Source organism: Psychrobacter sp. 4Dc (genome assembly GCF_002836715.1).
Classification (GTDB): Bacteria; Pseudomonadota; Gammaproteobacteria; order Pseudomonadales; family Moraxellaceae; genus Psychrobacter.
In genome coordinates this window covers 1-57,671 of the sequence record NZ_PJAT01000006.1, presented here as the reverse complement: position 1 = coordinate 57,671, position 57,671 = coordinate 1, and the positions used below count along the sequence as shown (strand labels likewise).

The 57,671-nt window shown below is 44.1% G+C and carries 49 protein-coding genes, 1 pseudogene and 2 riboswitches (1 of these 52 running past the window's edge); of the genes and pseudogenes, 24 read left to right on the top strand and 26 right to left on the bottom strand.

Translation table 11 applies throughout. The annotated features are described in order from the left end of the window. The 4 genes in view from CXF61_RS00810 to ccoN are tightly spaced (at most 9 nt apart) and all read right to left on the bottom strand, a layout consistent with a single transcriptional unit that may run on beyond the window. Window positions 1-642: the 5' portion of a c-type cytochrome gene (locus CXF61_RS00810; RefSeq protein ID WP_165596797.1), read on the bottom strand. The gene continues 507 nt to the left of window position 1, outside the view; the window shows 642 of its 1,149 coding nt (coding positions 1-642); the start codon lies at window positions 640-642; its stop codon lies beyond the left edge, outside the window. Next, a complete protein-coding gene (locus CXF61_RS00805) occupies window positions 642-821 on the bottom strand; it encodes a CcoQ/FixQ family Cbb3-type cytochrome c oxidase assembly chaperone (RefSeq protein ID WP_058024764.1) in 180 nt (59 codons plus the stop codon). Before CXF61_RS00805 ends, CXF61_RS00810 begins: the two co-directional genes overlap by 1 nt. After that, on the bottom strand, window positions 821-1,459 hold the full coding sequence (gene ccoO / locus CXF61_RS00800) for a cytochrome-c oxidase, cbb3-type subunit II (RefSeq protein ID WP_057760802.1): 639 nt from the start codon (window positions 1,457-1,459) through the stop codon (window positions 821-823). Before ccoO ends, CXF61_RS00805 begins: the two co-directional genes overlap by 1 nt. A gap of 9 nt (window positions 1,460-1,468) precedes the next feature. Next, window positions 1,469-2,950 carry a cytochrome-c oxidase, cbb3-type subunit I gene (ccoN, locus tag CXF61_RS00795; protein ID WP_057760799.1) on the bottom strand — a complete coding sequence of 494 codons (1,482 nt, stop codon included), beginning with the start codon at window positions 2,948-2,950 and terminating at the stop codon, window positions 1,469-1,471. Between the two features lie 866 nt (window positions 2,951-3,816). Here ccoN and CXF61_RS00790 point away from each other — a divergent pair. Then, on the top strand, window positions 3,817-4,206 hold the full coding sequence (locus CXF61_RS00790; RefSeq protein WP_057760797.1) for an SCP2 sterol-binding domain-containing protein: 390 nt from the start codon (window positions 3,817-3,819) through the stop codon (window positions 4,204-4,206). A gap of 144 nt (window positions 4,207-4,350) precedes the next feature. Here the strand turns inward: CXF61_RS00790 and CXF61_RS00785 are convergent, their stop codons facing one another. After that, window positions 4,351-5,325 carry a hypothetical protein gene (locus tag CXF61_RS00785; RefSeq protein WP_165596796.1) on the bottom strand — a complete coding sequence of 325 codons (975 nt, stop codon included), beginning with the start codon at window positions 5,323-5,325 and terminating at the stop codon, window positions 4,351-4,353. A gap of 443 nt (window positions 5,326-5,768) precedes the next feature. On the opposite strand from CXF61_RS00785, the gene CXF61_RS00780 reads away from it, so the two are divergent. From CXF61_RS00780 to CXF61_RS00770, 3 genes are all read left to right on the top strand, one after another. Then, entirely contained in the window at window positions 5,769-7,004 is a 1,236-nt protein-coding gene (locus CXF61_RS00780) for a lipoprotein-releasing ABC transporter permease subunit (protein WP_102092330.1), read from the top strand. A 57-nt stretch (window positions 7,005-7,061) separates the two neighbouring features. Continuing rightward, window positions 7,062-7,742, top strand: a complete 681-nt coding sequence (lolD, locus tag CXF61_RS00775; protein WP_057760792.1) for a lipoprotein-releasing ABC transporter ATP-binding protein LolD — start codon at window positions 7,062-7,064, stop codon at window positions 7,740-7,742. A gap of 169 nt (window positions 7,743-7,911) precedes the next feature. Beyond that, window positions 7,912-8,217, top strand: a complete 306-nt coding sequence (locus CXF61_RS00770; RefSeq protein ID WP_165596795.1) for a hypothetical protein — start codon at window positions 7,912-7,914, stop codon at window positions 8,215-8,217. A 63-nt stretch (window positions 8,218-8,280) separates the two neighbouring features. Here the strand turns inward: CXF61_RS00770 and CXF61_RS00765 are convergent, their stop codons facing one another. Then, a complete protein-coding gene (locus CXF61_RS00765) occupies window positions 8,281-8,856 on the bottom strand; it encodes a DUF2062 domain-containing protein (protein WP_227526559.1) in 576 nt (191 codons plus the stop codon). 245 nt (window positions 8,857-9,101) lie between these two features. On the opposite strand from CXF61_RS00765, the gene CXF61_RS00760 reads away from it, so the two are divergent. Then, window positions 9,102-12,020 (top strand): ComEC/Rec2 family competence protein, encoded by a 2,919-nt coding sequence (locus CXF61_RS00760; protein ID WP_227526558.1) that lies wholly within the window; start codon window positions 9,102-9,104, stop codon window positions 12,018-12,020. Between the two features lie 279 nt (window positions 12,021-12,299). Continuing rightward, on the top strand, window positions 12,300-13,355 hold the full coding sequence (gene sppA / locus CXF61_RS00755) for a signal peptide peptidase SppA (protein ID WP_165596793.1): 1,056 nt from the start codon (window positions 12,300-12,302) through the stop codon (window positions 13,353-13,355). A gap of 119 nt (window positions 13,356-13,474) precedes the next feature. Here sppA and CXF61_RS14230 read toward each other — a convergent pair whose 3' ends face one another. Beyond that, window positions 13,475-13,603 carry a hypothetical protein gene (locus CXF61_RS14230; RefSeq protein ID WP_264755650.1) on the bottom strand — a complete coding sequence of 43 codons (129 nt, stop codon included), beginning with the start codon at window positions 13,601-13,603 and terminating at the stop codon, window positions 13,475-13,477. A 23-nt stretch (window positions 13,604-13,626) separates the two neighbouring features. On the opposite strand from CXF61_RS14230, the gene CXF61_RS00750 reads away from it, so the two are divergent. Both CXF61_RS00750 and CXF61_RS00745 read left to right on the top strand, forming a co-directional pair. After that, complete coding sequence (locus CXF61_RS00750; protein ID WP_165596792.1) at window positions 13,627-14,517, top strand: alpha/beta fold hydrolase; 891 nt, start codon at window positions 13,627-13,629, stop codon at window positions 14,515-14,517. A 68-nt stretch (window positions 14,518-14,585) separates the two neighbouring features. Next, window positions 14,586-15,374, top strand: a complete 789-nt coding sequence (locus tag CXF61_RS00745) for a CPBP family intramembrane glutamic endopeptidase (RefSeq protein ID WP_227526557.1) — start codon at window positions 14,586-14,588, stop codon at window positions 15,372-15,374. A 66-nt stretch (window positions 15,375-15,440) separates the two neighbouring features. Here CXF61_RS00745 and dusA read toward each other — a convergent pair whose 3' ends face one another. From dusA to CXF61_RS00730, 3 genes are all read right to left on the bottom strand, one after another. After that, the gene (gene dusA, locus CXF61_RS00740; RefSeq protein WP_165596791.1) at window positions 15,441-16,424 is read right to left on the bottom strand and encodes a tRNA dihydrouridine(20/20a) synthase DusA; all 984 of its coding nucleotides are present in this window, start codon (window positions 16,422-16,424) and stop codon (window positions 15,441-15,443) included. A 109-nt stretch (window positions 16,425-16,533) separates the two neighbouring features. Further along, entirely contained in the window at window positions 16,534-17,838 is a 1,305-nt protein-coding gene (locus CXF61_RS00735; RefSeq protein WP_165596790.1) for an MFS transporter, read from the bottom strand. A gap of 222 nt (window positions 17,839-18,060) precedes the next feature. Further along, a complete protein-coding gene (locus CXF61_RS00730) occupies window positions 18,061-19,704 on the bottom strand; it encodes a phospholipase D family protein (RefSeq protein WP_165596789.1) in 1,644 nt (547 codons plus the stop codon). Between the two features lie 429 nt (window positions 19,705-20,133). Here CXF61_RS00730 and CXF61_RS00725 point away from each other — a divergent pair, with 429 nt between their 5' ends. The 4 genes from CXF61_RS00725 to CXF61_RS00710 all read left to right on the top strand — a co-directional run bounded on the left by CXF61_RS00725 (window position 20,134) and on the right by CXF61_RS00710 (window position 24,021). Beyond that, window positions 20,134-21,426, top strand: coding sequence for an O-succinylhomoserine sulfhydrylase (locus CXF61_RS00725; protein WP_165596788.1), 1,293 nt, complete (start codon window positions 20,134-20,136; stop codon window positions 21,424-21,426). Window positions 21,427-21,506: 80 nt separating this feature from the next. Further along, window positions 21,507-21,836, top strand: a complete 330-nt coding sequence (locus tag CXF61_RS00720) for a YbaB/EbfC family nucleoid-associated protein (RefSeq protein WP_025651278.1) — start codon at window positions 21,507-21,509, stop codon at window positions 21,834-21,836. Between the two features lie 118 nt (window positions 21,837-21,954). Next, a complete protein-coding gene (gene recR / locus CXF61_RS00715; protein WP_165596787.1) occupies window positions 21,955-22,548 on the top strand; it encodes a recombination mediator RecR in 594 nt (197 codons plus the stop codon). A 135-nt stretch (window positions 22,549-22,683) separates the two neighbouring features. Further along, window positions 22,684-24,021, top strand: coding sequence for a ribonuclease D (locus CXF61_RS00710; RefSeq protein WP_227526556.1), 1,338 nt, complete (start codon window positions 22,684-22,686; stop codon window positions 24,019-24,021). 98 nt (window positions 24,022-24,119) lie between these two features. Here the strand turns inward: CXF61_RS00710 and CXF61_RS00705 are convergent, their stop codons facing one another. The 6 genes from CXF61_RS00705 to gcvT all read right to left on the bottom strand — a co-directional run bounded on the left by CXF61_RS00705 (window position 24,120) and on the right by gcvT (window position 31,515). After that, entirely contained in the window at window positions 24,120-24,809 is a 690-nt protein-coding gene (locus tag CXF61_RS00705) for an esterase/lipase family protein (RefSeq protein WP_165596786.1), read from the bottom strand. Window positions 24,810-24,892: 83 nt separating this feature from the next. After that, a complete protein-coding gene (locus CXF61_RS00700; protein WP_045455674.1) occupies window positions 24,893-25,549 on the bottom strand; it encodes an IS1595 family transposase in 657 nt (218 codons plus the stop codon). Between the two features lie 190 nt (window positions 25,550-25,739). Then, a complete protein-coding gene (gcvP, locus tag CXF61_RS00695) occupies window positions 25,740-28,637 on the bottom strand; it encodes an aminomethyl-transferring glycine dehydrogenase (RefSeq protein WP_165596785.1) in 2,898 nt (965 codons plus the stop codon). A 64-nt stretch (window positions 28,638-28,701) separates the two neighbouring features. Then, window positions 28,702-29,460, bottom strand: coding sequence for a nitroreductase family protein (locus tag CXF61_RS00690; RefSeq protein ID WP_102092319.1), 759 nt, complete (start codon window positions 29,458-29,460; stop codon window positions 28,702-28,704). A gap of 363 nt (window positions 29,461-29,823) precedes the next feature. Next, window positions 29,824-30,204, bottom strand: a complete 381-nt coding sequence (gene gcvH / locus CXF61_RS00685; protein WP_057760766.1) for a glycine cleavage system protein GcvH — start codon at window positions 30,202-30,204, stop codon at window positions 29,824-29,826. A 117-nt stretch (window positions 30,205-30,321) separates the two neighbouring features. After that, window positions 30,322-31,515 (bottom strand): glycine cleavage system aminomethyltransferase GcvT, encoded by a 1,194-nt coding sequence (gcvT, locus tag CXF61_RS00680; RefSeq protein ID WP_165596784.1) that lies wholly within the window; start codon window positions 31,513-31,515, stop codon window positions 30,322-30,324. Window positions 31,516-31,683: 168 nt separating this feature from the next. Then, window positions 31,684-31,832: riboswitch (glycine riboswitch) on the bottom strand. Window positions 31,833-31,901: 69 nt separating this feature from the next. Continuing rightward, window positions 31,902-32,041: riboswitch (glycine riboswitch) on the bottom strand. A gap of 249 nt (window positions 32,042-32,290) precedes the next feature. Here gcvT and CXF61_RS00675 point away from each other — a divergent pair. Together CXF61_RS00675 and CXF61_RS00670 are read left to right on the top strand one after the other, a co-directional pair. Continuing rightward, on the top strand, window positions 32,291-32,611 hold the full coding sequence (locus tag CXF61_RS00675; RefSeq protein WP_057760762.1) for a YcgL domain-containing protein: 321 nt from the start codon (window positions 32,291-32,293) through the stop codon (window positions 32,609-32,611). Between the two features lie 261 nt (window positions 32,612-32,872). Continuing rightward, a complete protein-coding gene (locus CXF61_RS00670; RefSeq protein ID WP_165596783.1) occupies window positions 32,873-33,469 on the top strand; it encodes a hypothetical protein in 597 nt (198 codons plus the stop codon). Window positions 33,470-33,714: 245 nt separating this feature from the next. On the opposite strand, the gene CXF61_RS00665 is transcribed toward CXF61_RS00670, so the two are convergent. Next, window positions 33,715-34,466 (bottom strand): IS5 family transposase gene (locus CXF61_RS00665; RefSeq protein ID WP_166739263.1). Its coding sequence is split into 2 segments (ribosomal slippage): window positions 33,715-34,259 and window positions 34,259-34,466, totalling 753 coding nucleotides; the frame shifts between segments, so codons are not numbered across the junction. A gap of 146 nt (window positions 34,467-34,612) precedes the next feature. Between CXF61_RS00665 and CXF61_RS00660 the strand changes: the two genes are divergently transcribed. The 3 genes from CXF61_RS00660 (at window position 34,613) to CXF61_RS00650 (ending at window position 38,346) form a co-directional block, all read left to right on the top strand. Beyond that, a complete protein-coding gene (locus tag CXF61_RS00660; protein WP_165596782.1) occupies window positions 34,613-35,476 on the top strand; it encodes an AAA family ATPase in 864 nt (287 codons plus the stop codon). 146 nt (window positions 35,477-35,622) lie between these two features. After that, entirely contained in the window at window positions 35,623-36,846 is a 1,224-nt protein-coding gene (locus tag CXF61_RS00655; protein WP_101205694.1) for a vWA domain-containing protein, read from the top strand. 303 nt (window positions 36,847-37,149) lie between these two features. Beyond that, the gene (locus CXF61_RS00650) at window positions 37,150-38,346 is read left to right on the top strand and encodes a globin domain-containing protein (protein WP_101205693.1); all 1,197 of its coding nucleotides are present in this window, start codon (window positions 37,150-37,152) and stop codon (window positions 38,344-38,346) included. A 140-nt stretch (window positions 38,347-38,486) separates the two neighbouring features. Here CXF61_RS00650 and CXF61_RS00645 read toward each other — a convergent pair whose 3' ends face one another. From CXF61_RS00645 to CXF61_RS00635, 3 genes are all read right to left on the bottom strand, one after another. Continuing rightward, on the bottom strand, window positions 38,487-39,299 hold the full coding sequence (locus tag CXF61_RS00645; RefSeq protein ID WP_101205692.1) for a phosphodiester glycosidase family protein: 813 nt from the start codon (window positions 39,297-39,299) through the stop codon (window positions 38,487-38,489). Window positions 39,300-39,404: 105 nt separating this feature from the next. Continuing rightward, window positions 39,405-41,219: an FMN-binding glutamate synthase family protein gene (locus CXF61_RS00640; RefSeq protein ID WP_165596781.1), complete on the bottom strand. Its 1,815-nt coding sequence runs from the start codon at window positions 41,217-41,219 to the stop codon at window positions 39,405-39,407. A 163-nt stretch (window positions 41,220-41,382) separates the two neighbouring features. Next, complete coding sequence (locus CXF61_RS00635) at window positions 41,383-42,210, bottom strand: IclR family transcriptional regulator (protein WP_165596780.1); 828 nt, start codon at window positions 42,208-42,210, stop codon at window positions 41,383-41,385. A gap of 176 nt (window positions 42,211-42,386) precedes the next feature. On the opposite strand from CXF61_RS00635, the gene CXF61_RS00630 reads away from it, so the two are divergent. The 3 genes from CXF61_RS00630 (at window position 42,387) to CXF61_RS00620 (ending at window position 46,196) form a co-directional block, all read left to right on the top strand. Continuing rightward, window positions 42,387-43,571, top strand: a complete 1,185-nt coding sequence (locus CXF61_RS00630; RefSeq protein WP_165596779.1) for an acyl-CoA dehydrogenase — start codon at window positions 42,387-42,389, stop codon at window positions 43,569-43,571. 198 nt (window positions 43,572-43,769) lie between these two features. After that, complete coding sequence (locus CXF61_RS00625) at window positions 43,770-44,978, top strand: CaiB/BaiF CoA transferase family protein (RefSeq protein ID WP_101205732.1); 1,209 nt, start codon at window positions 43,770-43,772, stop codon at window positions 44,976-44,978. A 147-nt stretch (window positions 44,979-45,125) separates the two neighbouring features. Beyond that, on the top strand, window positions 45,126-46,196 hold the full coding sequence (locus CXF61_RS00620) for a histone deacetylase family protein (protein ID WP_101205688.1): 1,071 nt from the start codon (window positions 45,126-45,128) through the stop codon (window positions 46,194-46,196). Between the two features lie 81 nt (window positions 46,197-46,277). Here CXF61_RS00620 and CXF61_RS00615 read toward each other — a convergent pair whose 3' ends face one another. After that, entirely contained in the window at window positions 46,278-47,039 is a 762-nt protein-coding gene (locus tag CXF61_RS00615) for an IclR family transcriptional regulator (RefSeq protein ID WP_165596778.1), read from the bottom strand. Window positions 47,040-47,269: 230 nt separating this feature from the next. On the opposite strand from CXF61_RS00615, the gene CXF61_RS00610 reads away from it, so the two are divergent. From CXF61_RS00610 to CXF61_RS00595, 4 genes are all read left to right on the top strand, one after another. After that, entirely contained in the window at window positions 47,270-48,733 is a 1,464-nt protein-coding gene (locus CXF61_RS00610; RefSeq protein WP_165596777.1) for an NAD-dependent succinate-semialdehyde dehydrogenase, read from the top strand. A gap of 201 nt (window positions 48,734-48,934) precedes the next feature. Continuing rightward, on the top strand, window positions 48,935-50,194 hold the full coding sequence (gene gabT, locus CXF61_RS00605) for a 4-aminobutyrate--2-oxoglutarate transaminase (protein WP_102078276.1): 1,260 nt from the start codon (window positions 48,935-48,937) through the stop codon (window positions 50,192-50,194). 114 nt (window positions 50,195-50,308) lie between these two features. Beyond that, a complete protein-coding gene (locus tag CXF61_RS00600; protein WP_165596776.1) occupies window positions 50,309-50,458 on the top strand; it encodes a hypothetical protein in 150 nt (49 codons plus the stop codon). Between the two features lie 60 nt (window positions 50,459-50,518). Then, complete coding sequence (locus CXF61_RS00595) at window positions 50,519-51,961, top strand: APC family permease (RefSeq protein ID WP_102083155.1); 1,443 nt, start codon at window positions 50,519-50,521, stop codon at window positions 51,959-51,961. A gap of 95 nt (window positions 51,962-52,056) precedes the next feature. Here CXF61_RS00595 and CXF61_RS00590 read toward each other — a convergent pair whose 3' ends face one another. The 5 genes and pseudogenes from CXF61_RS00590 to CXF61_RS00570 form a co-directional block, all read right to left on the bottom strand. Next, window positions 52,057-53,430, bottom strand: a complete 1,374-nt coding sequence (locus CXF61_RS00590; protein ID WP_165596775.1) for an NAD-dependent succinate-semialdehyde dehydrogenase — start codon at window positions 53,428-53,430, stop codon at window positions 52,057-52,059. Window positions 53,431-53,550: 120 nt separating this feature from the next. Further along, window positions 53,551-53,766: pseudogene (locus tag CXF61_RS00585) on the bottom strand (agmatine deiminase family protein); the annotation flags it as partial. 44 nt (window positions 53,767-53,810) lie between these two features. Further along, the gene (locus tag CXF61_RS00580) at window positions 53,811-55,142 is read right to left on the bottom strand and encodes a glycosyltransferase family 4 protein (protein ID WP_165596774.1); all 1,332 of its coding nucleotides are present in this window, start codon (window positions 55,140-55,142) and stop codon (window positions 53,811-53,813) included. A 150-nt stretch (window positions 55,143-55,292) separates the two neighbouring features. Continuing rightward, on the bottom strand, window positions 55,293-56,165 hold the full coding sequence (locus tag CXF61_RS00575) for a TIGR03915 family putative DNA repair protein (RefSeq protein WP_165596773.1): 873 nt from the start codon (window positions 56,163-56,165) through the stop codon (window positions 55,293-55,295). 75 nt (window positions 56,166-56,240) lie between these two features. Then, complete coding sequence (locus CXF61_RS00570; protein WP_165596772.1) at window positions 56,241-57,509, bottom strand: putative DNA modification/repair radical SAM protein; 1,269 nt, start codon at window positions 57,507-57,509, stop codon at window positions 56,241-56,243. Between the last annotated feature and the right edge of the window lie 162 nt (window positions 57,510-57,671).

Genomic DNA, 57,671 nt, shown 5'->3' with positions numbered 1-57,671 from the left:
ATCATTGTCTGTTAGGTTAGGGTAGCCTGTCGCACCTTTAGCGTTAGAGCCATGACATACAGAACAGTTCTGTAGGAACAAGCGGCTACCAACTTTTAAAGCATTCGGATTTTCAGACAGTTTTTCGACGTAAGGAGCAAGTTCTGCAACTTTTTCGTCAATTTTAGTCTGTAGATCTGCTGGTGGGTTTTCGCTACGACGCATGGTCGCTTGTAGCTCATTTAGCGTACCCAATGTTGCAGTCGCACCTGCAGCATCTGCTTTTACCAGAATGCTTTTTTCAAAGTTATCGGTAAATACTTTGTTGTTACTTTCAAGCTCACTGAACAACTCGTTTTTAGAGGTCCACGGTACAGTCTCACCGTCAACTTCTACGGTGGCGATACCTTCCCAGTGTTTCGGGAACATAGCTGGAAAGAATACCCAGTACGCCACACCCCAAACGATCGAGCCAAAAAATATCACCAACCACCATTTAGGAAGCGGCTTGTCGTATTCTCGGATACCATCGTATTCATGACCAGTGGTACCGTCTTCTTCAACTTCTGGCTTGTATTTTAATACAAACAGCAGAACGCCAAGAATGAACGCCCAACAACCAAAACTGATTAGCGTAATCCAAGAACTCCAAAAAAATGTCATCATTTATCCTTATTGCGCTGCTCTTCAGACAGAGATCTAATATCCTCGTCATCAAGCGCAAGTTGTGCATCTTCTTCGAAGCGTTTTTTGTTTTTTGGCGAATACGCCCACCATGCAACGCCTACGAAGGCAATAAAGGCAGAAACGGTCGCAATTGTTTGTAATTCACCAATACCCATTAGCGCTGTCCTTCCATTGCGGTACCTAACTGCTGTAGATAGGCGACCAAAGCGTCAAGCTCAGTAGCGCCAAGCACTGCATCTGGAGCGCCTTCAATGTCTTCTTCAGTATAAGGAACACCGAAGCGATCGCGGAATAGACGCATTTTAGCTTGAATGTTTTCGCCATCTACTTCGTTAGTCGCCAACCAAGGGAAACCTGGCATAACTGATTCAGGCACTAGCGAACGTGGATTGATCAAATGTTGCTTTTGCCAATCTTCAGAATAACGGCCACCAACACGTGCTAAATCTGGTCCAGTACGTTTCGATCCCCATAAGAATGGATGATCCCACGTCGACTCGGCGGCACGTGAATATGGTCCATAACGTTCAACTTCTGCACGTAATGGGCGAACCATTTGAGTATGACAAACGTGACATCCTTCACGGATATAAATATCACGACCTTCAAATTCAAGCGCTGTCCAAGGCTCCATGGCAGGAAGGGGAGCGTTCACCCCACCTTCTTCAGGACCCTTGTTGTCATAGATCAATGGCACGATTTCAACTAGCGTTGCAAAACTAATAGCAATCACGATACCAATGACTAACAAGCCTGTATTTTTTTCAATAATTTCATGCGGTGTACCAGCCATGATCGCTCCTTATACGTTAGCTGTCGAAGGTTTTTCGACACTAGGTTCATGATCCGTTGGATCAGCGACATCTACAGGCTTACCTTCTGGCATTTTGAGTGTTTTATAGCAGTTATAAGCCATTACAAACATACCCGATACATATAAGAAGCCACCAAATGCACGGCCAATATATGGGAAATGCGAGAATTCAACAGTATCAACGAAGCTATATACCAAAGTACCGTCTGGGTTAGTAGCCAGCCACATCATGCCTTGGCCAATACCTGAGATCCACATAGACACGATATAGAAAATCGTTCCTGCAGTCGCAAGCCAGAAATGCGTGGTGATTAAGCTGATAGAGTACATCTTCGGTTTGTTATAAATACGTGGTAACAGTACGTATAGCGAACCAATGGTAATCATACCAACCCAGCCAAGTGCGCCTGAGTGTACGTGACCAACTGTCCAATCAGTATTATGCGATAGCGCATTCACTGTTTTAATAGACATCATTGGGCCTTCGAACGTTGACATCGCGTAGAACGACAATGCAACAATCATAAAGCGAATGATTGGATCGGTACGCAGCTTATCCCAACTACCTGATAGCGTTAGTACACCGTTAATCATACCACCCCAAGATGGTGCGAATAGGATGATTGAGAAGACCATAGCAAGAGACTGCGTCCAATCAGGAAGCGCTGAATAATGCAAATGGTGACCACCAGCCCACATATATGAAGCAATCAATGCCCAAAAGTGAACGATAGACAAACGATAAGAATAGATAGGACGACCAATCTGTACAGGAACGAAATAATACATCATTCCAAGGAAGGCTGCCGTTAAGTAAAAACCTACCGCATTATGCCCGTACCACCACTGCACCATCGCATCAGTTGCACCGCCAAATAGCGAATAAGATTTGAACGCGCTAACTGGAATCGCCATGCTGTTTACGATGTGTAGTAGTGCAATCGTAATGATGAAAGCGGCAAAGAACCAGTTAGCCACATAGATATGTGAGGTTTTACGTTTGATGAGCGTACCAAAAAATACAATGGCATAAGAGATCCATACCAAGGCAATTAGGATATCGATCGGCCACTCAAGCTCAGCGTATTCTTTAGTTGAGGTCAAACCTAGAGGAAGGGTAATAACAGCGGATACGATAACCGCTTGCCAACCCCAAAAGGTAAACCAAGCCAAATATGGCGCAAATAAACGCGTCTTACAGGTACGCTGAACGATGTAGTAAGACGTTGCGAACAGGGCAGAGCCACCGAACGCAAAAATCACCGCATTGGTATGCAGTGGTCTTAAACGACTAAAGGTCAGCCATGGAATGTCAAAGTTGAGTGCTGGCCATGCTAACTGTGAAGCAATGAACACACCAAGACTCATGCCGACGATGCCCCAAACGACAGCCATGATCGTAAAAAATCTTACGATAGTAATTTCATACTCACGGTCAACTGGGGCGACTGCTGTGTTTTGTAAACTCATTGGATGATTCCTTTACAGCCCGAATTATCAACAGAATTAACCAACAATCTATGTTGTCTGCACTATAAATACTCTCAAATTTATATTTATACTAGCGCCAACACATGTTGTTTTTTGGCTTATTTAGCGCAATGACGTCATTAACTATCGATTTAGGCCCTTACTGTCTATTAGTTAATACTAATAAATAGAAATAGGCATTTCGTACATCTTACTTAAGGTCAATCGATAGTAGGATTGTTAATAGATCATCAAGGTAAATAAGAAGACGCGCCGTTTTGAGCATCAAACATCTCATAAGGCTAAATATGTATCTTAATTATTACGAAAAAATCTGTACTAATGAAGATAGATACCCATATCTATAGGGCTATTAAAACGCATTGACCATAGATGTATGCTAGCGGCGGCTGACAAAAAACACGATTATGTAATGTTTGGTTAAAACTCCCGACTCTGTTTAAGGGTATTGTAACGCAATCCTAATTAAATATCATCAGAACTATGCGCCAAAATACAAACTCTTTGGTATAAATGTTAGCGAGCAACTTATTATTGCTGTGCTACTCCTCTATTTTATACACAATTTTGTCACTATTCTAGATGCTCATTTTGATTGAATAGGGGAGACGCTCGCTAAACATAAGCGTAGACCTGCAAAGAAGTTTTGTAACAATAACATTGCTGAGCCGATAAATAGGTTTTACTTCTTATCAAGTCGCCCTTTATAATGAGGCTGAACGTCATTAATGGCTATGCATCGCATAGGTCTATTGATAGCAATCATTTTAATAATTCTAATAGTTAGGCCAAGAGTGCCTCAAGGGATATTGGTCTGACAGAATATCAATTAAGGATAATATAATATGGCAGTTTTTTTGACAGATGAATGGTTTGAGCAAGTAGAAAAAATGGGCAACGAAGCAGGTGAGTTAAACTTACCGCCAGTACTTGCCAATATGGTCGTCAATCTAAAAGTGGCTGAAGCTGATAAAACTATCGAAGCCAATTTTGCAAATGGTTTGCTGCATCGCGGCTTAAACGATAATGCAACAACGACACTGCTACTAGATCGCGATATTCTACAGTCTATCATCACTGATTTTGATACCAATCAAATCATGGGTGCGTTTATGAGTGGCAAAATCCGTGTCGAAGGCGATATGTCACAGCTAATGGCCGTACAGACTGCACGTCCAAGCGCAGAGCAAAAAGAGCTATATACTCGCATCAAATCAATGACGACGATGGCTTAATCATATACCTATACGATTTTTACGTTACGTTTTGCATTGAAAGAATTCATAAGACACAGAAAAGCCCCTAATTCATATTAGGGGCTTTTTTATTGCGTAAGTACATAAGTAAGCATGAAAGCTAGAGAAGATTTCTCAAACAGGTTAGCTAGCTTTTGATTGCTGCGTCGCATTTGATTGGTTTTCTTTGTATATTGCTGCTTGTAGCCATACGTTTGCTTGGACGTAGTCATGTACTTTGATGCTATTAGTCTCAGCAGTGTTGAGCGCACCGATACGCACTACAAAAGGATCTGCGTCTTGCTCACGTAGCGTTACCACATCAAACAATATGATAGATTTACCATTAAATACGGTTTCTTGCTTGCCAAGTACTTGACCCTGACACCAAGCTTCATCTTCTTGTCCTAGCGTATCGCCAAACAAGTAAGCGCACATATGGCCTAAATTAATCTCAACAGGTGCCATTTGCTCTTTGGTTTCAGGTTTCCATTCACTGATTTGTTCTTGCAGATCATCAGGGATTTTTCCGTCATTTGCTGCCACGATGTCATTAAAGGCACGGTGATAACGGATAGACTCTTGGTCTTCGACCATGATGACTTCGTTTTGCTCGCTTAGCTTAATTTCATGCGCCCAAGCACTAAAGTTGACATAGTAAGAGGTGTCGCGTTGATAGAGATGACGGTTGGTCGTATAAAGTTGATCAAACGCATAAATAATGCTGCCATCAGCAGTACGTAAACGTAACACGGCATCGTGCGAGTTATCATTGGCGATGACACGCTCAATTTTGCAGTTCAATCCGTAAGGACTATCGACACAGGGATAAGCATTGATAAAGCATTCTGGCTTGCCATCTTTCATCGCCAGCACTTGATTAATATGGCATGGCTGATCTTCTGATAAAAGCAGGCAGCTGTCTTTTGCACTGACGTTATTGTTCAGGCCTTTAGGCATCGCGGCGACTTCGATCATTTTTTGTAGCCATTCAGGCACATCATGACTCATATCATCGGTCAGAATACGCCAGTGATCGGCGTGACCTGCAGACTGCTCATCGGTCAATGTGATCTTGGTGGGAGATTGAATGTTTTTGTATTGATAATTTATGGTCATGAAAATACTCAAAATTAAGTCAGCGTGAGGTTGGTATCTAATACTGTGTTTGCTTATGTACCATCCAACATTTTAAATGATTGGTTTATGATGGTCAGCAGCCTAGCCAGTAAAAGATCAGAAACCTCAATGAGGGATTAATGACAATTGTCTTTAGCATATAATATATAGGTATTGGTACAGCTAATAGCAAGCCCCCTATAAAAAATAATAACAAAACCCAGTTTTTTGGTAAAAAATACTCTCAGTTGTTGCTAATGACTGGCACATATCAGCTAGTTTGTGTCAAACTAGCTCCCTTTTGACAGCTGTTATTGGCTCGTCTGACACCCTGTTTTTGTGTTTGATTTATATGTGAGTAGTAGCAACTGTATGATGCATTTACTACTGCTCGTTATGCAACCTATATAAAGTCGCACGTAGATAAGATAAAGAGTTTGAATATGTTTCGTCCTTTAGCGTTATTTATCGGCTTACGATATACCCGAGCAGAACGTAGTAATGGCTTTATCTCCTTTATATCACTCATCTCGATGATTGGTCTGACGCTTGGGGTTGCCGTATTGATTACGGTGCTATCAGTGATGAACGGCTTTGACCGTGAACTGAAAACCCGCATTTTGGGAATGGTGCCGCAGGCTACTGTGGTCTCATCAGAAATTATTGGTGACTGGGAACAGCTCGCTGATCAGATCAAAGAAGACCCAGAAGTGGCAGCTGTGGCACCATTTATTCAACTGCAAGGGATGCTGACATCAAATGGTCAGGTCGCAGGTATCATGGTGACAGGCGTCGAGCCTGAATACGAGAAAAACGTCTCCATTATCAATGAGCACATGATTGAAGGTAGTATTGACACCCTGAAAAGCGGTGACTTCAGTATCGTGTTGGGCGAGGAGATGGTGCAGTCTTTGGGTCTGCAAATAGGGGATAAAGTGACGCTGGTATTACCAGAAGCGTCGCCATCACCAGCAGGTGTGATACCGCGATTTAAGCGGTTTACTCTGACAGGCATCTTTACGATCAGCCCAGAAGTAGATAGTCTCATGGCGTTTATCCCGATGGGAGATGCGGCAAAATTACTGCGTCTGCCAGAAGGCGCACAGGGCGTACGCATGAAGCTTAACGATATCTTTACTGCGCCTATAGCTGCGGAAAAAGCGGCTGCGATAGCACCTGAAAAGCTATATCCAAATGACTGGACACAGACGCATGGCAATCTGTTTGGGGCAATTCAAATGGAAAAAGCCATGGTCGGCCTATTGCTATTTTTGATTATCCTAGTTGCCGCTTTTAACATTGTCTCAAGTCTAGTCATGCTAGTAACCGATAAAAAAGCAGATATCGCAATCTTAAAAACCTTTGGTGCGTCTCCTCGTTTGATTACGCAAGTCTTTATGGTCCAAGGTGTGGTCATCGGGGTTATCGGTACTATCGCTGGTACGATACTGGGTGTGATATTTGCACTTACGGTCAGCGATATTTTAGGCTTTATTAACCAAGCCTTTGGTCTGAATCTATTTGATGCGTATTTTGTCAATTATTTGCCATCGCAGTTGCGCTTGTTAGATGTGGTATTAATCACAGGTGCATCGTTTGTACTGAGCTTTTTGGCTACGATTTATCCAGCGCGCCGAGCGGCTAAGATTCAGCCTGCTCAAACGCTACGCTATGAGTAATCGCAAACGCCTAAATATCGTAATAAATACCGAAATAAATAAAATAAAGGAAGCGCTATGTCTGCCATTTTAGAGGCGACCAATATCAATAAGATATATGATGAAGGCGCGGTCAGTACACAAGTATTGACTGGTCTTGATCTGACGGTTCATGCGGGTGAGCGCATCGCTATCGTTGGAACCAGTGGTTCAGGTAAAAGTACGTTGCTGCATTTGCTTGGTGGTCTAGATACGCCAACCAGTGGTGAGGTTTGGTTGCATGGTCAGCTATTAAATAGCATGAATGAAACTGAGCGCGGTGCAATGCGAAATAAGCATTTGGGCTTTATTTATCAGTTTCATCACCTGTTGGCAGAGTTTACAGCAATCGAAAACGTAGCCATGCCGTTGCTCATGCGTCCAGAAGTATCAACGACTGATGCTCGTAAGCAGGCAGTTGAGATTCTAGAAAATGTCGGTCTTGAGCATCGTCTGATGCATAGGCCAGGTGAACTATCAGGTGGCGAGCGTCAACGTGTAGCGATTGCACGCGCGCTAGTGACCAAGCCATCGCTTATTTTGGCGGACGAGCCAACAGGTAACTTGGACTATGATAATGCGCAGAGCGTTTTTGGTCTGTTGTCAGAGCTACAAAGCACCATGCAAACGGCGCTACTTATGGTGACGCATGATCGCAATTTAGCGGCGCTTGCTGACCGTCAGTTGTTGCTACGCAATGGGCATTGGGAACAGTATTAATAATTTTTTATATTAGGTCGAAACACTGACCGAAACGCCATCTATTGGCGTTTGTTATGGCTATCATATTGAAAAGTTATTGTTGTATTATTAAGAAAATATATCATAGAAACTAGCGATTAAGCGGTTGTGAGCCAGCCGCCTTATCTATTTTATAAGGATGCGTAAAATGCGTGAAGATGATAATCCAATTGCGGCTTTTGGCAGTGCAGAAGAGGGTGATGAGCCATTAAAGCCTTACATCGATCCAACTTTGTTTGAAACGCTCGATAGACAGGCACAAACTGAGCTACTGACCCCTGTGTTTGATGCCATCACTTTGGCTGGGGTTGATTACGACCTAAAAGTTCAAGACAGCGCGACAGGTAAGCGTTATACGCTCTGTAAAAATGATGAAGTCATTGAGATCGTACCGATGGATAAGGGTTTCACTGATAAAGTTTTGAATGCTATAGAGAACAGTAAAGAAGAATAAGCTTTGCTAGCTTAGTTTAGCTAGGGCGTAAGCGTTATAGCAGTGTAATAAAAATAGATTGCCTTATCGTTTATCAGATTCGTCAGAAGGTTTTTGCTGACGTTTCTGCCAACTAGCCACGGTTTTATAACGCCAAATGGCCTTAAATGCCAATCCGCAAATAAGACTGGTGACCACAGCTAAAATCGTTAGCCCGATACAAAATGCAGCAAGCGATACTGTACCGCGATAAGTAATGAACGGATTGGCGCCGTTTGATAATGCCCATAAGCTAAAATCAGCAATCATTCTACCGATGAATCGCAAGCTAATCACAGGTGCATCAATGATCTTTGCACCGATATAGTATCCAGCATAGAAGATTGGCAAGCTAGTGACTGGGTTGGTAATCCATGTCAAACCAAGCGCCATAGGAACATTGGCACGAAAAATAAGCGAGCCAATAAGTGCCAGCAACATCTGTCCTGGCAGCGGGAAAAATGCACTTAGTACACCGATATAGACGGCCTTATTTAGGCTGTGTCGATTAAAATGCCATAACCTTGGATCAGCCAAATGCGGTGCAAACAGCTTTAAAGTGCGACTTTCTAAGATTTTCTCTGGTGTAGGAAGTAGGTCTTTTAGACGTTTTTGGGGCACAGGATCGCCTTTAATCATTAACTACAGTCTACTCAATAGTATTGAGAAGCTGGTATAAAGTAATATATAGTGAGTAGGATAAAGATTAGAACACACAGAATGGTGGTGTCAGATAGTTACCACCTAATACGTTGCCTCAGTATAGGGTAATATAAATATAAATGCTATTGCATCGCGTGCCATTTGCTATAGTAAGTAACCATATTTGGCCGAATAATATTTAAGTCATCAAGCAAGGAGTGCTGGTGTACTGGTTGATTGGTAGCCTCATAATTATAGTTATGATGGGCGTATTGGCAGTCGCAGATAATGTGATAATGCCAACTGATTTGTCTTTGCTAGAGACAGTTGGTACCTCTAATCTGTCGTTGGCACTGACTATATTTGCCACAATTCTGTTGGCGTCTGCTCAATTTAACATACCCTCGATAGACAGCCACAACGCTGATAGCAATACCTCTAACAACACATCTCGTCATATTAAACTTCCTTTCCGAATTATTAGATACTTAGTCTTAGCTCTACTAGCGACTGCGTTAGTGATAGGCAGCGCACTGCAAGCTTTGGTTACTCATCAACAAGCAGAAACCACTGAAATAACTGCACCGATACGAGTACAAGCACTCGTGCGTATCGAAGGGTTGAGCGACAGTGTTTATGATGCTACTACAGACAGCGGGTATCGCCAAGTAGCAGTGATAACGAACATCACTCCATTGGTCGCTGAGCTGACGCCCCAAGAGTTAGCAACCAAAACATCCGACTACTTAGATGCAAATAAAAATAGCCTAAGCATCAATCACGATGTTAATCCTAATGAAGTTAATCTCAAAGTTAGCGAACACCGAGTCCTACTTAACGCCTATCCAAGAAAGTCTGCAAATGATAGCCAGTTTGCATTCTTAAACGATTTGCAGCCCGGTGATGAGATATTCATGAGCCTAGCACTGGCGCCGTTGGCTACTTCTGAGCAAGCAGTCAATAACCCTACTGGTTTTGACAGTTATCGCTGGTTGCGAGGTCGGCATATTGATGGCGTTGCAAATATTTTGGCCGTTAGCCCTACATTGGTAAATAGTAGCGAAATTAGCAATGAAATCAGCGATAAAAAATATTCGAAGCAGTCGCTAGACTCTGATTCATATCTTCAGCGCTTTCGTACTCGTATCGATCAGGGGCGTTGGCGATTACGACAGCATTTCTATCAAGACTGGTCAGCGCAAACGATAGCAGAGCAACAAGCAAAAGCCGTCACATTAAGTTTGCTTACGGGTGATCGTAGCTTGATTAATCGTGATACTAAGGGTTTATATCAACTGGCGGGTATCTCACATCTGCTCGCTATTTCAGGCACGCACGTACTGTTTTTAGCTATTGTGTTAGCAGGTATAGTTGTACTGCTGTTTGATCGTAATTATTCGGCGATTTACCGTCGTATTCCGCGCTGGCAAGTGCGCTGGTGGGTAATGATTGGCGCCGCTTTTATTTATGCGCTATTTACTGGTTTTGACGTGCCTGCTGCTCGTACGGCTTGGATGTTATTAGCGATTGGATTCGTCAGATTAACATTGCTCCCTATTGGTACGATGCGCGTGCTATTAGCGCTAGCTATATTGATGGCTTGGCGTGACCCTTACGTATTATGGCAGGCAGGGTATTGGCTGTCTTTTATCGCAGTGGCGTTATTACTTAAGTATGACGATACGTCGTATGAGCACCAAACTACTGCTACAACGAATTTATACGATGATAAGCCACGTACTCATCTCAATAACGCGCTATCTAACCGTGTTTGGCAAACGATCAAGCGTGTATTTAAACTACAGTTTTGGCTGTTTCTTACTTTATTACCCGTGACGTTACTTTTATTTGGTAAGGCGTCATTATGGGGACTTTTTATTAATTTATTTGCCATTGGGCTATTTGGTTGGGTGATTGTACCGCTCAATTTATTAGCCGGACTATGTTACCTTCTGGTGCCAAGTATCGCTGATATTCTTTGGATGGTTATTAGTACGATTGTCGGTCATCTACACGATTTGATAAGTTGGCTCACGTCATTGCCAGCGTTGTCGGATGCGTGGCTCTATACACCAGTTAATATAGCAATACTATCGATGGCTTTGCTAAGTGCATTGCCTTGGCTGTTGCCACGAGGTTTACTCAGTCGTTGGTTGATGTTACCACCATTAACGTTGCTGATGATGACGGTGTATGCCAATCAGCAGTCGCTGGTAACTGTACCGACCCTATATATTCTACCAACGGGTGATTCGTATATAACGGTGGCATTGCTGCAATATCCTACCGTCAATGAAAACAGTACCAATTGGTTGTTCTTAGCTGATCATAGACCAGCATCTACACGAACGATGCCAAGCAGCCTAACAGCAGACAAATTATCTGAAACTTTAAAGCAGCAATTGGGCAGTTTATCTGTCGATAAGTTAGAGAGCATTGTCATACAGAGTAGCAGTGTTAGCCTGACTGATACGTTAATTCCTGACAATAAGAATATTGCTAATACCAAAATTTCTGAATTACTACCGATGACCGTTGCTCAATTAAATGGCCGCTTAGCCATTAGCCAATATTGGCAAGCAGGGCGCTCTGATCGTTGGTCTGCATTTCAGCAAGCCTATAAAACAGTTAGTCAATCTGTAGATACGCCTACTATCAGCACTCAGCGTTGTGAGCAAGGCAAAATATGGCAGTCGGCCAATGATGAGTTGTCAGTACAAGCCATCACTGGTTGGACCAAAATAGGTGATACCAGCGTTTGGGATTGTACGATTGCTCTTGATACTAGTCTGCCTATACGAGTTCTGAGATACAATGCGGCAGACCCACTCAATTCGTTACCTGTCAATTCACCTGTTAGCCCTCAAGTACAAGTAGCATCTAACCAGTTAACTAGCAAACAGTCAGCGTCTTTCCAGTCACGTCTGATTTTAAATGCTGACACTCATCAACGCGTTTGGCAAATGTGGTCATTACTATGTTCAGTTGAATCGAATAATGATGACATGCTATTCAAAAATACAAGGTGGCTTGGTCATAGTGCCTCGCAAATTACAGGCGATATCATAAGTCGTCAGAGAGTTGATGAAGTTATAACCTATGATAATAAGCCGTTAGACGCGGCATTATCGCTAAACAACTAAATCGCTAAGCAATATTGATAGTATTCCCAATGCCGAAACTACTAACCTTCAAAAATAAGGCTTATATTATCAGCGTTACAATATAGTGATATTTCACAGTTATACTATTGAACCATTAGCGAAATACCACCATACTTAGCAGCCTATTAATACAGGTCACTGACTATTAACATAGGTCACAGATACTGTGAAAAGTAACAGGTATACATCACCGCTTTAGCTGTATTTCTCGACAACCTCATTTTATTGTTTTAGATTGTTTCTAACTTAGGAAGTTATATGCCCAACTGGCCACCAGACCCTAACAAACGTCCTGATAACTCGGCAAATCAGCCAACGCAACCGCAGCAACCAAGCCCGCCAAGTGGACAAGAATGGAAGGTGCTGGAAAACACGTTATTAGCGAGTGTGGTTGAGCAGCGCCGCGCTCGTCGCTGGAGTATTTTCTTTAAATTATTAACCTTTGGTTATATTTTATTGATATTTTTGACCCTAGGTCGCGGGTGCAGTAGCGCGCCAACAGGTATGGATGCCGTAGATACTAGCTCGCCGCATTTAGCTGTGGTAGAGCTACAAGGCGTGATCAGTAATGACGATGTGGCTAATGCGTATGATGTCAATGAAGCATTGAGAGACGCTTTTGCAAATAGCAACTCAAAAGCAGTGGCATTGGACATTAACTCACCTGGCGGTTCACCGGTACAGTCTGACGAGATTTGGCAGACCATGATGGACTTACGCCAAGAATACCCAGACAAAAAGCTTTATGCGGTGATTGGTGATATCGGTGCTTCAGGTGCTTATTATATTGCGTCTGCTGCAGATGAGATTTATGTCAATCCATCAAGTTTGGTCGGCTCTATCGGTGTCATTATGCCAAGCTATAACGTCAAAGGTTTGATGGACAAAGTTGGCGTAGAAGATCGTACGATTACGGCTGGTGAGTATAAAGATATCTTAAGCTTATCTCGTCCGTTGACTGATTATGAAGAAAACCATGTCGAAAAAGTACTAGCAAACACGCACAAGCATTTCATCAACGCTGTCAAAGAAGGTCGCGGTGACCGTCTGAAGAATCCTGAGCAAAACAAACTGTTCTCAGGGCTATTCTGGACAGGTGAGCAGTCTATTGAGCTAGGTTTGGCAGACAAAACAGGTAGTATCACAAGTTTAAGTAAGCAACTAGATCTAGATACGATCATTAGCTATAGCCCAACTGATCCGTTCCAAATGTTTATGGATCGCTTTGCGGTACAATTGGGTGCAGGCATTGGCTCTAGCATGAGTCTTGATGGGTTTTTGCCCCAAGAAGAAGGTAATGCAAAAATGCGTTAAGCGTTTAATATTTTAGATATACTGTGTATGATTGTTGGGGCTGAGCATATAATTATGCTCAGCCTTAATTGTATGCAATATCAAATAAAAACCTTGGTCTGAGTGATAGCCTGATTAAACTAGCTATAACCATCAAACACAGTCGTCAAACTTGCCATATAAACATGGTTGGTTTTGAAGAAGTTATTTTTAATGCTGTTGGTTTTAATAATGGTACAAGGTTCAATCATTAAAATAATATATAACATAAACGATCCTACGAGAGTCTGTCATGAGTGATGAAATAAATTCGCAGTCCTTTGCTAAACTGCCTGTCTCTAAAATAACCAATAAACCTGTGCTGCATTTTGCTCATGCTAATGGAATGCCAAGCGCGGTATATGAGCCATTTTTTAAAGGTTTATCAGAATTTTTTACGATTGAGTATATTGCGATGTTGGGTGATACGCCCGATTATCCAGTGGACGATCATTGGCGTAGTCTGACGCAGCAAATCATTGATAGCGTAAACAGAGCCTGCGAAAAGCATGGCGTAGCACAGGTAGTAGGAGTTGGGCATTCGCTTGGGGCTATGTGTACGTTGCAGGCTACGTATCGTCAGCCTGAACTGTTTGCACAAGCGGTGCTTATGGACCCGCCTTGGATTTATGGCAAAGTCAGCTTGTTGTGGCATTTGGCAAAGACAGCAGACAGATTACCGCTCATGAATAACCGTCTGATGGACAAACTATCACCAGCTGGCGTGTCTAAGCATCGCCGTGATGTGTGGGATAGCCGGGATGAAGCATATGAGAAAATGCGACATAAAGGGTTTTTTAAGAATTTTAATGAGCGTAGCTTTCAAGGATATATCGATCATGGCTTGCATGAGCGCGCGGATGGCAAAGTGACATTGGCTATCCCTAAAGCTAGCGAAGTTGCTGTGTTCCGTACCAATCCATCTTGGTATTGGCTGGCACCGAATCGTGGTCCTAAAGTGCCTGTGACTTTAATCATTGGTCAAGACAGTATTTTTTTGAAACGTCGCTTTCCGCAGCAGATAAAATCGCGCTTGGGTATTCCTTATGAGACTCACGAAGGAGGGCATATGTTCCCACTTGAGCATCCAGAGTCTGTCTCAAAGCTAGTGTTAGGATTGATCAAGCAGCAATTGTCAAAATAAACGTAACATACCATCAGTCATGCTTGTAATGGATATGAGCTGCCAGAGTATTTTTAAGTGATACCTTTATGCCAAAGAACCTAACTGCGCCATCTAGTAAGACTGTCTCACCTAAGTCTCTGCCGCTATTTTCGCGCGTGGGTACATTCGTGCTAACAGTAGGAATGGTGCTTGCGTTTTTTATCAGTCAATTGGTAGGCGTCTATAGCGCTGGCAAGCTGGTATTACCTGCGACCAAAAATGCTTCGATGGGCGATATATTCTTTTTTGGCAGTAACGATGGAACAGTCGTGAGTTTATCGATACTCATAGGCTGTGTGCTGCTGATGACAACCAGTGTTCTCATTATTCGTATAAGAGGCGGTGAATGGCGACAGTATTTAGCATTAAAGCCGTTTTCACTGGCGGTGGGAATAGGGATGCTAGGATTGCTGTTGATATTTATGATAGTCAGTCAGGCGCTGACCTATATGCTGGACATGACGCCGCTGGTATTTGTAGATCCATTGTACCAGTCTGTTAGTTCAGTGTGGCTGCTGGTCTTTGCAATGGTCGTGGTTGCACCTATTTACGAAGAAGTGGTTTTTCGTGGCATATTATGGTCAGCCATCGCAGAGCAGTTCACCGCACCGTCATACTCTGTGCATCACGGTGCGATAGTAGCAAGTATCGTGACCAGTTTGATATTTGCCATCATTCATGTGCAGTATGGCATTTATGAAATCAGTACTATTGTGGTTTTGGCATTCATATTTTGTTATGCACGTATCAAGTCAGGGTCACTATTACTGCCCATCGCACTACATATCATCAATAATGGCGCAGCGATGTGGCAGTATCTTGCGCAAGCGGCGTAGATAAAATGCTAGCCACGACAATGGCCAGCATGTGAATTCTATCAAGCCAGTTATATCAGCATTTAGCTATGCGTCAGGATTTAACGATAACACTTCATCGGCTGCTCGTTTAACCTCGTCAAGCGTTAGCTGAGGTTTGCCGCTCAATGCTTGCCGCCATTTGCGTGCACCCATCAACCCTTGAAACAATCCTAGATAATGTCGTGTCATCGTAGGTAGTGCTTCGCCTTTGGCGATTTGTTCTTGTAGATAAGGGTAGAGCTGCTCTAAAATCTCTGAGCGCTTAGGTATCGCGTCGGGTGCTGCCTCGTTCCATAAGCTATTGGCTTCTGCTAATAGATACGGGTTGTGATAAAACGCTCGACCAATCATCACACCATCGACATGCTGTAAATGTGTTTTGATGGCTTCAACCGTATCAATGCCACCATTGATTTCGATATCCAGTTCAGGAAAGTCCTGTTTTAAACGGTACACATCCTCATAACGTAGTGGCGGTATCTCTCGGTTTTGCTTGGGACTCAGCCCTTGCAGCCATGCGGTACGTGCATGCACTGTGAATCGCATACAGCCAGCGTCTGCCACTGTCTGCACAAAATCCACCATAAACTCATAGCTATCAAAATCATCAATACCAATACGATGCTTTACGGTCACTGGTATGTCGACGGCGGCTTGCATATGTTTGACCAAATCAGCAACGGTCTTAGGCTCTGCCATTAGACAGGCACCTATCTTGTTGTGTTGCACACGATCAGAAGGGCAACCAACATTGATATTGACTTCATCATAGCCGTATTGCTGAGCAAATTCGGCGCATTGTGTCATCTCACTGATATCTGCTCCGCCAAGCTGCAATACCAGTGGATGCTCAAGTGTGTCAAAGCGTAGGTGCCGTGCGCGGTTACCGTGTATCAATGCACCGGTGCTAATCATTTCGGTATACAGGTACGTGTGCGGGTTAAATAGTCGCGCAAAGTAACGATAGTCTGTCGTTGTCCAATCAATCATTGGCGCAACAGAGAGGCGTTTGTTGGTCATATCAACCATGGTTATCAAGCCTTAATATCTGTGTCTTAAACAAATGGATAAGGTGCAATGAGATATCTCATTGCACCTTAGTTTTAAACATCGTTCGAATTAGTGACTGATTTATTATTTATAAAATAACATGGTCAATCTTTTTGAATTCGGGCAAATTATAGAAATAAAGCCCCATAATGATACCGATAGAGCCCACAAAGGCAATGTATAGTGCTGGTGAAAAGCTTACTAAAGTTGTGGCATAACCAAGACCAAAAGGTATCAGTACACCAACGATACCGTAGGTCACATTATAACAAAAAGAGATACCTGTGAGACGCACGTTGGTTGGAAACAATTGCACCAAGATAGCAGGAACCATACCGACAATACCAGCACAGAATCCCAAAAGCGCGTACATAATTAAAATGTAATCGCCACCTGCTTGTAGATGATAAAAGAAGGCTAGTATTTGAGCAATGAGGAGTATCGAACCAATTACTAGAACCTTACCAAAATTCTCATGATTAGAAATTATCCCATAGAATATACAGCCAAAAATCATAAATACGATGCCCAAGCTATGGGAGAATCCAAACAAATCGCTGTCTAACGTAAAGTTTATCTCTATCAAGTCTGGCAATAGTAGAACAACCACAGAGGTAATGCTAGAAATCACTAACGTCAGCACCATGCCGACAAACACAGAGTGTTTGCAGTGTTTAAAGAGTATGGTAAGCGGCTTGCCTGAGTTTTTGCCGGCATTTAATTTTGTAAGTGCCAGAAAAAAGGGTGTTTCTCCGATGAATCGCCAAAATAAGAGTGGTAAAAAACTAAGAGCCGCCGCTACTAAAAATGGTAAACGCCAACCATAATCAGTTAGCTCAGTCGTCGTCATAAAGCTAGATAACCACATAAAAAAGGCATTTGAAAACAGCACACCTACAAAGAAGCTAGCAGTCGCATAGCTACAGGCAACTGACAGATATTGTCTGGGCACATGCTCTGCTACAAATACCCAAGATAGCGGTACATAAAGACCAAACGCCATACCCTGTATGATTCTTAACAATATAAATAAGGCAGGCGCAGCAGCCCCCCATTGTGCATAAGTGGGTAAAAATGCCATTGCTAGGAGACTACATGCGGTAACTATTATACTTAGCAATAAAACTGGCTTTCTACCTTTTATATCACCATAACGACCGATGAGAACACCTCCGATTGGACGTGCTAAATAACCGATAACAAAAAGCCCCATTCCTTGCAGTTTAGCAACTCTAGGGTCAGCATTAGCAGGAAAAATCGCCGCTGAAACAATATCTGAGATATACAAGTAAATCAAAAAATCAAAAAAGATTACAGCGCTGATAAAGCTTACGAATATGACTGTATTTTTGTCTTTTTTAGACATCAGGGCGTATTGAGAACGAGTCGGCATAATAGATCACGCATCCACGGAGTAAAGTGGTCATTAAGACGATCATCGTTTAGATAATCGGCCATGATAAAAACCGGCAAATCAAAGTATATAAACAATGATTCGCCGGAACAGTAATTTTGTGTATTGTAATAAGAACTTTGATTACAGGATTTGGCTTTTAACAAAAGCAAAACTGCACATCCTGCAATTTTAGGGACTATTTAGAAAAGAGTTTACATATTACAGTAGCCAGTCAATGGGTAACCAAGACATAATAGTAAGCCAGATATGATCACTCAGATCGACCCGTGGCTCTGAGTCATAAACGACTTCTTTGCCATCTTCCATGGTGTGCCACTCCAAGCTACCGTTGTCTAGCAGCTTAACTTCATAAGCTTGATTTAGTAAATCGTCACTCAGCGCCCCGTGCAGCTGCCTTGCTAGTTCATCATCATTAATGATTACACCCATTTCGGTATTTATATTGGCAGAGCGTGGGTCAACGTTGTATGAACCGATAAAGACTTGATAGTCATCTACTGCAAACGTTTTTGCATGTAGGCTGGTTGATGACTGACTGCGTGCACGCCAGAGTTTATTGTCACGTTTTTCTTCAGCTGCCGTTGATTTTAGCTCGTATATTTTTACGCCTGACCGCAGTAGGCTAGGGCGCCATTGACTATAACCAGAATGAACAGCGGTCACGTCGGTTGCATCAAATGAGTTGGTTAATATTTTGATATCAACGCCAGATTCGGCGAGCTTCACCAAAGTATCGACCCCATCTTTGGTCGGGACAAAATAAGACGAGATGATTGTCAGTTTTTTGGTTGGGCTACCGAGTAACGTACGCAGTTGATGCACCAAGTTGGTCTCAGATGAGACGCTTTTGGACAGCTTGCCAACATCGTCACTCAAAAATTGCATGTCTGTCCAACGAAACGGCACGCGTTTGTTGATCAGATCAGTGTCTATCGTCGAGTCTTTGATGGCGGCTTTATAAACCGTCAAGCTACTGCCTTCGTTATTTTCCTCATCTATACCCAGCTTGTCTAATGCCTTCAAAAAATCAGGCGTGACGTCATCGTCGAACTTGGCTAAAGTTTCGATGTCAAACGACAGCGGCGATGACCAGTAACTGGCAAAGCTATTATCAATGTCTGCGACGACTTTACCAATCAGTAAAACATCCAAATCCGCAAACTGGCTGCTTTGATCGTTACTCAGGTACTCATTACCGATATTACGTCCGCCGATAATGGTAATCTGTTTATCAAACGTCATGCTTTTATTGTGCATACGGCGATTGATACGCGGCAAACCTGTGACGTAGTTCAATGTTGAAAACTTACGGTGCATTAATGGGTTGATGATACGCACCGCGATATTAGGGTGGCTCGCAAAACGTAATAGGTGCTGATCAAACTTTGCACTGTTATTAAAATCATCCAACAACAAACGCACGATCACACCGCGCTCAGCCGCTTCCCACAAGTCTTTTAATAGCAGTTGGCCAGCCTGATCATTATGCCAAATATAATACTGCGCATCGATATTGCGCGTGGCCATACCTGTTAACATACTACGGGCGGCAAACGCATTTGCCCCAGTGACGATCGGATGATAGCCTGACAAATCAGGATGAATTTCATTCTGCGCACTAACAGCGGCCACTAGATCAGTATTGTTGGTTGTAGTCGCTGTATTTTGCTCAATCTTTGGGCTGTCTTCTTGTTGGTATAAAACATTGACTCGCGCTGATAATGCTTGACTCTCAGGCAGGTGAGGCTGTTTGGGTAGGCTCTGGCAAGCGCTCAGACCTAAAGTCAGCCCAAGTGTCAGACTCAACGATAAGCTGCTTGGTTCTATACTGAACATCGACATAACGAATTTACCTTGATGAGCCTAAATATACTGATAAATAAAATGCATGGATAAGTAATTTGCGGAAATTGTTCATCTATTTTTAAGGATGATAGCATCGATTGGACGGTCTATAAAAATATCACCAACGCCAAAATTTAAATCGTCGCTAAGCTTAGCAGCTGTTAGCATATCTGCCTATTATAAATACGTTATTTTTGTTAGGTTTGACGATTGATTTTATCGTGATTTACTGTCGGTCAAATCTGCATAATGGCTGTCATATTGAACATCCAGTTATTTTAATAGGCAAAACTAATAATGAGATGTTATCTGAAACCAGATGTGTGGAATAAGTCAGCATGTTATGATAACGCTGATGAATTTGCTTGATAATCAAAAAAATAAGCAGTCCTTTTATACCAACCAAAACACAGCAACGGAACGTCTATGAGTCAGTCGCAAACGAAAGATGAGAATAATTTGAACCAAAAAAACTCAAACGATGGGTTAGATCCAAACTGGCGTAACGATGCCTTAGATTTAGGACTAGATTACGGTATGCAGACGATTGCCGTGCGGGCAGGTCAACACCGTACCGATGAGGGCGAGCATTCAGAGCCGATTTTTACGACCAGCTCTTATGTTTATCAATCAGCTGCTGATGCCGCTGCTCATTTTGACGGTACAAAAACAGGAAACGTTTACTCTCGTCATACCAACCCAAGCGTCCGTACTTTTGAGCGTCGTCTCGCCGCGCTAGAGAACGGCGAGCGTGCGGTTGCAACTGCATCAGGCATGGGCGCTATTTTGACCATGTGCTTGGCATACCTAAAAGCGGGCGACCATCTGCTCGCTGCCAATCAGTTATTCGGCTCGTCCATCGGTCTATTTAACAACTATATGGCCAAGTTTGGCGTTGAAGTCAGCTATGTGGACTGTTTTGACAATGAGGCATGGGCCAACGCCGTTCAACCAAATACCAAAGTGATTTATTGCGAAAGCCCAAGTAATCCATTGGCGCAGATTTGCGATATCGGTTATTTGAGCGAGCTGTGCAAAGCCAACGACATATTACTGGTCGTTGACAACTGCTTTGCCACGCCAGCATTGCAGCGCCCATTAGATTTGGGTGCCGATGTGGTGATTCACTCTGCGACCAAATATTTGGATGGTCAGGGTCGCGTATTAGGCGGCGCATTGGTCGGTAGTGACAAATTGATGCAAGAAGCGTTTACGGTAGTACGCTCAGGCGGTATCAGCATGAGTCCGTTCAATGCTTGGGTGTTTACTAAAGGGCTTGAAACGCTCAAACTCCGTATGCAAGCGCATTGCCAAAACGCCAATCAAGTCGCAGAATTTTTGGTCAATCACCCTAATGTCAGTACGGTGCATTTCTCTGGCCTGAGCGACCATTCTGCACATGAGCTCGCCACTCGCCAACATCATATGAAAGATGGCTACGGTGCTATCATGGGTTTTGAAGTCAAGGCATCTGATAGTCGCGATACAAAAGAAGCGGCTTGGCATGTGATTGACTCGACTCAAATGGTCTCTATCACCAATAACTTGGGCGATGCCAAAACCACGATTACCCATCCTGGGACCACCACGCACTTCCGCCTCACCCCTGAGGCTCGTGCCGAAGCAGGTGTCAAAGACGGTCTGATTCGTCTATCAGTCGGTTTGGAAGATGTCGAAGATATTATCAAAGATTTGGCGCGTGGTTTAGACAGTTTGTAAAGATAGCGGTATAATGCCGTCAGTATTTTATTTTAGACTTTAAATGATCCCATGTATTATTATAAGACAAAGAGGCAACTATGAACATTCAAGCATTGATGCAACAAGCACAAACGATGCAAAAGAAAGTAGAAGCAAACGTTGAAAACGCTAAAAAAGAGCTCGCGAATAAAGAAGTACAAGCAGAAGCGGGTAGTGGTCTGGTTAAAGTCACCATGACTGGTCGCCATGTGGTCAAGCGTTTGACCATCGATCCAAGTCTGTTAGAAGATGAGCCAGATATGATCGAAGATCTTATCGCTGCGGCGATCAACGATGCGGTGCGTCAAGCGGATGAGCTATACGAAGAAACCATGGCTGGCGCGACCTCAGGTATGGGTCTACCACCAGGTATGCAAGGCATGTTCTAAGCATTAAATACTTTAGACTGAACACAAAAATGGGGTTGTTATCGACACGATACGACCCCATTTTTATATCTACGGTTTTTTAAATTAAGTTAAATAAAGTCAACTAAAGGAAGCTACTTTGCTTACAGCCAAATTTGATCAGCTGGTCAAACAGCTGCGTATATTGCCGGGTGTGGGTCAAAAAAGTGCCCAACGAATGGCGCTACATCTGCTTAGTAAAAAACGCCCACAAGGTATGGCACTCGCCCAAGCACTAGACGAAGCCATGCGCGATATCGTTGAATGTCAGCGTTGCCATAGCTTTAGCGACGATGCGGTTTGTCCACTATGCCAAGACCCTAGGCGTGATGACAGTTTACTCTGTGTGGTTGAGACCGCAGCAGATGTGATGGCGATTGAGCAAACCGCTGGCTATCGCGGTCGTTATTTTGTGCTGGGCGGGCATTTATCGCCGATCGATGGCATTAGTGCTGACGACTTAAATATCGACCAGCTGGTCTGGCGAGTCAAGCAAGAGCCTGTGGAGGAGTTGATATTGGCCACAGGGACGACCGTTGAGGGGCAGACCACCGCCCACTTTATCCGTGAGGCAGTCAGTCGTCATGTCAATAAAGTGACGCGCCTGGCACAAGGTGTACCGATGGGCGGCGAGCTTGAGTATCTGGATAGTATGACGCTTGGTCAAGCTATGCAAAATCGTTCTTTTTTATAATGTTTTGATTGCGTCAAAGTCTTACCCAATTCATTTCTTGGAATTGCTATAATTACTTTATTATTGTTTATCTTTTAATTTTATTAAGGCGCGGTTTAGCGTTTTATTTTCTCCTATTAATGCAGGTATCTGCCCGTGTCCAATAACGTTTCAAACGCCTCAGCTCAATCAAATGCTGCTGATATCAATGATGGCTCATTACAAGAAGCCGCTAATACTGAGCCAATGTCAGCAGCCACTTCATCTGAGTCAGTGTCTAATACTCCAGATGCTGAGGTGCTAGATATTGATGCACTGCTAGATATTGCTGATGACGTTGCTATTACATGGGTACGTAAGCAAGGCGATTTAGATGAGGTTATTGATGCCTTAGCGACTTGCGGACGCGTAGCCTTAGATACTGAGTTTATCAAGCGTGACACTTATTATCCGCGCTTGGCACTGGTGCAATTAAATACTGGTAATCATGTTTATCTACTGGATGCACCGCAGCTACAACTGGCTGAGCTGTGGGAAGCGCTACGCAAAGTAGATGTGGCTATCTGGCATGCCTGCGGCGAAGATTTAGGCATTTTTTATCTGCTATCTGGTTGTCCACCATTGACCAATATTTTTGATACGCAAATTGCGTTGTCTTATTTAACCGGTCAATTACAAATGGGCTATCAGCAGGCGTTGGCAGATCAGTTAGATATGCATATCGATAAAGAGCACAGTCAGTCTGATTGGCTCCAGCGCCCGTTGACAGACGAGCAGGAGCAATATGCCATTGATGATGTGCGTTATTTGCCAGCGCTGTATCTCAGTATCGAACATGCGCTTAAGGCACAAGGCCTATACGATTACGTCTGGGCTGACTGTCAGCTTTATGCCAGTGATTTGTATGACTTGCAGCACGTCGAAGATGAAGCGATGTATCTAACAATGGCTGATTATCGCTATAACTCACAGCAAATGGCGATACTCAAAGGGATTGCGACGTGGCGAGAAGAGCTGGCACGTGCGACCAACCAGCCACGTACGTTTATCATCAAAAAGCAAGCGGTACGCGAGATCGTCACTGAAAAACCAAACAGCATGCGTGAGCTGGCGCACAAAACGACGATGCACCGTAGTATGCTGCGTCTCTATGGCGAAGAGATGCTTAAGATAATAAGAGAAGCCAAAAGCCTACCACCTGCCGAGCATCCAGCTTGTCTAGTGCCGCCATATCGCTCAAAAAACAAAATCTTGTCAAAAGCAGTGCAGCAAGCGATTGATGATCACGCTAGGGCTATCGGCGTGCCTAGCAGCGTTTTAATGCGCAAAAAATGGCTAGGACAGCTATATGAAGTCATTGCTCTTGATAAAGATCTCAGCGAATTACCGCAAGGGTTAAAAGGCTGGCGCAATGGCTGGGTCATCCAGACGTTGATTCCAGTGATCAGCAAGCATAAAACTGAATTGCAGCAAGGGATGGGTATTCGTGTTTAATAAGGAAGCGTTCGATAAAGCAGCGTTCGATAAGGCACCGTTTAACAAGAAATCGTTCGATAAGACTGAAAACTGACACTCAAGTATTCATACAGCTCTTAGCGTTTAAATCGCCCATGCTCTAAAAAGTATCGAGTCTGCTCGGCGACCTCTGGGTTTACTAGCATGCCAGTATGTGAGACTGGCATGACAATATGATCAGCTGCAGCCTCTATTTTCGTTTCCTCTATATATACTGTCCCGTCATGTGCAAGCTGCTCGTTAAGGGGTGGCTTGTCAGATTTGCGCAGTTTGCGATTGTGATATTGCAAAAACAGCTGACCTAGACCATAAGGTCGGTTGCCAGCGATGACGCCTAGCGTCACATGTTTGGGCAATGGTGCGACTGTGCCGTCGAGTGCGTCGACATACGAGCGACCTACGACAGCAGGAGTCAATCGCCAGATATAATCTGCACAAACACTCCCTATATGCGGTGTTCCTAGCGTCACGCAACGTCCGATTTTCCATTTTGGATACTGAGCGACAAAGTCACGAATGATCAAACCACCTAAACTATGTCCGACCAAATCTATAGGATGATCTGTGTGATGGTTTGTTTCTAGCCAGCTATTTAGGCGAGCGCTATTGGTTTTGATACCATCACGCATACTACGGTAGCCATACTGATGGGTATCAAATCCTGCTGCTTGCAGGCGCTTGGCTAATGGCCGCATGATCCATGGGGTTTGGTGTAGCCCATGAATTAGAATAACGCGAGTTTTTTGTTTAGGCGCTTTATGTTGCATAGCAGTGTCCAAATGATTGCTTCAGAAATTTAAGGTAAATAGCTTATTATCAATATAAGCTTTGGGGCTGTAGTAGATAAGGATTAAATATCACACCATTTTCTCAAGGTTTTCAGCTGATTAGATGGTGAGCCATAGTTGAATCTAAACTCGCACTCTTTTAAAAACAAATGGAAGTTCTTCTTATTAATCCCATTATACTTTCTGAGTGTTCGTTTGGACTGATTCCAGAAGTTCTCAATGCCATTGATGTGATTGTTCTTACCGCAAATGAACTCTATAGAGTGATTGACTCTGAAATGTTTAAACTCACTCACATCTAATGCATTGTAACTTCGATAGCTATCCGTATAAACAAAGCTGTCAGGCTTGATTTTACGCTTAATAACAGGCATTAGGGTAGTCTGTTTGGTGTCTGCTACGACAATGGTATAAACCTTACCGTTTCGTTTTAGAATACCAAATACAGCGGTTTTACCAGCTGCCCCGCGACCTCTTTTGCCTTTGCGTACACCGCCAAAGTAACTTTCATCTAATTCGACCTCACCATCAAAAAGCTCATCAGCTTCTAATGAGAGATGGTAATCTATCACAAGTCTTATTTTATGATAAAAAAGTGCAGCAGTATTAGGCTGAATATCAAGCAAATCTGCGGCTGTTCTAGCAGTCACTTCAGCCGTAAAAAACTCTAACAGCCTTCGCTGTGCTTTTTTACTTAGTTTACAACGGGTTATCTTCATAAAAGTAGTCTAGCATAGTGCTTATCTACTACAGCCCCTAAGCTTTTATTACATTGAGTTCTTATCGTTTATTTTATTGATAATATTACCTGCTAACGTAATAGATAAAAAGTCAGACAAATAAAAACCTCCAAGTCAGCAGCTGACTTGGAGGTTTTTTACTACAGAGAATAACTATCGAAAGTGATAATTACATATAGTTTTCGATACTTGGGCAAGAGCACATTAGGTTCTTATCACCATACGCATCATCGACACGCGCGACACTTGGCCAGAACTTGTTTGCACGGATGTACGGTAGTGGGAATGCAGCAGTCTCACGGCTGTATGGATGCGTCCACTCTTCGCTAGTAATCATAGCTGCGGTATGCGGTGCATTGACCAATGGGTTGTCTTCTAGCGTCCAGTTATCTTCACCAGCTTTGGCTTTCATCGCTTCAGCTTTGATAGACTTTAGCGCACTGATAAAGCGATCCAACTCTTCTTTTGACTCAGACTCAGTTGGCTCAATCATAAGTGTGCCAGCGACTGGGAAGCTCATCGTTGGCGAATGGAAACCATAATCCATCAAGCGCTTAGCGATATCGCTTTCCGTGATGCCAGTCTCTTCTTTTAACGGACGAATATCGATGATACATTCGTGAGCTACGCGGCCGTTTTTGCCTGCATACAGGACAGGGTAGTGACCTTTTAATTCAGCAGCGACGTAGTTGGCGTTTAGCAGGGCAAGCTCGGTCGCTTTTAGCAGACCATCACGGCCCATCATGGCAATGTACATCCATGAGATAGGCAAGATGCTCGCTGAACCATAAGGCGCAGCCGATACCGCTGAGCAGTCTTTTTGTGCATTATGCACAGGGCTTAGCGTATGGTTGGCCATGAAGGGTGCCAAATGCGCCTTCATACCGATAGGACCCATACCTGGACCGCCGCCGCCATGCGGAATACAGAAGGTTTTGTGCAAGTTCATATGTAGTACATCAGCACCAACGTCTGCAGGTTGCATCATGCCTACCTGAGCATTCATGTTCGCGCCGTCCATATAGACCTGACCGCCATGTTTGTGGGTCAAATCACAGATATGACGGATGCCTTCTTCAAACACGCCATGAGTCGATGGGTACGTGATCATTAAAGCGCCCAAACGCTCGCTATGCTCTTCACACTTGGCGGTTAAATCATCGATATCAACGTTGCCATTTTCATCAGTTTTGACCACGACGACTTTCATACCCATCATCATGGCGGTAGCAGGGTTGGTACCGTGCGCTGACTGAGGAATCAAGCACACATCACGATTGGTCTCGCCCAATGACTCATGATAACGGCGAATCGCGAGCAGACCAGCATATTCACCAGAGGCACCAGAGTTTGGCTGCATAGAGACATCATCAAAACCAGTAATGGCTTTTAATTGATCTTGCAAGCTATCGATCATCGCGATATAGCCAGTAACTTGATCACGTGGTGCAAAAGGATGCACGTTGGCAAACTCAGGCCAAGTAATCGGTAGCATCTCACTGGTGGCGTTTAGCTTCATGGTACAGCTACCCAGTGAAATCATGCTGCGGTTCATCGCCAAATCTTTGTCTTCAAGCGACTTTAGGTAGCGTAGCATTTCATGCTCGGTGTGATGCGAGTTAAATACTGGATGAGTCAAAATGTCATCCGTACGTAGGTGTGCGCTATCTAGAGAGACGCGAGCGGTTTCAGGTAGATCGTGTGACTTGTTGACGAATAGCTGAGTCAAGGTGTTGAAGTCTTGTTGATCGCTGGTTTCACTAAAGGCAACGCTCAATTTGGTGTCGCTTAGACGCCATAAGTTGTAGCCAACGTTGTCTGCATTTTTAAAGATTTGAGTAGCCAATTTCTCTGAACCACAATCAACCACGACTGTATCGAAGAATTGATCATGTACCACACTCAAGCTGCTGTCGTTAGATTCTGTGATAGCGTCAGCAAACGCAGTGGCAAATGCATGAATACGAGTAGCAATACGCTTCACGCCGCCTGGACCATGATATACCGCGTACATACCAGCGAGGTTGGCTAGTAATACTTGCGACGTACAGATATTTGAGTTGGCTTTTTCACGGCGGATATGCTGCTCACGTGTTTGTAGAGCCATACGTAATGCAGTATTGCCTTGTGCGTCTTTTGATACGCCAATGATACGACCAGGTGCTGAACGCTTGGCTTTATCAGAAAACGCAAAATAAGCGGCATGCGGACCACCAAAGCCCATTGGTATACCAAAGCGCTGCGTACTACCTAGCGCTACGTCGGCACCCATATCGGCTGGTGATTTTAATAACACCAAGCTCATGATGTCACTGACGACGCTGACGTAAGTTTTGTTTTCTTTTACGGCACTGATGACGTCTGTTAAGTCTTTAACGTCACCTTCAGCACCGACATACTGGAATAGCGCACCAAAATAATCGCCTGATTTAGCCGTTTCAAAATCACCAACGACCACTTCCCAACCAAAGTATTTAGCACGAGTATTGATAACATCTAGCGTTTGCGGATAGACACGCTCGTCGACGAAATACTGCGTTGATTTGCTTTTGCTCACACGCTTTGACATCGCCATCGCTTCTGCCGCTGCTGTTGCTTCATCAAGCAATGACGCACCAGCCAGCTCAAGACCTGTTAGATCAATACATACTTGTTGGAAGTTCAGCAATGCTTCTAGACGACCTTGAGCGATTTCAGCTTGATAAGGGGTATAGGCGGTGTACCAGCCTGGATTTTCAAGGACGTTGCGCTGAATGACCGCAGGCATACGAACCGGAGAGTAGCCTTGACCGATATAGCTTTTGTTAACAGTGATGTCATCTGCCATCGTGCGTAGTTTGGCAAGTGCCGCATGCTCACTCATCGCCACTGGCAAATCCAGCTCTTTGTGCAGACGTACTGGCTCAGGCACAGTGTCATTGATAAAGCTTTGCATATCTTTATAACCAACAGCGCTGAGTAGGTCAGCTTGCTTGGTTTCGTTCGAACCTAAGTGGCGATAGACAAATTCAGCTTCGTTGAACAATCCTTGAAAGGTATCAAACGATGGGTTTTGAGAGATAGTCATGACAATCCTTGGTTAAGGGAGTAATAAACAAAATAGCAATTAAGGGAATAATGTGAGCGGTACGTTATACGTAATGCACAAACTGTTTTTGATCAAAGCGGAACTGGGTGTTGTAAACGCCACTGTCAGCGCGCTCGCCTGCGCCAAGCATCATAACGATATGATGGTCGTCGCTAAGATTGAGCAACGCTTTCATGGCAGGCTCATCAAAGCCGCCCATAGGACAGCTATCAAAACCATGAGCGCGTAATGCTAGCATCAGGTTTTCGGCGGCAAGCGCGGTGTTATTGGTTGCCCAGTTTTTGGTGTCTTCAAAGGTATAATAAGGCGATTTGATTGGGCCTTTTACGCGTCTGACCACTTGCGTCGCGCCCCATTTTGCAGCCGAAACCACGTTGGCTGGGCCGCGCAAAAAGTCCATTGTGACGACTTTGTTGTAGTAGTCTTTCACTTTCTTTGGCACTGGCTGGTCAGGATATTCGCGCAATACTTGCTTAGCGTGATCGTGCCAAACATCAGTACGAGCAACGATGGCAATCAAACGGGCTGATGTTTTTGCGGCGTTTTGATTCATACAGTTTTTGACGGCGCGTTTGCGATTGTCAGCATCATCGATAACATAAAATTCCCACGGCTGTAGGTTGCTAGAGTTTGGTGCTAGCATGGCCAAACGCAGACAGTCTGCCAATACGTCGTCAGGGATAGGTGTGTCAGTAAAACGGCGCACGGAACGGCGTGACTCTACGATATCGCGAAACGCTTGTAGCTGCGGCGTATGGTTTGGTGTGGCAATGGGGTCTTTATTATCGGTGTTGGCATTCATATTAGGATCCATGCTGAGAATTGGGTTATCAGTTTGCGTCGTTATTGATAGCACGTATTCATTGGGATTCGAATAGGTGATCAATACGAGTCAATGAGATAACGCTTGGTAGCAATAACATCGGACGATAATGATTGTTGGAGATCTACATATAAAGCTGCTTTCAAATAATAAGCATGGTCAATGAGCCAATACTTTTAATGAGAAAGGTTGTTCAAACAGTTTAAATAGAGAGTATAGATACCAGCTGTTGCCAGTATCTATGTTTAGTCGGGGCTAGTGCTTTGTACGAGCTAAAGTCTTACAAGTGCTAATGTCTTGTGAGAGCATGCTTAGCTTGCGTGCTTAGCTTGCGTGCTTAGCTTATAAGTCGCTTTCGTACTCGTCAGCAGTCATTAGTGCTTCGTAGTCAGCGATGTTGTCAGGCTTCATTCTGAAGAACCAACCTTCGCCGTATGGGTCAGAGTTGATGATTTCAGGATCATCTTCTAGTGCTTCATTGATAGCGATCACTTCACCTGAAATAGGCGCATAAACGTCAGAAGCCGCTTTTACTGATTCAACAACTGAGATTTCGTCATCAACAGCGATGATATCGCCCACATCTGGTAGCTCAACGAATACCACATCACCCAATAGGTCTTGAGCATGGTCAGTGATACCAACAGTGATCGTACCGTCGTCTTCTAGGCGTAGCCACTCGTGACTAGCAATATATTTTAGCTCTGCTGGGATGTTGCTCATGGTCTCTCTCCTAAGTGATAGAGGTTAATTAACAAAAATAATGAAGGCTGGGCGTGTCGTCATTTTTATAATTGGGTGCAAAATGACAACGCGCTCTAATGATAGAATTTATAAGACCTAAGAGTCAAACTGTTGCTTGCCGTTACGGACAAAAGGTAGCTTCAATACGCGCACATCGACGAACTTACCTTTGCCACGTAGATCGACTTGTACGCTGTCATCTTCTGATAAGCTGGCAGGTACACGAGCAATCGCGATTGAATTTTTTAGGCTAGGGGAGAATGTACCACTGGTGATAATGCCAGTTTGCTCGTTATCAGTGCCTTGATTGATAGTCACTGTCATGCCTTCACGCAATACGCCACGCGTGGTCAATAGCAGACCCACTTGCTTCATAGCAGTGTTGTCTTCTTTTGACTGCTTACGTTTGCTGACTAATGCTTCACGGCCGACAAAGGCAAGATCGTCTTTTAGTGCAAGCGTCCAGCCCATGTTGCACTCATAAGGGCTAACATTCTCATCCATGTCATGACCATAAAGATTCATGCCCGCTTCCATACGCAAGGTATCACGTGCGCCAAGACCAGCAGGTTTGATACCATTTCCTTTTAGTTGTTCAAAGAAAACAGGGGCATCATCGGCATGCATAATGACTTCGACGCCATCTTCACCAGTATAGCCAGTACGAGCCACAAACCAATCAGTGCCTTCGATATCGGTCAAATCAGCACCAACGAAAGGTTTTAGTGCTGCTAAGGTATCTGTCCAGCTTGGTTTGGCCTGAGCCAGTTTTGCAATAGCATTTGGACCTTGCACGGCAAGCATAGCAAGCTCAGGTCGCTCGGTAATCGTAATATCGAAACCTTCGGCGACTTTATTAAACTGTGCTAAATCCTTGTCACGAGTGGCTGCGTTAGAGACGATGCGGTACTCAGTTTCTTCTGCATTCATCAGGTAGACGATCAAATCATCGATAACGCCGCCTTGCTCATTGAGCATGCCAGAGTACAGCGCTTTACCAGCGGTAGTGAGTTTGTTGACATCGTTTGCGAGCAGCTTTTGTAGCCATGCTTTAGTATCAGCGCCTTTGATATCAGTCACAACCATATGTGAGACATCAAACATACCTGCATCTGTGCGTACTGCTTCGTGCTCTTCGATTTGTGAACCATAATGAATTGGCAATTCCCAACCAGAGAAATCGACCAGTTTGCCCTCACTATCAATATGAGACTGGTAAAAAGGGGTGCGCTGAGGAGCTTGGCTTTGATCGTTTTGAGAAGTGATGTCTTGAGAATGGGTATCAGTCATAACAAATCCTTATGTGTACATCAGTCGTACTCGGTAGAGTAAGGAGTGATGCGCAACGTAAAAGTAGCGAGAAGCAATATTGCAAGGCGCAAATATCACATCAAAGGGTGACACAGAAAGCAAAGATGAAGACGTAAGCCAAACAGACGCTATACGTCAGTTTGAGCTAAAGCCCTATCTGTCCTGTGACCTGAGATTTTCAACACGAACCATCATTTTTGGGCAGTTATATGAGCCCTATCGTCGATGATAGCGTATTTTCTCCCCTTCGGTGGGTAAGACGTCGTCCGTGCTTACCACTCTCCAGATTTGTTATGCCTTATGTTTGATAAAAAAGTAGTGCGCTATGAGCGTCATATTACTAAACACTATCAAACAACAGTGACATGCGTTTTTCAGTCCTTTTACCTGAGCGATTGGCAGGGTGGATGCGCCTTCGGTGGTTATCCAGCAATTGCGATAGTTGTATAACCAATAGGGTTTAATACAAAATCTATGCTGATAAACTCTCTCCTGAAAAACGCTTTTATTATGAAAGGTTCAAAGCGCTTTTACAAGTCATCAAAGCCATTAAAATAAATAAATTTGGCAAAAATGATGTTTTGATAGGGCAGTCTGTTAAATAGGTTATGTTTTACAACGATATTTTTATCGCTCATATCAGCGTTTTGTCTGTGTGTTTTGACAAAAATTACCATAGCAAAACGCAAAGCGACTACTGGTATTTGCCTGAAATATGCTAACCTACGCCCATAGTTTCTGATAGGTGGTTTTTATGCATTGCGATATTTATAAATTTCCAAAACATGACGACATGTATATCTACATTGCGCGTCCTGATTATCCTGACGATACTGATGAGATCAAAGACTGGCTTGGCGTATTACCAAAAGATTTCCGTGCAGGTTTAGGCCGTAGTAAGTTCGTCATGCATTTGGACTTATCAACTAAAGATAAGCTCGCTCGTGTCGATAAAGAAGAAGTACTGGCAAAATTACAGTCTCAAGGTTACTTTGTGCAGTTGCCGCCGCAAGACGTGATGCGCCGCCAAGCAGAGCTGCGTGCTCGTGAATCGCAGGACAGCATCTATAATTAATGGATTTGTCAGCAAGTAAGTGTGGTAGGACATATCAGTACGCTATCTTGAAAATAGCGTCGATAAAAACCTACGACACACTTGCTCACATGCATTTGAGTAGAGAGTCGTGATAAACTGACACCATACGCAACGTACATATAAGCCTACATAATGCATAAGTCTATTATGTAGTTGGCCTCATTCTGGTTCTACAGAACGCACATATACCGCTAGACACAGATTGTGTCACCGGCGATAAACGCAGGTAAATAAACACGCATGGACTGGTTAAAAAATATCTTACATAGCTTACCGCTAGAGTCTATCAGTGACATTCTCGGTGAGATTGCCATTTGGTGGGGCCAAATGGTAAAGGATGTCCCGCCCGCTGATTTGCCGATGTATGCTTATCTTGGCGGTGCTGTTTTGGTACTAGTGTTATGGATACTCGTTGCTCGTGTACTGCCAAAGCCATTGGGCGGTATGAGCTGGATGGTTCTGTTTGCAGTATTATTAGCACCAGGTACTGCACTTGGCGATCCGAGCGAGCTTGCACCAGCCAGTATTAGCGTCGTCTATGCTGTGATGATGAAAGATTACGCAGGCGCGGTTGCCAATATGTTGCCGATATTGGTGATACTGGTCGCAGGGTTGTTTGTTGGTTTTGTATGGCAGTTGATACGCAGCGCATTTGCATCAAGCTTGGACAAAGCCCGCAGTCGCAGCGCAGAAGATACGCAGGCCACATTGCAAATGACCACAGGCAGTTATTTGCCAGAAGGCGCTACCGTAACTGAACAGCCTGAGACTAACGTGAGCTTAAAAAAAGACAGTACGTCGGCTAAGAAAACGGATAGCGATACGTCTGATAAGTGATAAAAATAGGCTAAGCGTTGAGACAACATTATTGTCTTAAAAGTTATTTGATACCCGAATAAAAAGACACCGCTGCGTGTCTTTTTTTTGTGCTCGACTGTTTATTAGGAATATAAATAATAGCTCACTATACATTGCACATAACAATTGTTAATAAATGCGAACGCATGAGTATTTTGGCAATGCATCAGGCTGTGCTAATCTAATTTATTCTTTACCAATTTATTCGTTATTAGGGCGTGTCTTCAATTCATCTTACAATGAACGATAGTACACGCCAGATAAAGCATTGACTTAAAATTACGCGCTAACTTCTCATAGCGAGTAGCGATACTACGAAAATGCTTAAGCCTTGCAAACATATTTTCAACAAGATGACGCAGCTTGTACAAATAGCTATCAAACTCTGGATTAGGCTGTTTGGCATTCTTCCTTTTAGGAACGACAGGTATCATATTATGGCTGCGAGCTTTGTCTCTGATACACTCTGAGTCATAGCCTTTATCAGCGATAAAGTAATCTGCCTGTCCAATCATCTCAATCAATTCACCTGCAATTTGACTGTCGTGGACGTCACCCCCAGTGATTTTAAAATGGAGCGGATATCCATCGGCATCACAGGATAGGTGTATCTTTGTAGTTGCTCCGCCACGGCTTTGTCCAATTGCTCGCTCTTCACCACGCCGAGCTCCACTTGCATGCTGATGACAGCGAACATAGCTTCCGTCTGTGAATACCCATTCCGTATCAACTTCTTTTCGTAAGCCAAAAAAAAATCCGCCCATAAGCCAGTTTTCGACCAGCGGTTGAAACGACTATAGGCTGTTTTCCACGAACATAATTCTTCAGGTATGTCACGCCAAGGCGCCCCTGTGCGTAGTTTCCACAGTATGGCTTCCATGATCTCTCGGCTGTTTTGAGTTTGATAGCAGCCGTACTTTATCATCGTCGATTGCAATTGATCCCAAAGCGTATCTGTTAATGCTTTTCTTGCCATAACTTGTATTTCTCGCATCGACTCAATAGATGCGGTATTGTAACTATTATTTAGGGCTTATCCAATTGAAGACACGCCCTAGTCATTTATGTTTTAGACCTATCCATTTATAACAATTTATCTATAACAACAATCGAGATCTGATTATGACCACAGCTGACAATACTAAGCAAAACTTTACTGGTACCAGTAGTTATATTGCTACCGATGATTTGCAACTGGCAGTAAATGCCGCTATGACCTTACAAAAGCCATTGCTGATCAAAGGTGAGCCAGGAACTGGTAAGACCCTGCTAGCCGAAGAAGTTGCAGAAAGTTTAGGCATGCCGCTGATTACGTGGCATATCAAGTCGACCACCAAAGCTGAGCAAGGTCTGTATGAATATGATGCGGTATCGCGCCTGCGTGATTCGCAGTTGGGTGATGACAAGGTTTATGAGATTAGTAACTATATCAAGCCAGGCAAGCTATGGGACGCTTTTACCAGTAAAGAGCGTAGCGTACTGCTGATTGATGAGATTGATAAAGCCGATATCGAGTTCCCAAATGACTTGCTACATGAGCTTGATAAGATGTCTTTTTATGTTTATGAGACTGGCGAAACTATTACAGCGGCGCAGCGTCCAGTGGTTATTATTACTTCAAACAATGAAAAAGAGCTACCAGATGCCTTTTTGCGTCGTTGTTTCTTCCACTATATTGACTTCCCAGAAGAAGAAACCATGCGCCAAATCATCGAAGTGCATTTTCCAGATATTCAGGAAAAACTGGTCAATGATGCATTGGATATTTTCTATAAACTGCGTGGTATTCAAGGTCTTAAAAAGCCGCCATCAACGTCTGAGTTGGTCGATTGGTTAACCTTGTTACTTGCTGATGATATGGCTCAGGACGAGCTAGAAGAAAATCTGCGCGGCGAAAAGTCTATTCCACCTCTATATGGCGCATTGCTCAAAAACGAGGCAGATGTGAGTTTATTACAGCGTTTTGCCAATATGATGCGTCGCTAATGTTTGCAGCTTGCGTTGACTTTAATATCCGATGTCCGATATCTATTATGAAGGTCAATGCAAACGCTCAACCTGTGACTGTAGCAATCAATGATATCAGCAATATCATCAGATAATAATATCAGCCAATAAGTGATACGACTCTTATGTTTATCAAACTATTCTATACCTTGCGTACTTATGGCGTGCCAGTCAGTACGCGCGAGCTGCTCGATCTCAATGCCGCATTAGATAAAGGGCTGATGATGCAGTCGCATCCTGAAGATCCAGCACTGACTACTTTTGCTAGCCGCGAAGATATGTATCGGCTGATTCGACTGTGCATGGTCAAAGATGAGCGCCATTTTGATAAGTTCGATCGGGCAATGGCAGATTATTTTGAAGGTGTCGATAGTCTCGATATGGATGAGCTATTAGCCAAGCTAACGGACGTGCCCAAAGAGTGGCTAGATTTAAAGCTCGATCCAAAGAATCTGACCGAAGAGCAAAGACGCCTACTGAAAAAGTACGGCTCGCTTGAAGAGCTGATGAAGGCGTTAGAGGAACGGTTAAAAGAGCAAAAAGAGCGTCATCAAGGTGGTAGTAAATGGGTAGGCACGGGCGGGACTTCGCCATTTGGTGCCTATGGTGATCATCCAGAAGGCGTACGTGTCGGCGGTGAGTCTCGCAAACGCAGTGCGGCAAAAGTCTGGGAGCAGCGAAAATATCGCAATCTCGATGACGACAATCAGCTCGGTACTCGTCAAATTCAGATGGCGCTACGCAATCTGCGTCAGTTTGCGCGGACTGGCAGTGCTGATGAGCTTGATATTCATGAGACGATTAAGCGTACGGCAAAAAAGGGTGTGCTCGATATACATATGCAAGCGGAGCGCCGTAACCGAGTCAAAGTGCTAATGTTGTTTGATGTGGGTGGCAGTATGGATATCCATGTTGAAGCGCTCGAAAAACTGTTTTCTGCGGCAAAAAATGAATTTAAAACCTTAGAGTTCTTTTATTTCCATAACTGCCTGTATGACTATGTGTGGAAGGACAACAATCGTCGTCATAGTGCGCCGATGCCAACGTTTGAGCTACTCAATAAATATGGCCGTGAGTATCGTGTTATCTTCGTCGGTGATGCATCGATGTCACCTTATGAGCTGATGACAGTAGGTGGCAGCGTAGAATATATGAATAATGAAGCGGGCATCGTATGGCTGAAGCGAGTACTGGAGCATTTTGATAAAGTAACTTGGCTCAATCCTGAAAACCCATCGTATTGGCAATATACACAGACCATCGTTGAGATTAAAAAGCTGTTCGAAAATAAGATGTATCCGATGACGCTACATGGTGTTGAAGAAATGACTCAATATATGGCACGGTAATTTTGATATTCAGCCTGATTGATAAAGCCTGTTAACACAGCTTAAACCCTTATAAAAACAGCCGTTATGACAACATAGCGGCTGTTTTTTTATCGATGCAAATAGGTTCTATAGTCATCCTATATTGGTATGCCTAGTAAAGTGTGTTAAAATTCATTTTAAATGAATGTTATAAATATTCTGTATTGGTCGGCTAATAATTTTGATGACTACTGTAAAAAGGTCTACTCATTATTGCCAGTTTAGACGGATTATTTTTAACATTTCAATTTATCAATGTAGTTAATGACTAAGAGAAACAACATGGCCTCACCAAAAACGTTAGAAATCGTCACCGCAACTGTTCCCGTACTCGAAGAGCATGGCGTTGCGATTACCACTGTGTTTTATAAAAATATGTTTAATGAGCATCCTGAGCTGTTAGATATTTTTAATGAGACCAATCAAAAATTGGGAAGACAGCAGACGGCACTAGCAATGACGGTATTGGCTGCTGCCAAGCACTTGGACAAGTTGGCTATGCTATTGCCACAAGTGACCCAGATTAGCCATAAGCATAGAGCCTTACAGATATTGCCTGAGCATTATCCTATCGTTGGTAAGCATCTAATTGGGGCGATAAAAGAAGTATTAGGTGAGGCGGCTACCGATGACATTATCGACGCTTGGACAGAAGCTTATGATGAAATTGCCTCAGTATTTATCCAAATTGAACATGGTATGTATGAAGAAGCAATGTGGCAGGGGTTTGCACTGTTTAAGGTCACTAAAAAAGAAGCAGTTGCTACGGATATCGCAGCCTTTACAGTAGTGCCAGTGAACGACAATGAAGATAGTAATCAAGATATTGACCTGAGCAAATTGACCTTAACCGCTGGTCAATACATCACGGTGAAAACAGACCCAAAAGACAGCGACCATATAGCCTTACGTCATTATTCTTTATACTCTGCCAGTACCGATACGGGCATTCAGTTTGCGGTTCGACGTGATAACCGTAATGAACATCATGGGTTGGTTTCTAACTATATGCATGATCAACTAGAAGTAGGTGATACGGTTTTATTATCGGCGCCAGCTGGTGACTTTGCGCTCAATCAAGATTTGATACAGCAAAATGATATTCCATTGGTGTTGATGAGTGCAGGAGTCGGGGTGACGCCTGTACTGTCTATGCTAGAGGCGCAAGTATTAGCCAATCCTAAACGTCCTATTATTTGGGTTTATGCATGTCAAAATATCGCTCATCATGCTTTTTCTGATCAAGTTAGTAAGTTACTCGAACAGGCTGAGAGTGTAGAAAAGCATATATTTTACTTTGAGTCTGGGCAGTTATTGGATGCCGCGTGGCTTGCTACCTTGCCTAATCCTGCCGATATCTATGTGTGCGGCTCGATGCCATTTATGGAGAGCATGATTGATGGGTTAGTAGCATTAGATCATGGTGTCGATAGCGTCCACTACGAACCATTTGGCCCTAAGATGAGCTTGGGTGGCTAGTTTTTAGCGATTGTTAGCCACTAATTATTACCAATAACAAAAAAAGCACTTGAATGACAACGTCATTTCAAGTGCTTTTTATTGAACGCAATATAAGAAGCAATAGGAGTTAGATATTAACATTGAAATATAGATGCGTATTACTCTTTATTTTCAACCAATCCAATCATCACGCCCATCTCTTTTTTATCCTGCTTATCGATACTAGGCGCATACAATGCTGAGGCAATACCACCGTCTAAAAACAGCGCGTTTGAACAACCTAACTCATTCTTAAATAGTTCTGCAAACTGATAAAAGGTTACAGGCTCATAGCTATTAACGAGCTGTATACTGCCATCACGGCAAACGCCTGCACCATTACGCAGTTTGATTGAGCTGCTATTGGGGTTGAACTGTGGGTGTATCTCGTCATTGATGACCAGCATAGGGCCCGATTGCGTCGCATACCAAGGCTGCACATCACCATTGTTTAGCTGCTCATTTAACGCATTACTTTCGGTGATTTGCACGTTGCCAGCTTGGTCCCACCACATAACCCCATTAGGTAATAGATGAAAATTACCGCCACCTTCTTTTGTATTTAGCGATTTGAGTTCTTTGCCTTCGATGACGGTATAGCCAATCGGCGCATAGTTTTCATTATACATGCCTGCATTCATCGCAAATTTGAGGGTCTCATGATTCGGTAATGTGGCCAATAACGCATCAAAGGTCAGCAGAGGCTCATTGTTATCAGAGGATTGCCAAAACAGTTGTAATGAATAACGCTCGCTCGCTAACGCGGTAGCATCGACACGGCAAACACTATAAGCAAAGGGCGTGTCTTTAGTCTGACATGACCAGCTATCGGTATCGCTACTAGTCGCATTGGTATTTGTCTGCTGGCAGGCGCTCAGGCCTAGCGCAAGTACCATCGTTGATAAGAATAAGTTAAAAATAGAACTTGGCATCAATCACGCGTCTTTTAATGTGTAAATTATTTGAGTTTGGTTACTATCTACCGCTTAATTACTCCTTCATCACTACTTTTTAAATACAACGATTTAGGCACTGATTCAGTCATTAGTAGGCGGAAAGTCACGGATTGTATTGTTCACATTACCAATTAATCGTCCACCATCGGTGAGATTGGTCAAGTGCTCAGAATTATACCCAGCGCTGTGTTCTGTTGGCGCGCCAGTTTCCTTGCCCTTATCACGCGAGTCTTTGTTATAAGCAATGAGTGCGTCATTATTGGCTAAGAAGCTATCAGGGTTTGCCATGACCCACATCTGGTTAAATACATCGGCACGGGCACTATGATCGAGCAATGCGCCTTTATCAGTAAAGTAGAAGAATTTGGATAACAGCTTAATCTGCCCATCGTCTAAGCGGCGTGCAATATGATACGGCTGTAATTGGCTAGGATGCTGTAAACCAACCGCACCTACGATACTGGCAAGCGATTTTAGCGTGTTTTTATGGAAACTTGCAACACGCTCAGCTTTACTAGGGACGTCGAGCGCCTTTTGACGATATGGATCTTGGGTAGCTACACCCGTTGGGCAAGTGTTGGTATGACAAGAGCGCGACTGAATGCAGCCAACCGCAAACATAAAGCCACGTGCTGAGTTACACCAATCGGCACCTAGCGCAATCATGCGCGCAATATCAAAGCCTGATACGATCTTGCCACTGACGCCAAGCTTAATTTTGTCACGAATACCTGCACCGACTAAGGTATTATGTACGAGCAAAAACCCTTCAACCATTGGCATGCCGACATTGTCCATAAACTCGACAGGCGCTGCACCTGTGCCGCCTTCTGCACCATCAATAACGATAAAATCAGGATAGTTATCCGTCTCTATCATCGCTTTGACAATCGCCATAAACTGCCATGGCTGACCAATACATAGCTTGAAGCCAACTGGCTTGCCACCAGATAACTCACGCAGCTGCTGCCAAAAGGCGACTAACTCGCGCGGGGTGCTAAATGCGGTATGCGAAGAAGGCGAGATACAGTCTTGACCCGTAGGTACTTGACGTGTGTCTGCAATCTCTTGCGTAATTTTGCTAGAGGGTAGGACGCCACCTTTACCAGGCTTGGCACCTTGTGAAAGCTTGATTTCAATCATTTTAACTTGCGGATCGACAGCTTTTTCAGCAAAAGACTGTGGATCAAAGTTACCATCATTATCACGGCAACCAAAGTAGCCTGTACCCAATTCCCAAATCAAATCACCACCGAACTTACGATGATAAGGGCTGATCGCGCCTTCGCCCGTGTCATGAGTAAATCCGCCGAGTTTTGCGCCTTGATTGAGTGCCATGATAGCGTTCGCGGACAGACTGCCAAAGCTCATCGCAGAGATATTGAATACCGACATATCGTGTGGCTGCTGACAACGCTCACCGCCTACCATAATACGAAAGTCTTTGTTCTCTAACGGTGCACTGATGGTGGATTGCAAAAACCATTCTTTACCATGAGTATATAAATTATCTAGCGTACCAAAGGCATTGGTGTCACTGACGTTCTTAGCACGTTGATAGACTAGCGCACGCTGCTGGCGTGAAAACGGCACTTGTTCTTTATCGTCCTCAAGCAAGTACTGGCGAATCTCAGGGCGAAAGTCCTCCAATACATAGCGGATATGTCCAGCGACAGGGTAGTTGCTCAATATCGCGTGCTTCGACTGAATCAAATCATAGATACCAAGTGCCACAGCCAAACCACCGATCACAATCAGCCACCAACTTACCAATAATAAGCCCGCTAACAGAATTAAAATCGCCGCGCCAAACGTGCTATAGCGAAGTAATAATCCGATAAAGTACGGCGAACTGGTTTTGGGTTCAGGGTTTAGATTGGTACGAGATTCAGGCATAGCGAGGCTCAATAGTAATGATTGATATAGATAAGATGCTTACATTGGTCGCGTACATCATACACGCATGACGTCATTACGTCGGTATCAATGGGTAACAGGGTTATAGATGGTGTTTTCGTTTATCCAGCCTAAACCTTGATTTTATTCGTTTTAATATGCTCTATGTACCACCACCAATCCGCTCCGCTAACGCCTGTAATTTTGGCACGATCATCGCAGCATACTCATCCGCTTCCCAATTAGCACTTGGCACACTGGCATTCAGCGAATACGCGTATTGTCCTGTTGCAACATCATAGACCCCGACCGCGACTGCCAGTATATCAGTAGAAAATTCCCCATCAGACACGGTATAGCCATACTTTTCATAATGCTCTACCGCGCTGGCTAGGGCGGTTTGCGCATCGTTATATTCTTCAACAGGTAAATTCTCTTGGAGATTGCCAATGATGACCGCCTGTCTCGCTTGCGTACTTGCCGCATAAAAAGCGCGTCCGATAGCAGTGCGTGCAACAGGTACGGCGGAGCCAACCTGTAAGTTGACCGATAGACGAGCAGGACTACGGCAGCAGGCGTGATAGCGCATTTCTCCTTCGACTTCGGTCGCCAAATTCACTGATACTTCATTTTCACTAGCGAACTGACGTAATAGTGGTTCAGCCGCTGCCACCATATCATGGCGACTCCATGCGGTCGCACTGAGACGTACCGCACTACTGCCCAATTGATACTGTCCATGCTCAGTGACACGTAAAAAACCAAGCGTGGTCAAAGTATGGATAAGGCGAGTAATGGTTGCTTTTGGCAGATCGGTCATCTGACATAGCTGCTGATGGGTGAGCCGCTCATGATGCTCAAACGCTGCCAGTATGATCAGTCCCCGTCCCAATGCTGTCACAAACTGTCGGTCATTCTCTTCCTTATTTTGACTCATTGTTGCATGCAGACGTTCGAGTAGTGGAGTAGATGTTGATAAGGGTTTTGTCATTTTATACTCATATTTTTTTGATAAAGGTTTACAGCGCAGCGAAAGTTTGGTTAAATGGTTTTAAATTATGAAACTAAGTTTCGCACAGCGGAATAACGAAGTCAATGACTTGTTAAGCCAAATGTTGTATCAATCACTATTCATCAGTCAGGATGACTGATACCAAGGAGATCCACATGGCAACATCTACTAGCCCACGCTTTGATTGGGAAGATCCTTTTTTACTACGTGATCAGCTCACTGAAGAAGAGCGTATGGTCACCGACAGCGCGCGTCAGTTTTTTCAAAAAGAGCTGATGCCTGGCATTATCGAGGCCAATCGCAATGAGAATTTTGACCGTAATATCATGCGTCAAATGGGTGAAATGGGTCTGCTTGGTGTCACGATTGAAGGCTATGGCTGTGCTGGCTTATCGAGTGTTGCTTACGGTCTGATTGCCAAGGAAGTGGAAGCCGTTGATTCGGGCTACCGTTCAGCGATGAGCGTGCAGTCAAGCTTGGTTATGCATCCTATTTGGGCGTATGGCACAGAAGAGCAAAGAAAAAAGTATTTGCCAAAGCTTGCCACAGGTGAGTATGTCGGCTGCTTCGGTCTGACTGAGCCAGATTCGGGGTCTGATCCTTCGTCGATGTCGACTCGTGCACGCGCTGTGGATGGCGGTTATGAGCTGACGGGTAATAAAATGTGGATTACCAACAGTCCTATCGCTGACGTGTTTGTCGTGTGGGCAAAAGACGATGCTGGCGAGATTCGCGGTTTTGTTTTAGACAAAGGTATGAAAGGATTATCTGCGCCGAAAATCGAAGGCAAGTTCTCATTACGTGCATCAGTCACGGGTGAGATTGTCATGGACAAAGTATTCGTCCCTGAAGCCAATGCTTTCCCAGATATCCGTGGTCTAAAAGGGCCATTTGGCTGCTTGAACAAAGCCCGCTATGGTATCGCTTGGGGTTCGATGGGTGCGGCAGAATTCTGTTGGAAAGCCGCTCGTCAGTACACGCTCGATCGTAAGCAGTTTGGTCGTCCGCTAGCCGCAACGCAGCTGGTACAGTTGAAGCTGGCCAATATGCAGACAGAAATCACCTTAGGTCTACAAGCAGCGCTACGTGTCGGTCGTTTGATGGATGAAGACAACGCAGCGCCTGAAATGATTTCACTTATTAAGCGTAATAACTGCGGCAAGGCGCTTGATATCGCTCGCATCGCTCGTGACATGCATGGCGGTAACGGTATCTCTGATGAGTTCCATATCATCCGTCACGTGATGAACTTGGAAGCCGTCAATACTTACGAGGGTACACATGATATTCATGCGCTTATCCTAGGCCGTGCACAGACAGGCATTCAAGCGTTCTTTTAAGAATTTTTAGCTAATAATTTTTGGTACAACTGTATTTTACGACGTACGTTACTGCTTGGCTTTTTATCAAAAGAGCATTAACAGTAGCGTACGTTTTTCAGTTGTTCTTCATGATTTAGCGGTTAAATAGCTAAATCATGAAGAACAATTTTATGATATAGAAAATATGCGACAGAGTAAGGAAATCTCATGACAGATATGATTGATATGGCTAATATACCAAAGGGCGCATTGCATGGTATTAAAGTGCTTGATTTGTCGAGAGTGCTGGCTGGTCCTTCTTGTACTCAAGTACTTGCTGATCTTGGTGCCGAAGTTATTAAGGTTGAGCGTCCACATATCGGTGATGAAACGCGTCATTGGGCACCGCCAACATTCAGCGATGACACCTCCGCTTATTACGCTACTATTAACCGCAATAAAAAATCGCTGACGGTTGATATCACTACACCGACAGGGCAGACAATCATTAAGCAGCTAATCGCTGACAGTGATATTTTGGTTGAGAACTTCAAAGTCGGTGGTCTGAAAAAATACGGCTTGGATTATGACAGCTTAAAACAAGACAATCCGCGGCTGATTTATGCGTCATTGACAGGTTTTGGGCAGACAGGACCAGATGCAAAGCGTCCCGGCTATGATTATATTATTCAAGGATTGTCAGGTCTGATGAGTATCACGGGCCCTAGTAATGGTGAACCTCACAAAGTTGGCGTGGCAGTGGTTGATTTGTTTGCAGGTTTGCAGCTGACGATTGGTATTCAGGCGGCACTATTGGCGCGTCAAAATACGGGTGTTGGACAACACGTCGATGTGGCGTTGCTCGACAGTGCGCTAGCCATGCTGGCTAATGTCGGTATGAATCATTTGGCCTCAGATAAGATACCACCAAGACTGGGCAATCAGCATCCTAATATTGTGCCGTATCAAGTATTTGCGGGTGAGGGCGAGCAGCACTTTATTTTAGCCTGTGGTAACGACAGTCAATTTGCCAAACTGTGTGAGGTGCTTGCAGTTGATTGGCATACCGATGAGCGCTTTGCGACCAATCCACAACGCGTTGCCAACCGCGAACTGCTGTGCGGTGAGCTGACTAAACATTTTGCTAATCAGCCACGCGCCTATTGGCTAGAAGTGCTAGATCAGGCAGGTATTCCATGCGGCGCGATTCATAACGTGGCTGAAGCCTTGGCCATGCCGCAAGCGCAAGCAAGGAATATGATCGTTAATTTCACTGAGCAAGGCAGTCCGGTAAGAGCACTCGGCAATCCTATCAAATTATCCGCATCGCCGGTCACTTATCGTACGCCACCACCGCAGTTAAGCGAACATACTGATAGTACGCTTGCTAAACTGGGCTATGACAGCGAGATGATCGCAAAGCTAAAAGCCGATGGAATTGTTTAAAGTAGCGTCGGCAGCCGTATATTTACAGCGATAGAGACTAAACACACAAGCTAGAAAATGGAACTTCTTAAAAAAAACAATGTTAAATAAAGCAGTATCCCAATCAATAATGTAAAACCAAGTAGTGTCAAACAAGGAATGTTGAGCATGAAAATATACAGCCATGAAAATCTAAGTCTGCATAGACCGTTACCTTATTTTTCTTATGGGAAAATGCACGAACCGTTAGAAATACCAGAGCGTATGGTTGAGCTGTTGAAAGCGCCAGTGGCTTTGGGTCTAGAAGTCACTACTGCTACCGATGTTGGCATCGCACCAATATTGGCGGTTCATGACTTTGGTTATGTTGAGTTTCTCAAACATGGCTATGATGAGTGGATGGCGGTTGAGGAAGATCTGGGTGCGCAGGTGCAAACGGGTATTTTTGTGCCATATGACAATCCTGGTATTGGCATCATGGCAAAAGCAGCGAAGTATCAAGCGGATGACAGTGCGCCCATTAGTGAGCATTCTTGGACGTCTATCTATTGGTCGGCGCAAACGGCACTTAACGCAGCCGAAGCACTGCTAAATAATAAGGCAACAGACACCGAGCGTGCTCAGAGTAAGACGCAGCTTTGCTTTTCACGGCCGCCTGGTCATCACGCACGTAAGAGTGCCGCAGGTGGATTTTGTTACCTTAATAATGCTGCCATCATCGCCGAATATTTACGCCAAAAGTATAAAAAAATCGCCATTATCGACACCGACATGCATCACGGACAAGGTATTCAGGAGATGTTCTACGACCGCAAAGACGTGCTTTATACTTCAGTACATGGTGACCCCGTTAATTTTTATCCAGCAGTGACAGGGCATGCGTTTGAAAAAGGTATAGGCGAGGGCGAAGGTTACAACATCAATTTCCCGATGCCGCATGGTACTGATGAAGCAGGGTTCTTTGATTATATTGATAAATCTATTCAGGCGGTGACGTTATTTGATCCTGATGTGATAGTTCATGTATTGGGTTTTGACGTCTACGAAAACGATCCAGAAGCGAGATGTGCCGTGAGTACGGAAGGGTTTAAGATATTGGCGAAAAAGATGAAAGTGCTAAATAAGCCATTGATCGTCTTAGTCGAGGGTGGCTATTATATTCAAAAGCTCAATGATAATCTGCAAGCATTCCTATTAGGACTGATGGACGAGAACAGCAATAGCGGCAGTAATATTTAAATCAAATTAAAAGTAATAAAATAGGTCGCAGAGTTTAGGAGCAAACACTGCGACCTATTCTCTACAAACTTCTATCATTTATCAATTCGCAGTAAAACCTAAATGCTGCTCGATTTGCTCGGCCAATTCAATCAATACCGCACTGACCTCAGCCCGTTTAGACTCATACTCTCCTTGCAAAAAACTCACGGCCATACCAGCAACCGCATTGCCTGACGCATTACGAATATAAGTGCCCAAGCAGTACATCCCATCCCGTAGTTGACCGTCATCGAGCGATACTCGACTCTCCTGTATCGCCGCAAGCTCAGTTGCCAAATCGGTAAAATTCTTGACCCCATGCTGGGTCATCGGCGTTGGAAACGTATCTTTATACAATGATTTGATGCTGTCCGTCGACAACGTGGATAGCATGGCTTTGCCTGTCGCAGAAAATACGGCAGGTACACGAACGCCTGCACGAAAAGTAAAGCCAAGCGGTGCAGGCGACTCATGACAAGCCAAAAATACCACTTCGCCCAAATCAAGCTTTGACAAGGTAACCGTGTGCTGAAGAAGTACCGGATACTGCACAATCAAATCTTTAAACAACTGCACCACGCCTTGCTGCTGCTCGTACTTGCCTGCCCAATACATCAAATATGAACCCAAATAAAAACGGCTTTCAGGGTCTTTATAAATGACATGTTTGCCAAGTAAGCTTTGTAAAATATTATGAGTGGAACTACGAGGCAGCCCAAGCTCTTTTGCGATATGAGCCGCTGTCAGAGGCTGTGAGCTATCGGTAATCAAGTCCAAAATCTGAAACGTTTTGTCTAGCGCAGGCACGGCAGTCGAGCACATAAGTAACCTATAAAAGTAAATAAAATGAAATAAAAGAAAGAAGTACAAGATAATTTTTAAAATAATGAGATTAAGGGTTGCAAATCGCGTCATATCGTTCTTATAATGACGTCTCGTATATAGAATACGTGTTCAGTATATTGAACAAATAATGAATTATCAATAATTATTTACGACTTACCATTGTATCCATTCTTATAAATACACCCTACATGACAAGGAGCGTCAACATGTCACACGCGCTGCAGTTATCAAATCCTGATCTACTCAAACAATCTTGCTTCATCAAAGACGGCTGGCATGCTGCTAGTGATGAAGCTGTACTTGATGTCAACAATCCTTTTAATGGCGATCTCATTGGTACTGTACCAAGCCTCACCACAGAAGATGTCAACGAAGCCGTTGCTTATGCTCATGATGTCCAAGCAGACTGGGCAGCAAAAACAGCCAAAGAGCGTGCAGAGTTATTGCAAAAATGGGCTGATCTAATCGATGCCAATAAAGAAGATTTGGCCATCATTATGACTGCTGAGCAAGGTAAGCCGCTGACTGAGTCACGTGGTGAAGTGGGTTATGCCAACAGTTTTATCCGTTGGTTTGCCGAAGAAGGCAAACGCGTCTATGGTGATGTGATTCCTGCCAATAGCACACAGCTACGTCATGTCATTCTCAAGCAGCCAGTCGGTGTTTGTGCCGCTATCACGCCTTGGAATTTTCCAGCTGCGATGATCACGCGCAAAGTTGCTCCTGCACTAGCGGCAGGCTGTACGATTATCGTCAAACCTGCTACTGAAACACCGTATTCGGCATTGGCACTTGGCGTGTTGGCAGAGCAAGCGGGTATTCCAGCTGGCGTCATTCAGGTCGTAACTGGTAAGTCTTCTGTCATCGGCGACATCCTAACGGGTGATGCACGCATTCATAAACTGTCATTTACAGGTTCTACAGAAGTAGGTCGTACGCTGATAGCACAATGCGCGCCGACTATTAAGAAGTTATCGCTAGAGTTGGGTGGTAATGCGCCATTTATCGTCTTTGATGATGCCGATCTAGAGAAAGCCGCTGCCGGTTTAATCGCTTCTAAATATCGTAATGCTGGTCAGACTTGTGTCTGCGCCAACCGAGTATACGTTCAAGACAGCATTAAAGATAAATTCTTAGATGTCTTTGTCAAAAAAGTCGCTGAGTTAAAAGTAGGTAATGGCTTAGAAGAAGGCGTAGATATCGGTCCTCTTATCAACAAAAAAGCGTTAGATAAAGTCCAAGCCTTGCTAAAAGACGCGCTAGATAAAGGCGCAAAACTGGTCACTGGTGGTAGTGTCAATGACGCCTCAGAACTGACTTATAACCCAACGGTTATCACAGATATTAGTAGCGATATGGACATCGCTTCTGAAGAAATCTTTGGACCAATTGCAACCATCTTTACCTTTAAAGATGAAGCGGAAGTTATCCGTGCTGCTAACGATACGATTTATGGCTTGGCCGCTTATTTCTATAGTAGCGACTATGCCCGCTCATGGCGCGTTACTGAAGGGTTAGAGTACGGCATCATCGGCCATAATACTGGTTTAATTTCTACCGAAGTTGCCCCATTTGGCGGCGTGAAGCAGTCTGGCTTTGGCCGTGAAGGTTCAAAATATGGTATCGAAGACTATATCACGACCAAATACTGGTGCTCTGATATCACCTAATAGCCATAACCTAATGATTTGGCTTAATGGTTAGCACAGTAACAATTAAAAAAGAAAAAACTAGCGTAAATTTTTAGATATCTGTGGTGTGTTGGGCCAAACAAGCACCATTTGATATCTAATGAGTACAAAGACAGACATCAAATAAACCGCCATTCACTAGATGGCACTTATGTTACGAACAAAGAAAAGGACGTTCCCATGACTACCAATCAATCATTACTTGAGCGCCGCAAAGCTGTTTTACCAACAGGACTTGGGGTTGCCTTTCCTATCTTTGCAGAAAAAGCAAAGAACTCAGAAATCTGGGACATTGAAGGCAAGCGTTATATCGACTTTGTCGGTGGTATCTCAGTATTGAACACGGGTCACAGCCATCCAAAAATTACCCAACGTGTCCATGAGCAGCTAGACAAATTTACGCACACTGCGGCGCAAATGATTAACTACGAATGCTATGTGGACTTGGCTGAAAAGCTATGCGAAAAAGCGCCTATCAGCGGCGATACTAAAGCATTCTTTTTGACCACTGGCGCAGAAGCCGTTGAAAACTGCATCAAGATTGCTCGTGCTAAAACCCGTCGTCCAGGCGTGATTTCTTTTGTTGGTGGCTGGCATGGTCGTACCATGATGTGTATGAGCCTGACAGGCAAAGTATTGCCATACAAAAAGAACTTTGGCCCTATGCCAGGACCTGTATTCCATGCGTTGTTCCCTGCAGAAGAGTTGAACGTAACAGAAGCGCAAGCGCTACATAGCCTTGACATGATTTTCCAAGCAGATATCGATCCTAGTGAAGTGGCTGCAATGATTATCGAGCCAGTCCAAGGCGAGGGTGGTTTCCATCAGGTAACGCCGTCATTTGCTAAAGCATTGCGTGAGATTTGTGATGAGCATGGCATTGTGCTTATTTTTGACGAAGTACAGTGTGGTTTCGCCAGAACTGGTACGTTGTTTGCTACTGAACAGCTAGGCGTTGAGCCTGATCTAATGACTGCTGCCAAGAGTTTGGCTGGTGGCTATCCTATCTCTGCGGTCATTGGCCGTGCTGACATTATGGATGCGCCGCAAGTAGGCGGCTTGGGCGGTACTTACTCTGGTAACCCACTTGCTTGTGTGGCGGCGCTTGCTGTTATGGAAGTGATCGAAGAAGAAAACTTACTTGAGCGTAGTATCGAGATTGGCGATACCATTGCTTCATTCTTAAAAGGCTTGAACCTTAGCAGTATCGGTCATATCCGTCATAAGGGCGCTATGCTAGCGTTTGAATTGATTGATAGCGAAGGCAAACCTGATGCAGCCGCCGCAGCCAATCTAAAAGCAAAATCATTTGAGCAAGGCTTGCTACTAGCGTCTTGTGGTATGTATGGCAATGCCATTCGTGTGATGGTGCCATTGACGGTTGAAGATGAAGTGCTACAAGAAGGCCTTGATATCATCAAAGGTATTCTAACGGCATAAGCAATACTGAGTGTTATTTACTTTAGCGATGGAGCGCTTTTAACCAAGTACAGCTAGTTCAAGTACCGATATTGGTTAAAAGATTGTATGAAAGATAACGGCAAGGTTGCCCTCATGACACTCGCTTTGAGTGAGTTTTTCAACGGCGCCTTGCAAGTCAAGACGCCGTTTTTGTATTTGTTGTTTGAATACTATACCGACGGCAAATACAAGTTTTTCGGCGACTCGACAGACACAACAAACATGATGGGTATGATTCCATGAAACAAAAATAGTGTAACTGTAACAGGTTGACACGGATGACACACAGACAAGGAGTAAGTTATGTCTGAACTAAAGAAATCGTTAGGAACGCTGGATATTATTGCATTAGCATTTGGTGCAATGGTTGGTTGGGGCTGGGTAGTGTTGGCAGGTGGTTGGATTTTATCTGCGGGTACGTGGGGCGCGATGTTGGCGTTCTTGATAGGCGGGCTAGCAGTGATACTGATCGGCGTGACTTATGCTGAGCTTGCTGCCTCTATGCCGATTACTGGTGGCGAGCATACCTATACGCATCGAGCGCTAGGGGTTAATGTCTCCTTTATTTGCTCGTGGAGTATTTTATTCGGTTACTTCTCAGTCGTCGCGTTCGAGGCGGTTGCCTTACCGACAGTCGTAGAATATTTCATTCCTAATTATAACCAAGGGTATCTTTGGACCATTGCTGGGTGGGATGTGTATGCCACTTGGGTGGGCGTCGGAATGCTGGGATCTGTCATCGTCACTTGGCTGAATATACGCGGCATGGAAGTCAGTGCTTGGTTCCAAAAAACGGCCGTATTGGGCATTTTATTCGTTGGTACGTTATTGTTCATCGGTGCGGTCTTGTTCAATCCCGAAACCTCAAACTCGATACAAGCGCCAGCATTCATTGGTGGGGTTGGCGGTATCATGGCAGTGATTGTCATGGTGCCTTTTATGTTTGTCGGTTTTGATGTCATTCCACAAGCGGCAGAAGAGATTGATTTAACTCGGCCCAATATTGGCAAGTTTTTGATTGTCTCTATTGTGGTTGCCGTGCTGTGGTATGTGGGTATCGCTTGGAGCGTCGGCACGACTTTGCCACTTGTCCAAGCAGAGAACTCAACCCTCGCTACTGCTGATGCGATGACCAATGCGTGGCAAGGTAAGTGGGCAGGTATCTTACTGGTTATCGGTGGTGTGCTGGGTATTTTATCAAGCTGGAATGCATTTCTTATCGGTGGTAGTCGCCTGTTGTACGCGATGTCAAAAGCACATATGTTGCCAGCGTTTTTGGGCAAATTGCATCCAAAATACAATACGCCATCAAATGCTATCTTATTGATTGGTGGTTTGGCGACGTTAGCACCATTATTTGGTCGTAAAATGCTGGTTTGGATCGTAGATGCAGGTGGTTTTGGTATCGTCATTGCTTATACCTGTGTGGCGATATCATTCTTAGTATTACGCTATCGTGAGCCTGATATGGTACGTCCATTCAAAATACCCGCAGGTAAACTGGTCGGTATGGTCACGATTGCGCTCAGCATTGGTATGTTGATGCTGTATATGCCAGGTATGCCATCGGCACTGACACCAATCGAGTGGTGGATTTTCTTTGGCTGGACTGTCTTGGGCATCGTGTTGTATGGCTATGCGAGAGTGAAATATCCGGGTATTAGTGAGGCAATCATGGCAGAAGAGCTGCGTGAATTAAAAATCGTCAATCAGTTGTGGTTAAAAGACAATCCTCCCAAACGTTAAGCTTGTCGAGCAGAACTTTTAGCCAAATCATCCTTCAAAAAAAGGCCTAACATTCAATGTTAGGCCTTTTGCTATTCTAGAAACCACGCTATTGATTAAGACTTATCACGAATAAGCTTATAGTTTAAGAACTCAGTGATACCAAGCGTACCAAGCTCGCGACCAAATCCTGAACGTTTGACGCCGCCAAACGGTGTGTTTGCTTCCGTACCAGAAGGTGCGTTGATAGTGACCATGCCCACTTCTAATTTATCAGCAATATCAGCAGCTAGGGCAGCATCTTGCGTTTGGATAGAAGCACCAAGACCAAAAGGCACATCATTAGCAATCTTGATAGCGTGATCGACATCACGAGCCTTGTAGACGACAGCGACAGGACCAAACAACTCTTCACGGTAGACATCCATTGATTCAGTCACATCTGTCAGTACTGCAGGCTTAAACCAAGCGCCAGGCTTGTCTTTGTCCATGCCGCCCTCTACCAATACCGTTGCCCCTGCTTGGATAGCGCTGTCTAGCTGCGCTTGCAAGTTGACCGCAGCGGCTTTTGATGACATTGGGCCAATAAACGTATCTTCTTTAAGCGGGTCGGCCAAAGTCATGTTGCTGACCGCATTGGTAAAACCTTCAACGAACTTGTCATAGACGGATTCGATGACGATCAAACGCTTAGCAGCGTTACAGGCTTGTCCAGTATTACCAAAGCGACCAGAGATAGCGCCTTGTATCGCTTGCTCGATATCGGCATCGGCTGCAACGATAAAGGCATCTGAACCGCCCAATTCTAAAACGACTTTTTTGAGTGCGCCGCCAGCTTCTTTTGCAACGGCTTGTCCAGCGCGCTCAGAGCCAGTGAGTGAGATACCTTGTACACGCTTGTCATGAATAATAGTCGCTGCCTGCTCGTTGGTGGCAAAGATATTGTTATAAACACCTTCAGGTACGCCGACCTCTTTGAACATATCAGCGATAACTTCTGCAGTCTTAGGGCATTGAGGCGCGTGCTTTAAGATAATAGTATTACCTGCCATAAAGTTTGGCGCGACAAAACGTGCCACTTGATAATGTGGATAGTTCCACGGCATGATACCGAGTAGAACGCCAACAGGGTGTTTTTCTACCGATGCTGATCCTGAATCAACTTCAATGGTACTGGTTGCCAGTAGCTGCTCAGCGTTATCTGCATAGTAGCGATAGATATCAGCGACCAGACCGATTTCACCCTTGGCTTGGGCAACAGGTTTGCCCATCTCATTTGCAACGATACGTGATAGCTCGTCTTGACGCTCAAGATAGATATCAGCGATTTTATGCAGTAATGCACTGCGCTCATTTAATGGCACTTTACGCCAGTCTTGATAAGCGGTATCTGCTTGCTCAATGACTTGTTGGATATCTTGTTCAGTGGCGGTAGGGTAAGTGGCTTCTAGTTCGCCAGTGGCTGGATTGTTGATTTGATAATCGCTCATACTTTTTCCTTATTTTTAGCGTGTTTTTGGGTTTAAAATCCATTTTTGGGTTTATGCTTATACTTTCAGTTGCTAATAAGTGCGATTTATTATGGTTCATTCTATGCCAAGCGGCGTGTTTTAGAGTGACGCTTTGGTTACAGGTTGTTGCTGGGTAATACAATGAATATTACCGCCGCCATAGACAATCTCTTTTGTGCGTACTCCCACTACTTGATGCTGCGGCAAGATTTTTTCAAGCTGCTCGATGGCGAGTGCATCATTTATATCATCATATTGCGGTACGATGACCGCGTCATTACAAATCAAAAAATTGGCATAGGAGGCGATACAAACATCACCCGTTAGGCGAGGTTTGGCATCATGAGATTGATGAGTGTTTACAGTGGTTGATTGTCTTCAGTTGTTTCTGTCGTATCTATATTATCCGTTGTCTTCGATTTTTCTTTGGTTAGCTTTATTTTTGGATTTTTAGCAACAGGTTCGACATTTTTTACAGCGACATTCAGGGCGGGTTTAGACGCTTTTTTCAGACTGCGTTTGATGCGTCGAACTGCGATAGCATCTGCTTCTGCTTGTTCTTCGGCAAGCGCCGCATCATGTAAGCTTTGATACACTGCAAGCGTCTTTTCAATCATTTCACGCATGGTGAATTTGTTGGTCATTTCAGGGCGCGTCACACTCTCTAGCTGATTTCTAACCGCTTTACAAAGCGCATTGGCATTGTACTTTTTTACCAATCCTTGCGGGTAGAGCGGTTGTAAAATCTCGCTAAAGGCAGCTTGATCCCAGCCAATGACTGGCGTACCTAGATGTATGGCTTGTAGGGCATTGATACCGATTGACTCGGGCTCATTGGCAAGTGCCATAACAATATTGGCCGCCGATAGCCATTCTCGCATATCATTACGCTTACTACCCACATAGGTAATGCGCTCCGCCAGTCCCAAGCTGTTGGTACGTTGGCGAAAGTCTTCATGAGCGACATCGCCGTCTTTATAGTCTTCATCCATAATAATGACGTGAATATTTGGGAATTGCTCTTGCAGGTTACCCAAGATATCTATTAGCCACTCTTGCCCGTACTCATTACCGATGACGGTTGGGAATACGAGCCATTTTTTGTGCTCAAGCTCAGGGTACTCGGCAAAGGTATGACGTAACCAATAGACCGACGGATTATGACGATAAGGGTAGCGCCGAGTATCGATACCACGATAGATACGCGTGATGACCTTAGGATCTACGTCTTCGATGCGCAGTCCTTTTTTTAAGTATTGAGTGACACTATCAGATACGGTGATTATCGTATCAACATTGAGTAGAGCCTGAGAGTACTTATTGATTGGATAAAAACCATACATGGTCGAGACCAGTTTGGGAAAACGCCTGACGCGTGCGCGGCGCAGTGCCAAATGTAATATCCATGCAGGGGTACGCGAGTGCACATGAATGACATCGGGTTCGTACTTTTCTATCAAATGCCGCAGTGCAGACACTTGCAATAGCGATAGCCAAGACTTTTTATTCACATGTAGCTGATGGTAAATATTGCCATCACGTTTGAGACGTCTAACTAAGTCATTGTCTTCATCGGCACTGGAGACAATGATAGAGGTATGCTCATTTTTGACCAATGCCCGCCCAAGATGAAAAATGCCGCGCTCGGATTCATCATGCTTTAGAGACGACAGTAAGCGCATAACTTTCATAATAGCGTTGGTCACCAGTTAGTAATATCAATTTGCTATTGTCAGTTAAAAGCGATTAAAACTCAACCATCAAGATAAAAAGATGAGGTCAGATAGGGGGTTTTTAGACTATATAAGCGTAAGACGTGGATTAATAAACACCAAAAGCTATTAGCGTCGTTTTTGTAGATGCTCAGCATTGGGCAGTACTTGTTTTTCACTCAAGTATTTCCAGTAGCGCTGCGGGAGATATTGTTTATGCAGCTTAGGATTTTTGCGCTCTTTGATATTAACGTTGGTAAAGTAACCTTGCCAGAACTTTTGATAGCGTTGCTCATCAGGACTATGGATGCTGGCAGGATTGCGTAGTACCGCATCATCGAGATCAGTAATGGTTTGCAGCTTTGCTGGACGTGATGGCGTGCTATTACTTTTATCATAATAGATACCGTAGCCCCGAGTCAGATCATAGATTGCCCAATGTTGATCCTGATAACGCTGCCGAAAGTGCTCTCCGATGAGTGGCAGTACATTAAAATCAGGATCTACACGTGCAAAATAAATATCATCAGTTGTATGCTCAAAACGTACAAATGCTTCCATACGGTGTTTTTCACGGCCGACCGATTTGACCGTTTGCACCAGCTCAAGCACGTCCAAATTACCCAAATCATGCATGATCTGACGACTAGGGTAATCAATGGCGTATTTGACCACGCGAAACAATGTCGTACCGATATCTTCTTTCTCTGATAAAAAACCCCACAAGATATTTCGCATGCCTGAGCGACCCAATAAGATATTTAATTTGACCAACACGCGCTCGGCTTTATCCTCATCAGTTGCTACGCTAGTCGCCTGAGCGATGAGTGAGGGCACATAGCAATCTTGCGCGGTTAGTTTGAGTGACATATCATTTTGCAGACGATTGGCATAGACATAAAACACAGCACTCAGCCACCCTTCAAAGCTAGGCTCATACAGTACAATGTTAGGCGTCAATTGACCGACAGCGTAAGAGTCATTTTGCATAAGTGCTGACATGTTTTATCCTACATTTCTATCATAAATACAGTAGCGAGATAGCAGGTTTTTTAACACGTGCTATCTAGAGCCATTTTAAAATAAAGCCAACTGCCCAGTACGTTGATCGTTAAACTTGGTCTGCGTTTGAGCCAATACATACTGTCGAAAATTATCGCGCGTTAAATGAGCAAGGTGCTCGTTTTTGCCAGTGGTCGCGATGAAGTATTTAGCACGGTTGACCGCAGCACCCATCTTTTTTAGATGGTATAGCGTCAATTGATTGAACTTACGTGCTTTGACGATTTTCTTGGCAGTCTTTGTACCGATACCTGGGATACGCACAATCATCTCATATGTCGCTGTCTGAATATTGACTGGGAAATGCTCGCGATGGCGTATTGCCCAAGAAAGCTTAGGGTCGCAGTCCAAATCTAAAAATGGCGACTCCGGCTCCACAATCTCATGCGCGCCAAAACCATAAAAGCGCATTAACCAATCTGCCTGATACAGACGATTCTCTCGTACCATCGGCACAGGCGTTCCAATCGCAGGCAAACGATTATCAGAGAGCATAGGTACATAACCTGAGTAATAGACCCGCTTAAGATCATACGTTTTGTAGAAGTGACTCGATAGCTGAATCACCTGCAAGTCAGTCTCGTTACTCGCACCAACGATCATTTGACTGGTCTGACCTGCTGGCGTGAACTTAGGCGCTTTTTTATGAGTTTTCCGGCTTTCACGAATGGTGATAATTTCTTCTTTTACCGTCTCCATTGGTGCTTTTAATTGATCATGAGATTTTTCTGGCGCAAGCAAAGCCAACCCTGATTTGGTCGGAATCTCGATATTGACGCTCAAACGATCCGCATATAACCCTGCTTTTAGCAGCAACTCTTTTGACGCACCTGGAATGGTCTTTAGGTGGATGTAACCATTGAAGCGCTCACGCGTACGCAGTAGTTTAGCGACTTCGACCAGTCGCTCCATCGTATAGTCGCCACTCTTGAAGATACCAGAGCTGAGGAATAGCCCTTCAATGTAGTTACGGCGGTAAAACTGCATGGTTAAATCGACGACTTCTTCGACACTGAACGCAGCACGCGGCGTGTCATTGCTCTTGCGCGAGGTGCAATAAGCACAGTCGTAAATGCAGTGATTGGTCAAAAGAATCTTTAGCAGACTGACACATCGACCATCTTCGGTATAACTGTGACAGATACCCGTTGCTGATGCATCGCCTAGTCCGCCGCCTTGGTTTTTACGAGTACCAGCGGAGGATGAGCAAGAGACATCATATTTGGCAGCATCGGCCAAGATATTGAGTTTGCCCTGTAATCTTTCATAATTGATGTTTGCCATAAGTCGCGTTTTACCAATTAATTGATGAAAGGTTATTTTACCAAAATACTCATTAAGTCATTGTATTAATAGGAGAATTCTAAAAACAACACGACAAATAGTGTCGTATGATTCGTGTCTAATATAGTAAACAGTAGTTTGAGGTTTATTTAAAGGCTAAAC

Coding starts and splice junctions, on each gene's coding strand:
- gcvP (WP_165596785.1), bottom strand. CDS start 28,637: ATGACTATCTCTCAAAACCCATCGTTTGATACCTTTCAAGGATTGTTC.
- CXF61_RS00745 (WP_227526557.1), top strand. CDS start 14,586: ATGCCAAAGAACCTAACTGCGCCATCTAGTAAGACTGTCTCACCTAAG.
- CXF61_RS00670 (WP_165596783.1), top strand. CDS start 32,873: ATGGACTGGTTAAAAAATATCTTACATAGCTTACCGCTAGAGTCTATC.
- CXF61_RS00805 (WP_058024764.1), bottom strand. CDS start 821: ATGGGTATTGGTGAATTACAAACAATTGCGACCGTTTCTGCCTTTATT.
- CXF61_RS00635 (WP_165596780.1), bottom strand. CDS start 42,210: ATGACAAAACCCTTATCAACATCTACTCCACTACTCGAACGTCTGCAT.
- CXF61_RS00705 (WP_165596786.1), bottom strand. CDS start 24,809: ATGCAACATAAAGCGCCTAAACAAAAAACTCGCGTTATTCTAATTCAT.
- CXF61_RS00640 (WP_165596781.1), bottom strand. CDS start 41,219: ATGCCTGAATCTCGTACCAATCTAAACCCTGAACCCAAAACCAGTTCG.
- CXF61_RS00595 (WP_102083155.1), top strand. CDS start 50,519: ATGTCTGAACTAAAGAAATCGTTAGGAACGCTGGATATTATTGCATTA.
- CXF61_RS00730 (WP_165596789.1), bottom strand. CDS start 19,704: ATGTCGATGTTCAGTATAGAACCAAGCAGCTTATCGTTGAGTCTGACA.
- CXF61_RS00675 (WP_057760762.1), top strand. CDS start 32,291: ATGCATTGCGATATTTATAAATTTCCAAAACATGACGACATGTATATC.
- CXF61_RS00720 (WP_025651278.1), top strand. CDS start 21,507: ATGAACATTCAAGCATTGATGCAACAAGCACAAACGATGCAAAAGAAA.
- CXF61_RS00735 (WP_165596790.1), bottom strand. CDS start 17,838: ATGCCGACTCGTTCTCAATACGCCCTGATGTCTAAAAAAGACAAAAAT.
- CXF61_RS00630 (WP_165596779.1), top strand. CDS start 42,387: ATGGCAACATCTACTAGCCCACGCTTTGATTGGGAAGATCCTTTTTTA.
- CXF61_RS00580 (WP_165596774.1), bottom strand. CDS start 55,142: ATGAAAGTTATGCGCTTACTGTCGTCTCTAAAGCATGATGAATCCGAG.
- sppA (WP_165596793.1), top strand. CDS start 12,300: ATGCCCAACTGGCCACCAGACCCTAACAAACGTCCTGATAACTCGGCA.
- dusA (WP_165596791.1), bottom strand. CDS start 16,424: ATGGTTGATATGACCAACAAACGCCTCTCTGTTGCGCCAATGATTGAT.
- CXF61_RS00590 (WP_165596775.1), bottom strand. CDS start 53,430: ATGAGCGATTATCAAATCAACAATCCAGCCACTGGCGAACTAGAAGCC.
- gcvH (WP_057760766.1), bottom strand. CDS start 30,204: ATGAGCAACATCCCAGCAGAGCTAAAATATATTGCTAGTCACGAGTGG.
- CXF61_RS00750 (WP_165596792.1), top strand. CDS start 13,627: ATGAGTGATGAAATAAATTCGCAGTCCTTTGCTAAACTGCCTGTCTCT.
- CXF61_RS00660 (WP_165596782.1), top strand. CDS start 34,613: ATGACCACAGCTGACAATACTAAGCAAAACTTTACTGGTACCAGTAGT.
- CXF61_RS00600 (WP_165596776.1), top strand. CDS start 50,309: ATGACACTCGCTTTGAGTGAGTTTTTCAACGGCGCCTTGCAAGTCAAG.
- CXF61_RS00725 (WP_165596788.1), top strand. CDS start 20,134: ATGAGTCAGTCGCAAACGAAAGATGAGAATAATTTGAACCAAAAAAAC.
- CXF61_RS00770 (WP_165596795.1), top strand. CDS start 7,912: ATGCGTGAAGATGATAATCCAATTGCGGCTTTTGGCAGTGCAGAAGAG.
- CXF61_RS00690 (WP_102092319.1), bottom strand. CDS start 29,460: ATGAATGCCAACACCGATAATAAAGACCCCATTGCCACACCAAACCAT.
- CXF61_RS00570 (WP_165596772.1), bottom strand. CDS start 57,509: ATGGCAAACATCAATTATGAAAGATTACAGGGCAAACTCAATATCTTG.
- gabT (WP_102078276.1), top strand. CDS start 48,935: ATGACTACCAATCAATCATTACTTGAGCGCCGCAAAGCTGTTTTACCA.
- CXF61_RS00575 (WP_165596773.1), bottom strand. CDS start 56,165: ATGTCAGCACTTATGCAAAATGACTCTTACGCTGTCGGTCAATTGACG.
- CXF61_RS00790 (WP_057760797.1), top strand. CDS start 3,817: ATGGCAGTTTTTTTGACAGATGAATGGTTTGAGCAAGTAGAAAAAATG.
- CXF61_RS00650 (WP_101205693.1), top strand. CDS start 37,150: ATGGCCTCACCAAAAACGTTAGAAATCGTCACCGCAACTGTTCCCGTA.
- CXF61_RS00615 (WP_165596778.1), bottom strand. CDS start 47,039: ATGTGCTCGACTGCCGTGCCTGCGCTAGACAAAACGTTTCAGATTTTG.
- CXF61_RS00625 (WP_101205732.1), top strand. CDS start 43,770: ATGATTGATATGGCTAATATACCAAAGGGCGCATTGCATGGTATTAAA.
- ccoN (WP_057760799.1), bottom strand. CDS start 2,950: ATGAGTTTACAAAACACAGCAGTCGCCCCAGTTGACCGTGAGTATGAA.
- CXF61_RS00655 (WP_101205694.1), top strand. CDS start 35,623: ATGTTTATCAAACTATTCTATACCTTGCGTACTTATGGCGTGCCAGTC.
- CXF61_RS00700 (WP_045455674.1), bottom strand. CDS start 25,549: ATGAAGATAACCCGTTGTAAACTAAGTAAAAAAGCACAGCGAAGGCTG.
- gcvT (WP_165596784.1), bottom strand. CDS start 31,515: ATGACTGATACCCATTCTCAAGACATCACTTCTCAAAACGATCAAAGC.
- CXF61_RS14230 (WP_264755650.1), bottom strand. CDS start 13,603: ATGTTATATATTATTTTAATGATTGAACCTTGTACCATTATTAAAACC.
- ccoO (WP_057760802.1), bottom strand. CDS start 1,459: ATGGCTGGTACACCGCATGAAATTATTGAAAAAAATACAGGCTTGTTA.
- CXF61_RS00780 (WP_102092330.1), top strand. CDS start 5,769: ATGTTTCGTCCTTTAGCGTTATTTATCGGCTTACGATATACCCGAGCA.
- CXF61_RS00645 (WP_101205692.1), bottom strand. CDS start 39,299: ATGCCAAGTTCTATTTTTAACTTATTCTTATCAACGATGGTACTTGCG.
- CXF61_RS00620 (WP_101205688.1), top strand. CDS start 45,126: ATGAAAATATACAGCCATGAAAATCTAAGTCTGCATAGACCGTTACCT.
- lolD (WP_057760792.1), top strand. CDS start 7,062: ATGTCTGCCATTTTAGAGGCGACCAATATCAATAAGATATATGATGAA.
- CXF61_RS00610 (WP_165596777.1), top strand. CDS start 47,270: ATGTCACACGCGCTGCAGTTATCAAATCCTGATCTACTCAAACAATCT.
- CXF61_RS00785 (WP_165596796.1), bottom strand. CDS start 5,325: ATGACCATAAATTATCAATACAAAAACATTCAATCTCCCACCAAGATC.